Below are 57,144 nucleotides of genomic sequence, written 5' to 3'. Positions count from 1 at the left end.
TCTGGTGAGAGGGCTCTGTTTTGAGTACAAATTGGGTGATAAACAACCCCGGTTGTTCGGATATTTCGAGCTTAGAATGATGCAAAGATAGAATCGCACTGATCGTTTTCAGCCCCATTCCCAATTCTCCGCCACGAATAGAGGGGTCGACGGAATTGATCAGTTCAACACGAATATCGTGAACTTGAGCTGGTGAGGAATGACGAGAGTTGGGTTTTACATAAAGCTCAATACGGGCATTGCTTGGACTATGACGAATTGCATTTTCCATAAGATTATCCATCAAACGGTCCAACAGCTTTTTATCCGCTCTAACTATGGTATTGACGGTAATGTTGGATAACAAAGTTAAAGACTTTTTGGCCAATCCAATCTTGAAGCGTCCTTTGCATTCTTCAATCCAGTGGTTTATATCAATCGGTAAGCGCTCAATTTCTGGCTCAACAAGTTCTTTACGCGCTGCTTCGAATTGCTCTTGTAGTTGTTCGTGCAACTTGAGTGCGTTCGAGTGCGCAGTAGAGACCAGTTCAGTATTTTGCTTGCCATGGATTAACCAAGTTTCCAAGTAGCCTTGTATATTCGCCAATGGGGTTTTTAAATCGTGGCTAAGGCGCATTAAGTACTCTCTACGTAAGTGTTCTTGTTGGCGCAAACAGAGAAACTGCCATTGAATATGGTCGACTAAATAGCCAAATTGTTTGGATAGCGGTTGCAGTTCAATTGTAGATACTGCTAAGTTTGGCTCGACTCGAAAATTCTCTTTGGCAGCATGTTCTATTTGGCGAATCAAGGTCTGATTTGGGCTGAGCAAATCCTTTTTTACCAGTCGATAAATCAACACGGTAAACAGCAAAATTAGCGCGATGCCTCCGAGTAAAACAGGGAAGTATTGGATCATATAGCGATTAACTCGAGCCAGTGCTGAGGATTGTCGGCCAATAACAACATATAGGTAACCTTCAATTCCCTCCTCACCTTGAATTTCAGAAACAGAAAATACCTTCTTGCGTAGACTGTCTTGAGGATCATCGCCCAAGATAGGTAAAGGCTTACCAGCTAAAAAGTCTTGGATTGGTGTTAAATCGACACTTGGCGTAAATTCAACGTGCTCAGCTAAACCTGTGGTGGTGATGTTTCCCTGACTATCGAGAAAGTAAATTTCAAAATCTGGACCAAGCACCATCAGAGTATGAAAAATACTTTTGAGGGCTTTTGGTGAATAGTCATTGCCTTCGAACAACGGGTTATCATCACGCATATGATGTGCCAAATCTTTGTGAAGAAATTGACGAGCATGCTGTTCACTGCTTTGCCATGTAATATGAAAATAATAAGTTAGTAGTGGAATGCTCACTAGCGCCCACACGAGGGAGAGACCAAGCAAACGTTGTTTAAACGATCGATTCATGGTCTTGCCTCATTTTGAAATTTGTACCCAACTCCCCAAACTGTTCGAATGTATCTCATATTATGTTTGGGCTTCTCAATTTTATTCCTTAGCCGATTGATGGTGCTACAAACGGTATGATGATAACCGTCATAATCGGTATCCCAGACGCGAATCAATAATTCGTCTTTGGTAAACACTCTTCCAGGTTTGCTGGCAAGACAGTACAACAATGAAAATTCTGTTGGTGTTAAGTTGATGTTTGCGCCTGCAAGACGAACCTCATGTTGCTTTTTAGAGATCACAAGTTCATCAAAGACAAGTGCTTCAGGTATATCGTTACTCGTTTGATCAGGGGCAAGCTGGTGTGTTGAATGCTGAGCCACCTGCCAATTTGGATTGATTTGTAACGGTGTTACATTAGGAGAGTCCTTGCTAGAGTCTTGCCAATGAGCATAATGAGTACGGCGTATTAACGCCCTGACTCTTGCTTGTAGTTCAACAACACTAAATGGCTTGGTGAGATAATCGTCGGCTCCTGCTTCAAGACCATCAACCATATCGTGTTCACTGTTGAGACCAGTAAGCATCAGAATCGGCAAACTAATTTGCTGTTGCCTCAGACGTTTGCACATTTCCGTTCCGTCTCCATCGCACAGTTTTCTATCCAATATCACGGCATCGGCTAACCCTTGACAGACGATTTGATACCCTTCGCTAATGTGCGATGTCAGAATAGTCTTGTAACCTTGCACCTTTAAGTTAAGGCTGATTAGGTTGGCCATATCTTGGTCATCTTCAACCACTAAAATCGTATACAGCATCATTACTTCCTTTTCAATCTGGATCCAGAAGTAGACCATTGAAGAGGATCACCTCTTTCAATGGGATGTTAGAGTTTTGTTGATAAAGTTGAAAATTGGAACGGCTCTCAAAGATAAGACTTTAAGTCTAATGTCCATCTTGAATGCTCCTTTTTGTAAATATCCAATGTGCAAAAAGTTGCGTATTTGTAGTCACTGTCAATGTTTTTATATAAACCATTGATTATTAATTGATAATTTAGTTTTGAATCTGCACTATTGCCGACCCTACGACATGCGTTTTTTGGCTTTAACAAAATAGGAAATAAAAATAATGCAAAGATATGGGTTGGTGCCACTTTTTATTCTTTTACTTGGCAGTTTATCGGGTTGTGCATCGATTAGTCAGGAAGAATGCTTACTTGGTGATTGGTATCAAATAGGTTTGTCTGATGGCCAGAATGGTCGGAGTAACCGTGCGGCTGACTACAGTAAAGATTGCTCAGAGTATCAAGTGAAAATGGACTTGAAATCATACAATAAAGGGCGAAGCGAGGGACTAAAAACGTATTGTTCTTATGATAATGGTGTGTCGCTTGGTCAATCCAATCAGAGATATAGCAATGTTTGCCCAGCCGATCTCTCGAGTGAATTTCTGTCAGGTTATCGTCCCTATAAAAACCTGGCTAGTGCACAGTATGAAGTCAGGAAGTCGCAGAATAATATCGATTATTATCAAGGGCAATTGATGAGCGAAACCATTAGTGAAAACGCCAGAAAAAACGCCACTGCAAATCTTAACTCTGCAAAAATGAAATTAGAGACAGATGAAGCTAAAGTAAGAAAATTTCAGCAAGAGCTGGAAATACACAAGATTCAGAGAGAGAGAAGTCAGATACTTGCAGAGCTCTCTGACAAGGATATTTCAAACAGCCGTCGAGAGCAGTTGAATAAACGCTTAAGTGCATTAAATACCCAAGAGGCAGTGAGTGATGGTGTCTCGACAGTCGAGAGTGCCATTCAAGGAATTAAAAAAATCGCTGATATGTTTTAGCAATTTATTTTAGGTGCTACTAAGCATTTTCAAGATATTCTAGGATACAGTTACAATAGGTTGGAGCTGTATCCTTTAGGAATTGTTAGCTCCTAATCGTTAGAGTGTTTCGCTGAATTTACCGCATTGATTGCATTTATAGCCCTGTTTGTAAAAGAACAAAGGAAAACCGAGCAAGATAAATACCAGAAAAGCTGGGCGTTTACCTTGCGTATGAGCTGATAAGTCGTGGCTTCCACAATGAGGGCAGGAGTCTTGTTTCTCTCCTATCTCTTTAGTGTGATTTTCCAGACTCTCAGAAAAATCACTGGTTAGGATTTCCTTTGCCTCGGCGAGATTACTTTCCTCGACCATCAAACGAACGCCGCCCATTGCATGGGAGTAGAGCCATTGTGTATTGACCGTATGTTCATCAGCGATAAAGCTATCGATCCCAGCACTTTCTAAATTGGCTTTAGCTAAATAAGCCTCATGAGGAAAAGAAAACCTTGCGACAACAATCATTGATTTCTCCCTTTAATATCACTTCTGTTGGTATTTGTAGACCTGACGATGTTCATACGAGATATGTGCAGCTAAGACGACTAAAAAGACACATGATGCGTAATTTTTTTTAATACCTCAATATAAATCAGTAGGTTAAAGTTTTATTTGTCGAGTCAGGCTGCAATTTGTAATGATTTTTGAAGAGAGGAGTTACGAATAGAAGGTTGTAGATTTTTGAGGATAAGGATGAAAGTGGCGATTTGTATTCATGCGTCGCTGGAGTTAGCCTCAGATAATATGACTCTTATCGCCCAGCGGTTTTATCACTCTTTGATGGCTAGGAGCAGCTAACAACTTCAGTTTTGACTTGGGGCTGTTTCTGTAATGGATGCGATAAGGCTATTTGTCACTTCCTTGATGTCGTTGGATGTGCGAAATTGTGCCATCAATAAACTTCCTTCAAGCGATGAGAAATAGACCTTGGCGAATCGCTCTGGATTGATGTCCTGTTGAAATTCCCCACTGGTAATACCATGTTTGAGCACGCTGACAAGCCAAGCATGATTGATGTCAACGAATCGATTTAACGGCATAACCACATCTTTTGATAGCGAGTACAGGTCAGAGGCGAACATCCCACAAAGACAAAGTTTATTGCTTTGGTGAGTCTGCATAAATTCATCGGCAAAGGCGCTAAGCATCGACTTGGCCTGCTCATGCTGCTGATAAATCTTAGTCAGTTGTGCTTGGTAGCGATGAAGGTAACGTTCAAGTACGGTATTAGCGAGATCTTGCTTGGTTTTAAAATGATAATGGATACTGGCCGTTTTGATACCAAGCTCATTTTGGATATCGCGAAAGCTAAAACCATTAAATCCCCGGGTTTGAATATAATGCTCTGCAAGATCGGCAATTTTTATTGCTGTAGGGTTAAGAGTACGCATTGTTATAACCTTTGTAAAAAACCGCTCTAAGAGCGGTTTTGATCAATAAGGCAGTAGTTTAGCGATTATTTTAGTAGTACTTCAGATAACGCTTCTGCCAATGGATCGGCGGATGCTGGGCTTTGGCCTGTCATTAGCGCGCCATCGACCACAACATTGGGTTCCCAGTTCGCTTTGCTTTTGTACACAGCGCCGCGGCGTTGTAATTCATCTTCTAGAGAGAATAGCAGATGCTTAAGCAATTCAACTTCTTCATCTTCAGAGTTTTTAAAGCCAGTTAACTCTTTACCTTTTACTAGATACTCACCATTAGAGAGTTTGACATCGCGCAAGATAGCAGGAGCGTGACATACCATCGCAACTGGTCGGTCTGTTTCGTAAAAATCTTTGATAAGCTTTAGAGTGTGCTGGTCAGACGCAAGGTCAGTCAGTAGGCCGTAACCACCAGGAATGAAGACAGCATCGTAAGTGTTGTAATCAACTTCGCGCAGTTTGCGAGTATTACGCGCTGCAAACATGGCGACTGGGTCATTAAAGAAACGCTCAGTGTATGAAGTGGTAAAAGGCGCTTTCATGCTTAATAGGTCGATAGGCGCTTCACCGCCTTGAGGTGAGGCAAACACGACTTCATGGCCAGCTTCAGTGAGGATGTAGTAAGGCGCAGCAAGTTCAGTGAACCATGTCCCGGTTTGCTTACCACTGATACCCAGTTCATCAACGGAAGACATAATAAGAAGAACGCGTTTTTGACGATTACCTGTATTCATTTTTTATTCCTTATCTACCAGTAGGTAGTTGATGTATGTATTAAAAAAGGAGCGGGGCTCCTGCTGACTGATTGCTACTTTATCACTGGCATTTTTTAAGTCAACAACTTTATCTATCTATAAGTAGGTAAAGTTGCGAGATTGTATTTATGTTATTGTTTTAGTTGATCTTAAATTTAAAAAAAAGATGGTTTTTATTTCCAAACTCTTTTAATTCAGTCTTACCTTATCAATTAATGATAGAGAGGTTTTAGGTGGAATTGGAAAAGGTAGAATAAGGAAGGCACCAATATTTTGGTGCCAGTCCTTTATTTATGTCTTGAACAAAACATTAGATCGCGCATGCAGTTGCTTCCTCTTGTGCAGCAATCTGCTCTGTATTATTGTACTCTTCTAAGAAATTACCGTACCTAGTTTTATTCAAGCGGTGAGTGGTAAACGCTCCTTGCAAAGTTTCTTCTTCTGTCGTTTCAGCAATAGCGCCTCGATCATAACTGTAGCGGTAAGCGTCATTGTCTTGATATAACATTTCATGTGAAGTTGTTTTACTAAAGTAAGACTTATTCTGTGGTAGATAAGATACTTCGGCTGATGCTATTTCAGGCCATTCTTTGAGTTGCTCCTCAAAGAGAGGCATACAAGACTCGCAAGGGATCTGATTGACATAAACCGTTAACTTTCCACCTGCTGGGATTATACCTTCGCTGATATCAGTTTCGATTTGACGTAAGGCCTTGATCTCCGCGTCGTTTGCCTGTTTAAAACTCGACGCTTTGAAATAACGCTCAACGTTTTCATAGTCGGCTTCTGATATTTTGTTCCCGACGAGAACCTCGTTTTCGCGCATTTCTTCTTGTGACCAAGTTTTGAACTGTTCTTTGGCTGCGCCACCGTTATTAACTAATGGCTTATTTAAAAGAGTCTCTCCACTGAAAGAGTGATAAATTCTCTTAGTCGATCCGTATTTATATTCAAACCGTGCAATCGATCTTTTTTGTAGCGAATCTAGACCGACTCTTACTTCTTTCTTTGCCCATTGATTTTCAGGTTGTGCATAATACTTTCGATTTGCACCTGAATACGCCGAAATGATTCTATCAACAGTGTTATTGAGTTTGCTAGGCACTAAACTCTCTTTGTCCGTTATTTTTGTGACGGTTACGTTCGCACTCCAAGCATGTTGAGCGATGAGTACACACAAAATGATTGAGAATTTTTTTATGATTATCATGGGAAGCTCCTTGCTATAAATCAACAGAACAAATTTCAGACAGGAAGGATTCTTGAGAGGCTAATACCTCTTCCTCTTCCCAAAGGCCATCAGCGGCAAACTCTGCGGCAGACGAACTTGTCAAAAAATCCACCGCTGCCAGTCCGTCCATGATTAAGGCGATCGGCATAACTATTTCCAATAGGCGGCTAAGAAAATTTCTTTGCTCATATTGGTGATGAGGTTTAGGTACAATCGCTTTTTTATATTCCTCGACATACCATTGCCATAGTCCACGATCTGTCATATCAACAAAACATTGTTTATTAGTATTCTCGACACCTTTGTAGCGATGGTCCGAAGTGCAGGGAACATCAAAAAGATACCCATATCTGTCAACAAGAGCAGATGATAATCTCGCTAGGCGATACTGAGTTGGTAGAAACTTTTTATTGTCATCATAAGGTTTGCTGTAGGTTCTTAACGATGCGTTTAAAACAAAAAGTAGGTACTCACGATCGCTTGGCGAAATACTACGCAGTGTGTAGGAATTCATAAATCGATCTAAAACATCGACTTCAAGTCCATTCTTTGCCCAATCTTCACGAGCGATAGATTGACTCTTATCTCGGATTATCTGTGATGCCACAGCAAATTTAGAAATTAGCGTATGAACATTTTTGCTATATCTTTCGTCTTCATAAAAAAATATGTCTAGCGCTTTATAGAAAATGTCGGGATCAATTTGCGCTTTGACTACGCTTGCTCTTACAGCTAGGTTTTCTCTTGGATTAAATGCCCCATGTACTCCCGATGGCTTCAGTTCGCTCTCATCAAAAAGCTCCGGACGAGATTTGGTGAAGCCCGCTTCTCTTGTAAATGCTTGATACAATTCTTGATCAGAAGCATCGGTTTTGTAGTAACGTTGAAAGTCTGAACTGGCACTCATCCATGAAATATCATTGAGTATCCAGTCACTGTCGTTTTTAAGTTCCGAATAAGGTGAGTCGGGATCGGTTAGAAAGATATTAACAAGCTTCTTATCAGAAAAGGTCTGCCCTTTATCGTAGAAATGAAGGGCTTTGGTTAATGTGTCTGGTCTGAGTGATTCTGCATAACTAGTAAAACTTGTAAACAGAACCAATAAAAATAGAGCTGAATTTCGCATATCTATTTATTTCCTGTACTAAAATTTAATTATTTACTTGCAGCAAGTGTTATCTATAGATCTATAAATAAGAGAATTATCAAAAAATATTCTCAAGATCTATCAGGAAAAAACATAAAACATAATAAACATGTTAAAAAATGATATTAATCACAGGTAGGTTTTGAAATTAATTGCAAAAGTCAAATTTATAAAATCAAGGCGAGATACTTTTACTTTTCACTCATTATTGACACTTTTGTTATTTTGTTTCTATGGTGAATTGAATGTTGTTGAATTTATTCATGTGAAAAATTATTCAACATAATCAGTAGAAATGAGTTTTTGGTTTAAAATTATAACAAATTCAGGTATTTATTATTTTTGTGGGTGATTTTTATTTATTGATTTTTTCTTTTCACTATCGATGTTAAGTCAATTTTTAACTAGTTTTTTAAATCAATGTAAACGGGTGGATTTATGGGGTTTTGTTCTGAATATTTTGATGGTAAGTATTAATTCTTAATTTAGATAATGTTTAGTTTTTCATGTGGATATCAAGATTTAGAATTTAAAGGTATTAATTGAAAATATACTAGAATATATAGCATGTCATTTTTAATATTTTTGTGGCAGAAAAGTCAGAGAGAAGTCAGGAAATTTACGTAGAGTATTTTTCTTTTAGTGTGCCCTGAATATTTTTGGGTATATTACGAATCACTCCTCGAACAGTTAGATTTATGTTCCTTGAGCTTTCACTATTCCGATTAATTCTAATACTTGTCTACCATCACTGGGCATACCTTCATAGCCTCCAAAATAACTGGGATAGTAAATTGGTATAGAGGTGCATAAAAACTGAAAGAATGAAAAGTACATGCTAAAGCCTAATAGGTATTGAACAAGATACGGTAGATCTTGGTGGTTAATTAGGTAACAGCTGATACACACGATGAGTGATACAAGTGGACCCATTAATAACGAAAGAATTTGTAAACCCTTGCTCACGTCTCTTTTAATAGAGGCAAAGCCAACGTTCATTGATAATGGTGCTACCGATAGTTTGAGCTTGCCTATGTGAATCTCTTTGGCATTGCGCTTGTTACCCAAGTGAATTTCAGCTGCATGACCAGCAATGAGTTGGGGTATAGCGTGGCCTAATTCATGCAGCAGTGTGATGAGTGGCATCACTATAAGAAATCCCAAAACTAAGCCCACTAAATACATCAAAAATCTCTCCTATATCATTGATTATTTGAATATATTCTTATTTGGTTTTTATAGCAACAAAGAAAATTCTACAAAATTTCAGGCTACACGCCGAAAGAATTCCATCTTATAATATTCGCCGACTTTTCATATTGTTCAGTATATCTTCGGTCTTTTCTCTGAGCATATCTCTTAACAAACGGACAGTTGGAGTAACAGTTTGTCGGCTAGGACAAATTAACCAAAGTTCGGTTGATGCTGGCTTATAGTCGGGCATGACACTTCTCACTCTCCCTGTGAGCAGGTCGTCAGCCATATCGAGGCAAGACTTTACAGCGAGTCCTCTCCCAGAAACGCACCAACGCCGAACCAGATCGCCATCATCAGAAGCTCTATTGCCTTTGACTTTCACCTTTACGCTTTTTTCGCCATGGTCAAATTGCCACTGATCGTGCAATACATCATGCAATTGATAAATCAGAGCATTGTGCTCAAGGAGATCATGTGGCTTAGAGGGCGTGCCGTGTTCGGCTAAATACGCTTTGCTGGCACATAAAACTTTTGGTACGTCACAAATTTTAAAACCATAGATGTTGGAGTCTGATGGGGAACCATAACGTAGCGCCATATCAATGGGATCTCGATAAAAATCAATATTACTGTCACTAATGAGGCAGCGAAGCGACACTTCTGGGTATTCACACACAAATTCATCAAGCCAAGGTGTAATAACGTTTCGACCCAGATCAGACGAAAGCGCGATTCTAACTTCACCTTTGATAACTCCTTGGTCTTCACGTATGTTCAATTTTGCTTTTTCAAGCATCTGTAATGCTTCTTCACACTGAGGCAAATAGCGCTCTCCAGCCGTCGATAAACGTAAACTACGGGTGGTGCGCACAAATAACTCAGCCCCTAAAGAGGCCTCGACACGTTTTACGGCTGCACTGGCCGTTGCGGTGCGCATATCTAGGTGAGTCGCGGCTGCCGTGATACTGCGAAATTCTGCGACTTTTAAAATGACTTTTAAGTCTTCTAAAAGCATGTTCATTACCTTTGGTGACAATGTTGACGAGACGGAATAAAGATTGCCTGTTATAACGCAATACTCAGAGTATAAACAGTTTATTATCAATTTAAATTTGATAATGATGCAAAATGACACCTGTTTTTAGCTGGTAATGATTCGCTTAATATACCTCCACAGCGCAAAAAACTTAAAACAGAGGAAACATCCATGTCCAGATTAACCATCATTGCAAACATTATCGCGAACGACGACAAAATCGAATTGATCAAAGCAGAGCTATTAAAACTTATTGAGGTGACACGTGCAGAAGGAGGCTGTATTAACTATGACCTTCACCAAGACAACGAAAACCCAGCGCACTTCACTTTCTATGAAAATTGGGAATCACGCGAGCTTTGGCAAGCTCATATGGGCAATCAACATTTAGCCGATTACATGACAGCGACCGAAGGTTCTGTTGCTAGTTTTACCCTAAACGAAATGACGCAAATTGCATGACATTGAATAAATTCAGGGCACACTACCAAGGTAAAATTGGTGTGTCCTGAATATTTTGCTATAGATATTGTCAAGCCAAACCGCGGAATAAAAATGAGGGTTAACGTATAGAGAACCCCTCATATAAAGTGTCCTTAACCTGCTTCACAGACCTCTACTGGATCTGGGGACAACTCAGTTGAAACCATGTGATCGAGCAAAAAGTTGGCAATATCTCGATTGTTAGACACCCTAGGGATTTTCTGTTGACTATCGACTTGTTTCTTATTTTCAGAGAGGTATTGACAAAATGAGCGCTCTTTTAGTCGTGTCACTATCGGTATGCTCAATTCCTCTTTACTACGAAACGCCTGATAAAACGCACATTGTGACTTTAATGCTTCGTCGAGCTCTCTAGTTAATAGCGATTCATCGACCTGTTCATTATCAGGGAGTTCGATAAACCACTGATGATAAAAAAGCTTGGTGTCATTAACAATCGGGCTTGGTGCAACTGTGAATTCACGTACACTAATATTCATTTTCTTTGCCACCTCACTCATCACCAACTCGGCATGTTCACTACGGATATGCTCTCCCATGATGTTGAGCTCGTGCTGCATTCGGCCAGATACCACGATACGATACGGATTAATGGAGACAAATCTCACTATATCGCCCACACAATAACGATATAAACCAGAAAAGGTTGAGATCAACATAACGTATGCTTTATCAAGCTCTACCTCTTTTAAAGAGAAAGAAGTTGGGTTCTCACTATGAAATTCATTCAACGGGATAAACTCAAAAAACACGCCGTTATGACTATCGATTAACATGCCGTCTTGGTGTAAATCTTGTACCGCAAAAAATGCTTCTGAAGAGCCATAAAATTCTCGGACATTGACTTTATGTCCCAACATGTTTTCTATGGCAGGCAGATAAGCTTGATAGCTCGTGCCCGTAGAATAAAAGGTATCGAGATTAGGAAAAATAGCATTTAAACATTCAGAGCCAGAGACTTCTTGGCAAGCCTGCAGCAACACAACGACCCAAGAGGGAAAACCGACAATGACGCGAATATCTTCAGCGTCAATGGCTTCGCGGGCAATTTGCAACATCATCTCTTCATGATTCGGTATGTCTAAGGTATCTTCAGCGGGTACTATCCCAGCAAACAGCCTTTTAGGTACGAGTTTACGAGTTAACCCCGAGAGTCTTCCAATAGGGAAACCATTAATAGAATCTGTTTTACACGAGCCTGTTAAAGCAATGCAATTGGCATGAACCAATGACTTTTTCTGGCTTATCAAAGGGTATAAATGTGCCATTTGCATCGAGCCTAATAATTGATTTCCCTGACTTTCTCTTGTGACAGGGACATATTTAATTTCTCCGGTTGTGCCAGATGTGCAGGCAAAGTAACGTGGCTTACCTGGCCAAAGGACATCAGCTTCTCCTTCAACGATTCTTCCCATGTAAGGCGCGACAGTCTCATTGGTTTGAATGGGTACATACGACTGAAAGTCTTTAACGGTATGGATTTTGGAAAAATGATGTTGCTGGCCAAATTGGGTTTTCTTCCCCGATTTTATCAGTGTTTTAAATACCTTATCTTGCCCAGAAATAGGGTCATTGATTAGTTTTTTATATTTTCTCTTGATTTGAGCATATCGAAGAGCATGGATAAATTTCACGGTTAAATCCTCATCACTAGTCTAAGTGTCTTTAAATGATCCAGCTAATAGAGAGGTGAGTGAAGGCGAGGTGCGAACTGTCATTTTCTTTGTAAGTTAGAGGAATTCAACTAGTGCATTGAGAATGCAGACTTCAGCTTTTCTTTTCGTTCACGACATTTTTCTGCCTATGTTTGGGGACCTTGAGTTGGCCTTGATGTTTTTAGACAGTCTCTCTATTAGTTCACTTATGATAGACACATAAAATATAAGCATAGGATTGCATACGAAGAATGATTTAACGTTTTTACTTTTTTCGAGTCATATCACCATTGATGATGACGAGAATTACCGATAAAAAGTGATAGAAATGAATATTCGATTCTAAATATTCGAGTATTTTTCTGGACTCATCGGCCAGTTAATGATGCTCAAACATTCGACTTTGCGACTGAATCTGTTTTGAGGTTGTAATAACAATTGAAAATAGAATAACATATTGTTTACATTTTAAATACATGATTTAAATGATAAAAAGGTTTTATTATGCAAAGTGAGTTATCCCATATTTCGAGTTTGGTTGGATCCGATGCTGGTGTTAAATATAGTAAAAGTGAACAAAGGCCTAGGTGTGGTGAGTATTATGATTTTCATCACATTGAAATTTGGGTCAGCAATGCATTTCAGGCAAAGATGTTTTATGAAACACACTTAGGATTTAAGTGCGTTGCATATGCTGGACTGGAAACGGGTGAACAAAATTTTACTGCTTATGTGTTGCAGGGGGAGCAGGTATATATAGTCGTTAAATCGCCACTGAACCCACACGATGAAATCATTGCTCCTTTTGTTAAAAAACATGGGGATGCTGTTCGTGATGTTGCTTTTTGCGTTGAAAATGTAGAAAAAACATTTGAACACGCGAAGGCGAGTGGTGCAGAGGTTATCCAACCACCAACTTTTAGTGAAGATGATAAAGGCCAGGTACTCACCGCTAGCGTGTTAGCTTATGGTGATACTGTGCACTCTTTTATACAGCGTGACCGATATCAGGGTGTATTTCTTCCGGGCTATCAGCCGATAGATCCTCTCTTAGTCAATGCATTTGCAGAAAGTTTACCTCCTGTACCCATGGGCCGGATCGATCATGTTGTGGCAAACCAGCCACAAGGGAAAATGAATGAGGTCGTTGATTTTTATATAAACGCACTGTGCTTTCGGCGCTTTTGGTCTGTTGATGACAAGCTTTTGCAAACGGGGACATCAGGGCTCAACTCTATTGTTGTTAGTGATTTCGATGAGCGAATAAAAATCCCCGTTAACCAACCCTCTACTCGATTTGATGGGCGCTCGCAAACCCAAGAGTTTGTTGATTTTCATGGTTGTGGTGGTATTCAACATATCGCCATTTGTGTAGACAACCTAGAGCAGACCGTGAGATCACTTAAAGCAAGAGGGTGTTACGTCTTACCTGTTCCTTGTGCTTATTATGATGAACTGCAATCCGCTTTATCTGAGATAGATTTAGATTTGGGCATAAGTATCGATACGATGCGAGAATTAGATATCGTGGTGGACTATGATGACAAAGGATTTATTTTGCAGATATTTACTCGACCAGTTGAAAGCAGGCCAACACTGTTTTTTGAGTTCATGCAACGCAATAATCACGATGGTTTTGGCGCGGGTAACTTTAAATCATTATTTAGCGCTATTGAAGCACAGCAAAGACTAAGAGGAACTCTGTAACTTTTGTCTTAATAAACTGAAAAATTGCCTAAAAACAGATATTTATATCTTGAATATTCAGGACGCACACTAAAAGGATATCCAATGGCGTGTGTCCTGAATATCTGCTTAAATTAGATTATTTTTAAAGTCATCATACAGTTTCTGAACCATACTATCACTTTCTGCACTAAAGAATTTAAGTGCTGATTCTTTTGATGAGAAAATCTCTTTTAAGGTTAAAGAGGGCTTACTAAAGTGTTCAGCAAAGCCTTTAGTCGGATTGCATGACCAAATTAGTTTCCCTGAGCCATCAAATAACTGACCAGATATATTGAAACCGCTAGTATACTCATCTGAAAAACCATGAACAATACCAAGGACGACGACATTTATGGTAAACACTAGCTTATTTTTTGACTTTTCATCTAATTCTATATCAAGGTTATCTTCCCTGATTTTTTCAATAAACTGCTTTGTTACAATGTCATTAAAATTAATCTCGTTGGCCTCAAGAAACTCTAATGTACTCGCTTTTAAACCAGTACCTCCAACATCAGCTACCGCGGCATAACCACCAGCCCACTGCATTTTTGCTTTACCAACAACGACCAGCATTGAATTATCATGTTCACTCGCTTCTACACTTAGAGTGTTCAGCTTTTCAAAGTCTTCTTTTTTGAGCTGTACGCTCGGAACTGCCGAACAACCACTCAAAATTAACAAACATAATACTACAACTATTTTCTTCATTACTGCTCCGAAGTTTGGAATATTTATTCTCATCTATTACTAGAAAAGTAAAATGATATATGATTCACTTATAAAAATAAAAGCGTAAACTATAAATTAAATTAAGTTACTATACTTTATCGGATGAAATTTAGGCAATTACAATTAACCATTAACGATTTTAATTGAAAATTTAAAATTAAATAATATATCATTTACTCTAATACCTTATGCATGTCTTTTGGTGTATGGGGAAACAATGACTTCGATAGAAATAAAATTTTTTAAACTATCGAACTTTAAGAAATAATGAATAGGAAATATTATGAAACTTGGTCGCTATCAAGAATATGCGGGATTTTGGATACGGAGTGCTGCGGCTATAATTGATACAGTTATACTACTAATGCTGATTTTGCCAATGATCTATTTAATATACAGTAGTTACTATTTGGGGTCTGAAAGGTCTATTGATGGTGGCTGGGAAACTTTATTTAGTTGGCTATTTCCATTCGTATTAACTGTCTTGTTTTGGACGTACCGCTCAGCAACACCAGGTAAAATGATATTAAAGCTTAAAATTGTCGATGCTAAAACTGGTGAGCCTTTATCAATAACGCAGTCAATTATTAGATACTTGGGTTATTATTTAAGCTCAATTATGTGTTTAGGATTTATCTGGATTATATTCAGTAGGAAGAAACAAGGTTGGCACGACATGCTCGCAGGTACTGTGGTAGTGAGAACCGAGAATCGCGATGTTCCAGATGTAGATTTGGAAAATAACGCCTAACAAGAAGGGTGACATTTTTAACACAATTTCAAGTAAGTAACTTTGGACACATGTACAAGTTAAATGTGTTCTATCCATTCAATCTTCTATCAGTAATGGGGCCTTTTATTAAATGGACTGCTTGGGCCACACCAGTGAGTATTTTGTCCCTTAAATAGAAGGATTTATCTTGCAGGTTAAGGACACACACTAACAGGATATGGTTGTTCTAACGGAGTGTGTCCACCATATTTAATCTCAGGTATTGACCTTATAGTCATTAGTGGAGGGCGGCGTTATAACGAGGAGGCTTCTATAACAAATATCTGGAGATTGTAAATGATAGAACGTGTTGATTCTTTCACCTCACTGTCAGATCTTGACATTTCGTCGCTACCTACACAGTGTGAAAACATTACCGAACACCCAGAGTACAAGAGTGGAACGGCTGACTGGCCACACTTATCTGCTGACTTTGCACAGCATGCTGACAAGGGATTGCACTCTGCTTTAGACTTCATATCGCAACAATCAAATCCAAATCAAGTGACGGGCATGTTTAGTAATGCCTTATCATTTATCAAAGATCATCAAATGGCATTAAACCGGAATTGTACCTATTGCAGTAAAGCCGTTGATCAAAACCTAGCATCATTAGCCAAAGGAACGTTCGATAATTATTTTGTGGCGACCGAGACCGCTCAAGGTTCTATCAGTACAGACGTTAAAAACGTCCACTCAGAGATCCTCGATTCCCAGACGCCTCTCTCCGAAAAGTTAGGAGATTTGGTTAGTGAAGGTGACAGAGCGATTATTGTCGTCCCTGTAAAAGATAAAGGCTATTCGCACGCAATGAACTTTATTCATCACTCAAATGGCAGCGCAGTGATCGATGGCCAGTTCCACAAAGTTTATAACTTTAATAACCCAGCCGACCGAGAAAAATTTGATTCAAAGTATGGAGTTGGTAGCCAAGCTGAGCACAAGCCTCCAGTCGTTACAGTGTGGCGCACCGGCGAATCACCCATTGTTAAAGATGAGCCTTTTGAGATCATAGAGCAAGAGGATAAAAGTGATGATGGCTGGTTACTGGTTTAATTGTTGCTGAAATAAGATAGCGAAAATTTTATTGTCTATTAGCAATGGGGCTTTTTATTGAATGGACAACTCGGAGGGGATTTGGGACACACACTAATAAATATTTTGTGATATTGGTTACTGTGTGTCCTGCATATTTTTTATCAGTTGACCATCCAAGCATCTTCGAGCTTGCCACGGATCGGCCAGTGATAGGCTTTAGATATAGAATATATCAGATCTTGAGCTAACTCCCTGCCATTATCGGAGTTGGTCATTACTACGGCACCTTGTCTAGTATTTGGAAGCCCAACCAGCCAGCTCTGATACCCAGAGTTTTGGCCTAGTTTCATAAAGTGAAGTTTTTCCCCTTTGCCCCTCACCACAAACCCTAAACCATAGGGGGTATTTTTTTGTTTAGAGAGAGACTGCTTGGCAAGTCTCGGGCTAAGGACTTGCTTTTTTTCTCCTTTATAGGCTTTATTAATGGACACTATAAACTTACCCAAATCTGTAGGAGTGCTCCACATTCCTGCTGCTGCGTATTCTGGAGAAACTCTCCATTTATACTCAAACTCTTTGCCATCGCTATCAGTCGCCTCTGCAACATTTTTTAGACTTTGGCCTGATGGTTGGTCATAACTGCTGTTGGACATCTTTAAAGGATCAAAAACAAATTTCGCGGTACTTTCTTGACTCGTCATTTTTGTAATGTTGTCAGTGATTAACTGTACAACTTCATAACCACCGCCAGAATACTCATATTTACTACCTGGCTTGTGCGCTAACATAACTGGTGGATTTTTGGCAGGAGCGGCACCATTTAGTGTGTCTAAAAGACTTGGTAATGGTTCCCCTGGTGCATAACCATAGTAACCCCCGACATCTAGTCCTGAAGACATACTTAGCAACTCTCTCAGTGTAACAACGTCGCTTTTATAATGATGAGGATTAGGTATATGCCAATCTCCTAAAAATGAATCGACATTTTCGTCAAGAGAAATCAATCCTTGCTCAACTAAATTTAATGCAGTGGTTGCAGCAACGGACTTCGATATGGAACCAGCTTGAAACAGTGTATTTACGTCCACCTCCTGAGAGTGACTAGCATTGACATAGCCTATAGCCTCTGACCACACAACTTTATCATCGTTGATGACGGCAAAGCTTATCGCTGGAACTTTGTAATGAGCCATCGCTGACCTAAGATCGACGGAATCAACTTTCCCATTGACTTCAATTGATATGCTTTTTAACGCATTTTTTTCCCTATCTTCTTCAGTTGCAGACACGTAAGAAAGTGGAAGACATAATAATAAGCTTGCCGATATACCAAACTGTACTAGACCACTAGAATATTTCACATTGCTATCCTTGATTAAATATAATTTAAAAATCTTATAGACATTAAAGGTATGTAAGATTTAAATTTAGAACACTGTTATAAATGATTTATTTTAAAATTCAATTATAAAAGCCAAGATTGGTTAATTATTTTTAAAATTGATAATGAATGCAGTTGTAAATAAGGAGGTTACTCTGGTTATTTATAAAATATCAACATGTAACTTTAACAAATTGCAATACGATCAAATAAACTTTTTCTTTTGTGTTGCAGTATATTTATGACTAATCTTTCCAGCTAAATTTCTACTTACAGTCTACCTTAGAAAACGTAACTTTTTCGTCTTTAGTAGCTACAAGAGCTTGCTTATTACCGATGAGTGTAATTTTTGTGTTCTCATCTAAGTTAGAGCATATTTTTCTCTCGTCAGCTAAGTTCTCATGGAATGCAACATAGAGATATTCTGATAGATATGATTCATCTAATGAGTATTTAACAATTAGCCCGAAAAACGCGAGATTTAGAATATAAAGAGACACTAATGGAAACGTTATAAAAGAAAGTATATCCCGTTCCACAGGATACGGTACTAAAGGTAAAAACATAGCTCCACATATGGATAATCCAAAGATGAATTGAGTTACAACTAACATCAGCATAATAAAATACACCCATCTGGCTATGTCAACATAGTGTTGCAAGTCCTGAGCAGTAGTACCTGTTACTGTTTCTATCATATTAGCGGAAAAATAGATGCTCAAAATATTACAACCTACTAAGAGTAAGAAAGAGCTTATCTTGAATATGAAAGAATCAACGATGATATCTCTAGCGTCTTTGAATCGAGCCCAGTAATAACTAACAACAGCTAGTGTCAGTATAGCTGGAAAGACCATGTAAAATGGGCTACCCGTTACTTTAAAGTATTTAGCTAATACTATAAGGTAGACGTAATAAATAATTGTTATGCCTGTATACAATTTCAATCCATACACTTCGTTAGAGAATTTATTAATTTCTTTTTCTCTATTCATATACCCAAGAAAACCTGAATAAAAGAATAGAAAATAAATAAAAGATGACAACTCGAACATTCTTACCAATCCATTAAATATACTAAAATTAATACCACATTATATGGTGATCTTCTTTTTATACAGGGATTATTAATATCTGATAATCACATCATGCAATATTTTTTTTGAGTTTTCAACATAGAATCAATAGATTGAATATTTTATAAAGTGTTGGTTAGTAAAAAATTAAAAGGGATTGACCCACATAGTTAAAGTCGTTATAACAATACTTTAGAAGTAATGTAAGAGCTGAATTTTTGGCGTGTGTCTTTATGTTTTTCTAGTAATGATATTTGTCTTATTTTTATGCAACGTAAGGGTAATGAGAGTCGCAGAAATGGATAAAAGGAAAATCAATACCGTTACCACGAAATGAATACATATCAACACAACCAAATGTCTCACAATAGGTAGTGCCAATTGATTTACAACTTTTTCTAATGGAAGCTGCTTACCCTATTTGCTAACAGCATTATTGAATAATATCAGGGCATAGGCCCAGCCACTTCCCCAGAAAATACCTTTAAGAGCGTTATTCTAAACACTATTTGATAAAATTGGAGTTCATAAGCTTACGAAGTCGATTTACCACCAATCGAATTTACTAGCTTTCCAATATGGTCGAAGCTTGAGCGCAAAAGTTGAGAGAAAAATAAATAAAACCGGAAAGGAAGAAACCAAAATCCACAAAAGCAAAAAGCCCACCGAATGGTGGGCTTTTCTAAATATGGCGGAGAGATAGGGATTTGAACCCTAGAACCGCTATTAACGGTTGCCGGTTTTCAAGACCGGTGCTTTCGACCACTCAGCCATCTCTCCTTTCGCTGCGGATAATAGCGAGGTTACTAAACCTTGTAAACCCCTTAGTTGTTTGTTTGCTGCAATTATGAGCGCTTAAGGCAAAAAACAACGAAAACACGTGATTTCAGCAGGTTGTTAGCGATAAAAATCGCTTAAAGTGTCACCAGAGGGGGAAGGGGGCCGAGATCAATCAGCGGGGTAGAATGAGTCTGACCAAAGAGAAAAAAGTGCTGTCTTTCGCTTTTGTGCAGCTTAGTGATGTCGACTAACTTCATCAGTGCGTAAAAGCGCCTTACATATTGCTGAGTTTCTTTGGGTAGGGCTAAATCGGGAAAATGGGTGTTTCCTGCTCGTTTTATTGCGCGAGCAACGCGGCCTTCGCCAGCGTTATAGGCCGCAAGCGTCAGAGTCAGGTCGCCAAACTTTTCATACAAAAATGCCAGGTATTGAGTGGCGGCCGCGGTGCTCAGCTCTGGGTCATAACGCTGATCGTTATGCTTATCTACATCCAAACCAAAACGCTCCGCAGTGGCTGGGATCAACTGCCACAGGCCCACAGCTTTTGCATGCGATACTGCTCTGGGATCAAACGAAGATTCCAGCATCGGCAATAAAGCTAAAGAAGGGGGTAGTTGGTGGCTTTTCAGTTGTTGGTGGATATCTTGAATAAGACTTGAATTGGCTTCTAGCCGAGCTTGGATTTGGCTGCGATAGGGTGAGAGAATATCAAATTGCTTTTTAATTTCACTTGGTAGTGGGGAGGCGTGGCTGCCAAAGGACAACCACACGGCGAATAAGAAAAGAAATAGTGATCGGCCGATCACGGCTGTGCGCTGTACGTGTGTTGGTTGGGGTTAAACACACTGCCAAGTAGCTCTTGGAAGTTAGCCGAGCAGACTGCGTTAAGCTGATTTTGCTCTTGGCACTGGTCGATTAAAGACTCTAGGGTTTGCCATTGAGATCTCACTTTACTTTCCACTGCATCAGGCAGAGCGCCAAGTAGTGCTTCAACTCCGACGCGGCTATTGGGCAGCCCTAGTTTACCCATAATACTTTCGCGCAAACTGGCGTGTTTACCGAGGCTCTCTAGTAGTGGCTCTTGAAGGCTCAGATTGTTCAATAAGCACTGATCGTCAAAGTCGATATATGCCTGATGCTGCTCAGACAAAATCTGTTTAAGTTGGCGATAAAGTGTAATATCTTCGCTGATGGTGTTGATAAAGTCTTTCGCAAGACGAGTTGCATCTGATGCCATGGTTTTGCCCTCACTGCTGGTTTTTTAGTGTCCGGTGTAAAATTCCTGCACCGCTTTGGCAAGCGCGTCAGTATCGAGAGATATTTTGCCTTGAGCCAAATCGTTACGAACTTGTTCCACTTTCGCCATGTCGATATCAGGGAGTGAGGCCATCTGAGCTTGAGCTTTGTCCAGTGCCACTGTATTGGTGTTCATATTGCTTTCGCTGACACGTGGCGCACTGATGCTCTCAGGGCTTTTCTTTGGCGCCTGATCAAAGCTCGTTCGATGGATCTGCCCACCTGATACTTTATCGATTTTCATGGTTATAAGTCCTAAATCAGTCTAGTCATAGAGCTTATGCGGCCTTTTAAAGGCCGCCATTAAATCTAATTTCAGATTATTTTATCCAAAGAGTTGCTCTATACAACTAACTCAAACGAGAGTGCCAGTGCGAGAAAAACAACACGAAATTGTTACGTTGAGCCCAAAATTAAAACTGTGTTTGGACCTTATTGTGACCGATAACCGTGGCTTGTATGGTTTTACCGGATGACACATTTTGTACCGTAATTTGTTCGCCTTTGTTGCCTTTCTCTAGCGCAATACCTTTGGTTGTCGCGCTAAAGCGATCCTTACTCGCACTAATAATGACTTGATTTCCTACCTCAACCATAGCCGGGGCATTGAGTGTTTTCGGGGTAATGATATGACCCGAGCGAATACGCCTAGTCGTCGTTTTTTCTAAGACATCGGAGACGTGAGTATAGAATTCTTGCTGATGCGTTAAGGTTCTTGGTACCAAGTGTACCGAGTCTGGCGTGAGGGCTTGGTCGCGATTGATGCCGGTTTTTGCAACTACCACATCCAAAGTTAAGGATGATTTTACCGTCACATTGATACGCCATTGCATGCCTGAATGTTCACAAGAGACAGTGCGTTTTACATTGCCTACTGGCAGCAAATTGTGGTCACTGGCGTTGACGGTCAGTTTGACTGGGCAGTGCTCCAAGTGGGAGGCTGAGCTTGGAATATTCAGGCGCGTATCTAGTTTATAATTGCGCCAACCTTGTTGTCCGGCTCGAGAATTAATTTCATGCTCGAGGTTACCTTTCACCGCTTGTTCAATTTGTTTTTGTGCCGATTCCTGTTCGCTGGCATGGGTTAATGGCACGAACATCAGAGCAGTCAGCAGCATACATTTGAATGAGGAGGAAAATCGGTAGTTCCCCATTCCTGAAAAGCCTTCCGTTTGGCGGAAGTTTACTTTCCCTTCTTTTTTGTAAGTCATTGATTTAACTCTTTTATTTTTATGGCACATATCTTGTTTTAATTAACATTATTCGCGTTGACTGTAAGGAAATAGATATGGCGATTTCTTTTGAAAATGCGCTAGGAGTCCATCCCGATACGCTGAACTTTCGTGTTCAGCGTACCAAAGTCCTAGCCAGCAACCTAGCAAATGTTGATACACCTGGATATCTCGCAAAAGACCTCAGTTTCGCCACTGTCGTCTCTCAGGTGTCGTCACAAGGTGTCGATAAGCCAATTCCTAAATTGGACATCCAAAGTCAATATTCAGTTCCTTATCAAAACAGCAAGAATGGTAACACGGTTGAGCTGGGTGTCGAGCAAGGTAAGTTTACACAAAACAATATGGACTTTCAGACTAGCCTGACGTTTTTGAATATGAAGTTCAACGGGTTGGCTAAAGCAATACAAGGGCGTTAATTATGTCATTTACCGATATTTACTCCATTGCGGGTTCAGCGATGAACGCACAATCCGTTCGTTTAAACACGGTCGCAAGTAATCTTGCAAATGCCGATGCGGTGTCTGCTAATGCGGATGATGCCTATAAGGCACTCAAACCTGTTTTCGCCACGGTTTACAACAAAACTCAGTTGAGTGTAAGTGACAATGCTTACCCGAATGCCGAAGTACGAATTGTTGATGTGGTACAAAGTAGCAAGCAAGCAGAAAAGCGCTTTGAACCCAGCAATCCCTTGGCAAACGATGAGGGGTATGTGTACTACCCAGACATTGATGTGGTGGCTGAAATGGCGGATATGATGTCGGCCACACGCAGCTTTGAAACTAATGTCGCAGTTTTGGGTAATGTTAAAAGTATGCAGCAAGGTCTGCTGAAACTAGGGCAGGGTCGCTCATGAGTGTTTTACCTTCTCAAGCGTATAGTGCCGATCGTCCCGTGGGTTCGGCTTCAAGCAGTTTAAACGTGAATACGAACCCCAATAGTGCAGGCTCCTTACAAAATGAATTCATCAGTCTGATGGTGGCACAAATTCAAAATCAAGATCCGCTCAATCCACTTGATGGCACCGAATATGTCAGTCAGTTGGCGCAGTTCTCTCAAGTACAAAGTACAGAGAATATGACCACCATGACGCAAAATAGCATGGTTTTGCTGGATAACTTACAAGTGCTTTCTACCGCGAACTTAGTTGGAAAAACCGTGTATGTGCCGAGCGATGAGTTTGAACTCGGAACTGAAGTACAAATGGGCAAAGTTGAGCTGGCACATTCTTCCAGTCAAGTCACCTTAGAGATCAAAGACCGCTTTGGTAAAACGACGCAAGTGCCGCTTGGCGCTCACCCGAAAGGGGAGGTGGACTTTGAGATTGATCCGGACAAGCTCGGCTTGAGTGCGGGTGAGTACAGCCTATCTGTCAAAGTGCAAGAGGGGCAAGGCAAGCCGAATCTCTTACTAGCAGGTCAAGTAGAAAATGTGCGTATTCCGAGTGCAGGCGGTGTCGCACAAGTGAGCGTTGCCGGACTGGGTAACGTGCCTTTTGTTGAAATCAGTCAGTTTGGTTCTTAATCCTATTATTCAAAGAGGTTTATCATGAGTTTTAATATTGCCCTAAGCGGCTTAGACGCTACAAATACCGATTTAAATACCATCAGCCACAATATTGCCAATGCATCAACTACAGGTTTTAAAGGGGCTCGTACTGAGTTCTCCGCAGTTTATAACGGCATGCAACCGGGCGGGGTCGAAGTGGCGTCAATCTCGCAAAACTTTGATAAAAATGGCTCAATCAGTGGAACGGGTCGCCCGATGGACTTGGCGATCAACGGCACAGGTTTTTTCGTAACCAAAGACTCTACTGGTCAAACCCAATACACCCGCGCTGGCGTTTTTAATAGAGATAAGGATAACTTTCTTGTCAGTAATACGGGTGCCAAGCTGCAAGGCTATAGTGTGGATGGTAATAATAATTTGCTTACAGGGGCGAGTGGCGATATTAAACTCTCAACCTCTTCTTTAGCTGCGAAAGCCACCACCAGCATGGATTTTGTCGCCAACTTCGATGCAAGTGCCGAGCAAGTGGATCAAACCGTTAATCCTTTTGACCCAAACAATACTAACTCGTTTAATTCTTCATACAGCACTAAGGTGTATGACTCGCTCGGTAATGAGCACAATGTGAATCAATACTTTACCAAAACAGGCCCGAATACTTGGCAAGTCAATGTTCAAGTTGATGGAGCCGCAACACCCAGTGCCACGATTGCAATGAACTTCAATTCAGATGGCAGCTTACAAACGCCTACTGCGCCTTATTCTGTCGCTTTTCCTGCCGCTGGTGCCCAGCCAATGAATATTCAGGTTGATTTATCAGGCAGCACTCAGTTTGGCGCTGCATTTGGGGTGAGTACCAACAGCCATAATGGTTATACCTCAGGTGAGCTTGTTGGAGCACGAGTGGAAGATAGTGGTCGTGTCTATGCCACCTACACTAATGGTCAGTCTCAGTTGCAAGGTCAAGTGGTACTGGCTGATTTTGCAAACCCTCAGGGATTGGTCAAAGTGAATGGTACAGCATGGACACAAAGCTTTAGTTCAGGGGCTCCGATTGTTGGCGTTCCGGGAACAGGAACATTGGGCGATTTATCGCCAGGTGCCTTGGAGGGCTCGAATGTGGATTTGACCAGTGAACTGGTGAATCTCATGACTGCGCAGCGAAATTATCAAGCTAACGCCAAGACGATTTCTACTAACGACAAGCTGACCCAAGCTTTGTTTAACGCAGTGTAACGGGCTTTAACTATGGACAGCTTACTCTTTACCGCGGCATCAGGAGCCAGCCGCGTGCTCAAAGCGCAACATGTGCGTGCGAACAACTTATCCAATGCGGATACCGCAGGCTTTCGTGCTGATATGGAGCGGGTGTCGAGCGTGCCTCTCAAAGGGGCAGGTTTTGATGGCCGTACTATGGTGGTGACCAACTCCGCATCAACCCGCTTCGATGCAGGGGATATGGTCAAAACCGGCCGCGCTCTTGATGCGGCCATCATGGGCGAGGGCTATTTTGCCGTTCAAACGCCCAATGGGGAAGAAGCCTATACTCGGGCAGGCAACCTTAAAGTCGATGAGTTTGGTGCAGTCACAGTGAATGGTTTTGCAGTGATTGGAGATGGAGGGCCTTTAGTGCTGCCAGATTACCAAAAAATTCAGATAAGTGAACGCGGAGTGATTTCTCTGACGCCTCCCGGTGGTGGTGCTGAGGTTAATGCTGGTGGGCTCAAGCTAGTCAAGCCTGAACCTAATCAGCTCGAAAAGCAAAGTGATGGCTTACTTCACAGCGTGACGGGTAACCCGTTCGATGCGGATCCTTTGGTTCAAGTTGCTCCCGAGCACATCGAGGGCAGTAACGTGTCCGCCATCGATGAGCTGGTCAATGTGATGTCATTATCGCGTAACTTTGAAATGCAGTTTCGTATGATGAAGACCGCAGAAACCTTAGCCAAGTCAGGCAATAAACTCATGTCATCAAGCTAGATAGACGCATAAGGAGATCACCATGCATTCAGCATTATGGGTTAGTAAAACGGGTATGGCGGCGCAAGACACCAAAATGACCGCTATTTCAAATAACTTAGCCAACGTCAATACGGTTGGCTTTAAACGCGACCGAGTGGTATTTGAAGATTTGTTTTATACCATTCAACGTCAGCCGGGTGCTCAGGTCGATGAGGTCAACGAATTACCATCTGGAGTTCAGTTGGGTAGCGGTGTACGCGTGGTGGGGACACAAAAAGTTTTCACTCAAGGCAACACGCAAAACACCAATCAGGACCTAGATTTAGCCGTTATGGGCAAAGGTTTTTTTCAGATTGAAAATTCAGACGGACAAATCATGTACACCCGAAATGGCCAGTTTCAGGTCAATTCAGAAGGATTAATGGTCAACAGTCAAGGCCTGCCGCTTGAGCCTCAAATTCAAATCCCCGATGACGCCTTGTCAATCTCTGTTGGTGTTGATGGCACGGTGACGACAACCAGTGCTATCGACCCAACACCGCAACAAGTTGGTCAAATTACCTTGGCGAGATTTATCAACCCAGCCGGTCTTGAGGCCGTCGGTGGCAACTTATTCCGTCAAACTGAGGCGAGCGGGCTTGCTGAAGAGCTTATTGCTAGCGAAGACGGCGTTGGCAGTATTAAGCAAAGGGCACTAGAAGGCTCAAATGTTCAAGTTGTTGAAGAAATGGTGGATATGATCACCACTCAGCGCGCTTATGAAATGAACGCTAAGGTGGTTTCTGCCGCTGATGACATGCTTAAGTTTGTTGCTCAATCTGTGTAATGGATGTTTGGTAGAGAAGGAAAGACAAATGACGTGTTTGAGAGTCGCATCGATACTACTGACATTGATTATAACAGGTTGTGCGGGGCGTTCTGAATTTGTCCCGCCGTCCCCCGATGAGGATAAATACGCGCCGCCACCCTTGGATTATTCTCTACCTAAAGCGAAGCATGGCAGCCTGTATCGTCACAACTACAGCATGGCGTTGTTCCAAGATAGACGAGCTTACCGTGTTGGTGACATGTTGACCGTCATGCTAGCAGAGGAAACCGAATCGACCAAAAAAGCCAACACTAAATACGGTAAATCGTCGAATGTAGGCTTTGGTATTCCGAGTCTGGGTGGCAACACCATTGATGAGTTAGAGGCCAGTGTGGATGCAAAGCGGGGTTTTGATGGTAGTGCGACTAGCTCTCAGAAAAACAAGCTTGAGGGCTCAATAACGGTGACTGTCCATGAAGTCCTACCCAATGGAGTACTGCGCATCAGTGGCGAGAAATGGTTGCGTTTAAATCAGGGTGATGAATTTATCCGACTCACAGGAATGGTACGCGTTGATGATATCAGTCGCAATAATCAGGTGTTTTCGTCTCGTATTGGTGATGCCCGCATTACTTATGCAGGGCGTGGTGCGGTAGCAGACAGTAACGCATCAGGTTGGTTGAGTCAGTTCTTTAATAGCCCATGGATGCCATTTTGATTTGGCCCTTGCATCAAGGTGTAGGGAAATATTTAGCTGGAGAGATTTCTATGATAGCACAGTGCCGCCTTTTTATTCACGGCATGCTCCTCTTGGCTTGCCTTGTAAGTTCAAGCGTCTTTGCCACCAAAACAACCACACCGATTATGGATTTGGTCGATGTGCAGGGGGTCCGAGAAAACCAATTAGTTGGCTATGGTTTGGTCGTGGGCTTAGATGGCCAAGGCGATCGTAATCAGGTCAAATTTACTGCCCAGTCTATCACTAATATGCTGCGTCAATTTGGGGTACAAATTGATGACAGCACAAACCCTAAATTGCGTAACGTGGCCTCGGTCAGTGTGACGGCTTCGGTTGATCCAATGGCAGGGCCTGGACAAAAACTGAATGTTGTTGTGTCTTCGATTGGTGACGCAAAAAGCTTGCGTGGCGGGACCTTATTGCTCACTCCACTACGAGGGATCGATGGTGAAGTGTACGCCGTTGCTCAGGGAAATGTTGTGGTAGGCGGTATCTCTGCAGAAGGGAAAAGTGGTTCAAAAGTGGTTATCAATACTCCGACATCGGGCAGAATTCCTGGTGGTGCGATGCTAGAGCGAGAAGTTGTTAGCGACTTTGCTGATAAAGAACACATCATTTTGAATTTACGCAAGCCGAGCTTTACTACAGCAAAGAACATTGTCCGAGAAGTCAATGCGGTCTTTGGCCCTAAGGTCGCGGTGGCGAAAAATAATGTTCGCATTGATATTCAAGCGCCCAAAGACAGCCAACAGCGAGTTGTGATGATGTCCATGCTCGAAGAGATCCAAGTTACCCAAGGCAGAAAGCCAGCGCGTATCGTGTTTAACTCACGAACGGGCACTGTGGTGATCGGTAAAAGTGTCCAAGTCAGTGAAGCGGCGGTCAGTCACGGAAATTTAACCGTTACCATCGCTGAGGCGAAGAAAGTTAGCCAACCAAATGCCTTTTCAAATGGTCAAACCCAGACGACCGATCAGTCCAAATTGGATGTTAGTGAGGAACGTGCTCAAATGGTGGTATGGCCAGCAGGCACTGAGCTCAATACCATAGTCAACGCGGTGAATAGTCTAGGTGCAACCCCGACAGACTTAATGTCAATTTTACAGGCTCTGCATGAAGCGGGAGCATTAAATGCCGAACTAGTGGTGATTTAATGAAATTTAATGATGTGGCCGATAAAGCCAAGATGAACTCAATGCTGTATCACGATAACAGTGCATTAACCTCGATCAGGCACAGTCAGCACAATGATGAGGCCTTGGCCAAGGTTGCTGGGCAATTTGAAGCCATGTTCCTTCAATTGGTACTCAAGCAAATGCGCGCGAGCAATGATGTTCTTGCCGAAAAAGACAGCCCATTTTCTAGTCAAAGCTTCGGTGTATTTAGAGATATGCATGATGGGCAATTATCGATTGAAATGGCGCGTAAAGGGCACCTTGGTATTGCTGACATGCTGGTAAAACAGCTTAGTCCAAGCATCACAGAAGCGCATTTTGAACCACGTGCAAATCAAACCTCAGCCAATGATGAGCATCATGATCTCGCTGAGATTGTCGATGATGTGTCAGCGGCATTTCATTCAGTGCAAGAAACGGTCGCCTCAGTTAAACAAATCCTATCAGAATCTAGTGTCACAACGGCCTTTGCTCAGCCACTAGTGCGGAAAATGGAGTTCTAAATGAATTTAGTTAATATCGGGCTAACGGGTTTAAATGCCAGTCGAGTAGCCCTCGATGTGACGGCGCAAAACGTAGCCAATATCAACACCCCAGGATACAGTCGTCAGCAAGCACTGATGGCTTCAGTGGGTGGGCCAAAACATGATAAATTGAGTGCAGGTGCTGGTGTTGAAGTTCCTAGTATTCGTCGTATTTCGGATGAGTTCTTAGTTAAGCAGACGTGGCAAACCAATAGTATTGCTTCTTATGCTGAACGCTACACGACTAACTTTAGCCAACTCGAAAACACTCTTAAGGCTGATGGCTTCAGTATTTCTACTGGACTCGATAAGTTTTTTAATGCACTCAATGACGCTAGCGTCACTCCGGACTCCACTCCCCTTCGTCAACAAATTATCAATGAAGCGGAGGCTCTGTCGCGCCGATTTAATACCTTGACCGAGTCTTTGTATAATCAGCACAAAGAAATGAGCGATCAACGGACAGCGACGGTCAATCATGCCAATAGCTTGATGGTTAATATTGCCGATATTAACAACCAAGTGGTTGAGATGCGCGGAACAGGTGGCAATCCCGCTCAATTACTCGATGAGCGCGACAGCCTCATTGGCGAGCTTTCCAAGTTGATCGAAGTCAAAACAACAAAACAGGCCGATGGCAGTTTGCAATTGTCACTCAGTTCAGGCCAGCCTCTAGTTATTGGCGGTGATGCAGGACAGATCCAAGCACTTCCTGATGCCGGCGACCCATATCTTGCTAAGATGCAAATCGAGTTTGGTGTGCAAGTATATCCAGTTCCGGGGGCAATGGGCGGTAAAATGGGGGCATTGAATGACTACCAAACCGATATCCTCAAGCCTTATCGTGATGCGCTGGATGATATGGCCTCAAACTTAGCCGATGAGGTCAATACCGTGTTGGCAACGGGGCTGGATCTTCAAGGTAACCCGGGTGCTGCGCTATTTGAATATGATCCGGCTAACCCTGCGGCAAGCCTAAATATTACTTCTATTACTCCCGATCAATTGGCATTTTCCAGTGATGGTAATCATGGTAACTCGGATGTTTTGAAAGACTTAGTGGCATTGAGCAACAAGGCGATGGCGGTTTCAGGTTTTGGCAATACCAGTCTCAATGATGCTTTCGTTTCTATGGTCGGGAAAACGGCCATCAAAGCGCGTCAGGCCAGTTCGGATTATAAAGCTAAATCATTACTGAATGAGCAAGCGATTGCGGCCAGAGATAATGTTAGTTCGGTTAATAGTGATGAGGAAGCCGCAAACCTCATGACGTTCGCCAATGCGCATAATGCCAACATGAAAGTGATCAGTACCGCCAATGAGCTGTTTGAAAGTGTACTGCGATTATTCTAACCATAAGGAAATACCATGCGAGTCAGTGATAGCCAGTTTAGTCAAATGATGCTGAGAAGTCTGCAAGTTAATAATGCCGGGTTGGCGAAGGCGATGCAGCAAATGTCGACCGGTGAGCGTTTAACCAAGCTGTCGGATGACCCTATGGCATCGATTCAATTGCTTAATCTTGGTAGAGAAAGCGCGGCATTAGCTCAATACAAATCGAATATTGCCAATGTAAAAACCGCACTCTCCAATCAAGAAGTGCACTTAGACTCAGTCAACGATTCTCTGCAAAACCTTAATGATAAGGTGCTTTGGGGCGCAAACGGCACACTTACTGATGGAGACCGAGCTGCAATTATTATCGAAATAGAGAGTTTACGTGATTCAGTGGTGTCGTCACTTAATGCCCAAGATGAAGGAGGGCGTTACTTGTTTTCTGGAACGAAAACTGACTCAGTCTCAATTAGTAATGTGAGCGGCACGTTTACCCTCGAAGGCAATAACGATAAACGTCTTGTGACAGTCGCAAAAGGGGTATCAATGGAATCCAACGTGACGGCCAAAGAGTTGCTTGATTTGGGGGGCAATGATTTGCTTAATCAACTGGATACACTCATTGCTGAGTTTCGCAATCCCAGCGCGGCATTTCGGGCGACGGTTGACTCGACGCTCGACTCTATCGAAGCGACGTCAGACAATGTACTTGCTGCATTAACCGAAATTGGTGGACGACATAATAACCTTGATTTGTTGAATGGGGCGCATGTGGATACCAAATTATTCGTTGATAAAATTGATGGGGATTTGTCGGCACTCGATTACGGGGAAGCCTCAGTAAGGCTGAGCCGTTACATGTCAGCACTACAAGCAACACAGGCCAGTTACACCAAAATTGATAGCCTGAGTTTATTCGATAGATTGTAATCTGCAGAGGGTTAAGCCATGGCAATGAGCACAGTAGAGGTACGCTCTCCAAGTGTCCACTTTTCAAATTCAGAGCGGACGTCGATTATCCCATCAAACGCCGCAGAGAATAAAACAGGGTTTGGTTCGAAACCATCTCAAGGTACCACCACCAATCAAGTGCGATTGCCTAACTTATGGTTAGCTGAGGGACAAAATCAGGTGACGCAGGCTCAGATAGCTGAGCAGTCGTTGCGGCAAGTCGGCACGGAATTATCGAACATTAAGCAACAGCTCGCTCGCGCGATGCAGCTCGGGGTCGCAGATAAACCCAGTCTCGATAACAAACTATCTGCCAGCCAAAAGAAGATAAAAAGTATCATTGATACCGCGCAATTTGATGGTGTGCGAGTCGTTGATCATCAATTGCAATTGAATCTCAGTGGCGCACAAACACGGCGCTTTTCTATCCCAGGACTGAATGTTCAGCGTCTTAGCGAAAAGGCTGAGGAAATAAAGCTTGATTTTCCTCATGGCCATTCCGTCATGGTCAATTTTGATGGTCTATCGAGTGGGCGAGATGTCGTCGATGCCCTCGACCGCAGCCTGATACCAATGGGACTTCGGGCTTCATTAGCAAAAGACGGCACTGTGTTATTTCAAGTCTCTGAGTCGATTTATCAACAAATGCAGCAAAAGGTGCGTGTTTCAGGACAAGGTCATCGCTTTCCTGCCGGCCAAGCAAACAGTGTGAAATTAAAACCTGAGCCTGAAGGTGTCCTTGATTGGCAGATAGAAACGCATTCAAGAGAGTCGATAAGACGCAGCTTGGTGAAAGTAAATCAGTTTATCCGTGCTGCTCAAGAAGGGATAGAACATACTCACGAGACATCAGTTAAGCTTCAGCAATCCATTAGTCAAACCTATCTTCCTCAAACATCACTTTCTAGCGAAGAACTGGCAACACGCCTCGCTAAAGTCAATCCTAAAACGCCGTCTTTCTCGACTGCATTTCAAGCCTTAAATGCCCAGGCTAGTGTGAGGCGTCACAGCGTGGTTGCTTTGCTCAAATCTTAATTTTCTCTTTTAAAAATACACACGACTCAGTGTGTATTTTCCCCATTCCACCGTATTATTCCCCCTCAACATCAGTGCTGCGACTAGGCTTTGAGTCATAAACTAGATAAGAAAGAAAAAATATAAGAAGAAAATAAACGCAAGTAGGGTGGCTGAGATGGTGGGGTAGATGATATGCGCTTCTTGCTTACAAGTGCGTTCAAAGCACAAAAAAGTCAATAGCATATTGTAGACAAGGAGGAGGATACTGATCCCTGTTCCTGCATTGAGTGACAACGAATAAAGTTGGCTCAGGAACAAAAACAGCAGCAAGTAGTCGATGACGATAAGCCACAGAAAACACTTTCGCAGACTATCGCGTTTGGCAAGCATAGGTCGAGACATAGGTTCATTTTTTAGTCCCCGACACAGAAAAGCAGAACTTATTCTGTGCCGGACGTTGGGTTAAAGATCTTGTTGATTTTGAGCACTTTGAGTGCGTAGGTTTTCTTGGTAATTAATGCTTTCTTGCCGAATGACAGGTTGATTAAAATCGGCTTTTTTTTGTGCTTTGCTCAACTCACTCTCTGCGCCATTACCAAAAAGGTTCTCAAGAACGAGTGCAGCAGGTGTGGTTAATACAAACAGTTCAATTCGGCGGTTTTCACTTGATTTAGGTGCTTGTGGATTCAGTAAGGCGCGATCGGACATACCGGTTACTTGTAGCACTCGCTCACTAGGCATTCCGGCTTGGACAAGGGTATATCTTGCCGCGTTGGCGCGAGAGGTGGAAAGTTCCCAGTTAGACTTGATATTAAATCGACTCTTGTAGCGAATTGAGTCGGTGTGACCGCTAATAATAATGGGATTGGCAACCTTTTCGAAGATTGGAGCAATGGCGACCAATAAGTCTTCAAAAAACGGGGTCAATTTAGAGCCACCACGGCTAAACATGGTCTGTTTTTCATCATCTTGCAAGACTACTCGCAGTCCTTGAGGAGTCACTGTGATGTTGACATTGCCTTGAGCACCATTCTGCTTGGTTGCTTCCTCAATCACTTTGGCAAGTGCAGCAAGGCGTTCTTGGGTGTCGAAGTTACCAGGAATAAGAGAGTCTGTTTCTGGGCCATCACCATCACCATCGAAAAATGAGTTCACTGTATGAGTTAAATCATGGCGGCTCGGGACCGACGACTCTGAGGCAAGATCGATAGGCGAAATACTTTGTGAAGTATCAAAAGGGTTACCATAGCTTTTTTCAAACACGCTCGCGCTGTGCAGATGCGCCATGATGGCTTTGCGTTCCTCACGATCAACCACCTGCATGATCCAAAGCACGAGAAACAATGCCATAAGGGCAATCATAAAGTCTGCAAAAGCGACTTTCCAAGCACCGCCATGAACAACATCGTGATCTTCAGATTTGCTTCTTTTGAATACAACAGACTCTTGTCTTTGCATTATCCCTCCTGCTCGGCCAACCATTGCTCCATTTGGTTGAACGTGGGTTTGATATCAAGTTGAATGTGTTTTCGTCCAGCATCGATGGCGAGTAATGTTGGCTTTTTCGCCACATAAGCAACTAAAGTTGCTCTGACACACTCGAAGGCTGACATATCTCTTTTTACACGCTGTGCCATGGCATTACTCAAGGGATCAAGGCAGCAATAACAGCCAAAAATACCAATAAAAGTGCCCACTAACGCAGCGGCAACGTGATAACCTATCATCGCAATCGAACCATCAATGGCAGACATAGTGATGATAATGCCGCCCACTGCCGCAAGAATACCAAAACCGGGTAAAGCTTCTGCAGTTCGCTGCATCGATTTTGAGGGAAGCAGTAAGTTAGTTTGGATGGCATCAATTTCTTGCTCGAGCAATCCCTCGAGTTCATGAGGCGACATTTGTCCCATTGCCATTAAACGGAAATTATCTGTGATGAATGACACTAAGCGAAAATCCTTAGCGATAAGGGGATAACGGCTAAATATTGGGCTTTCATCAGGGGCTTCTATATGTTTATCCAAGGATTTAAAGCCACCACTTCGCACCGTTTCAAGTAACACTTGTAACAGTGCCATGAGTTCCATGCAGTACTCTTTTTCTTGCTTTGCACCAGAAATCGTCAATGTAATTTGGCGGCGCATTTCTTTGAGAACTTGTGGCGGATTACCAATGATCAATGAACCAATCGCCGCGCCGATAATGATCAAAAATTCAGCGGGCTGCCAAATCGCGGTCAAATTCCCGCCAGCCCACATGTAGCCGCCAAAAACACAAATTAGAACAGTAATAGCACCAAAAAACTTTTGCATTTGAGACTCCTAAGAAGATAGATAGCGATTGAGCTGCTCTAACGCTTTTTTATGCAGCTGACAAATTCGAGGGGGGGTTAAATTCAGTACCAGAGCAATCTCGTGAAGATTGAGTTCGTGTTGATAGAACAACGTCATAATAAGTTGCTCTCGCTTAGCAAGTTTGGTCAGTGCTTTTTCGAGGGTACGGCGAGTTTGTTCATGACTCATGCCTTCATAATTACCATCAATGTGACCTTCTCCACCATGTTCAAGCAATTGATCTAGGCTTTGCATTTCTCCCGCTAAAGTGGCATTTTGCCGAGCGATATAATCTTTCTCATCGGTACCGAGTGCAGCGATGATTTCGTTATCGTTTGGCTGACGGCCGAGTGTGCGCATTAAGTCTCGAGTGACATCATTGAGCTCATGAGCCGCTTGGCGAGTTTTGCGAGAACGCCAGTCTAGACGGCGCAGTTCATCAAGAATCGCCCCACGAATTCGGCAAACGGCAAAGGCAGGAAAATTAGGATCCTGGATGTCACCATAACGTCGCCCAGCTTCTAATAATCCAATTAGCCCGATTTGCTGCATGTCCTCAATACTACAATGCGAAGAGGCATGTACCTTCAATTGGTTGACGATTCGTTTGACCAGGATTTGGTGAAGATTGAGTAACTCAGTTTCATCAATCGGCGTCGGGTTGGCCATTATTTCATCATCTAGGCCATAATTGTGCTCTATATTTGCATCTAACACAGGCACCTCCTCATTGCACAACATATTTAGTGAGAAGCACATCGTCGATTCCTTCAACCAAGTCGGTATTTTCAAAGGCTAACAACACGGTTTGTTTGACTTGGTTTTGCAGCAGATCGACCGAACCATCTTGGCGCAGGTCGTCATAAGTTTTGTCGCTGAATAGTTTAAGAAGTGCATTGCGTACAACAGGCATGTAATTGTCAATGCTTTGGATTCGCTCCGGTCGGCGGGTTTCGATGGCGATCTCTAACATAACAAAGTGAGTCTGCCTTTTACCTTTAACACTGAGTACCACTTTATCTAGCTCATGAAAAGTGGGCGGTATGTCGGTGGTTTTTTCTTGAGATAGGAAAGATAAGTGACTTTGCGACCAAAAGTCGCTCGTGTCTTGGGAAGTATGTTTTAAATACCATAAGCTTCCAATAATCGTTGCCGCCGAAACGATAAAACTGGTAAAGACCATAAGCGCGAAGAGAACGATCATTTGTTTTTTTGTCATGACAGAGTTCCTAGTGGGTTATGCGTGAGTATTAAGCCAATGGTCAGATTGAGATTGGTCACTGTGTTCGCTCAATTTCGGATGAGCAGCATGAATATGAAGAGAGTCTTCGTTGCTAGGCTGATCTGAATGAGATTGTTGGTCACGCTCTGTGCCTACATTGACATCAACATGAACAAAGTTCTGATCTTGAAGTTCTGCGCGCAGTCGTTCAGACACTTGGTTTAGTGCTTCTCGTGTTGCCATACTGCTGGCATTAAGTTGAACATTGAGACGATCACCTTCGACTCTAACAATCAGATCCAATTTCCCAAGGTCAGGAGGGTCAAGGCGAATTTTCGCTTCTTGCAGATTTTGTTGAGCCTGAAAAGAGACTCGATCATGGAGAATTTGCAGCATCTGTTGGCCCCACTTGCTTGCTTGTGGATCGACTTTAACCGACGCCCACTCGCTTGATATTTGGGCTTTATTCACATTGGTAGCAGAGTGAGTGGGCAGACTGTTTGAGAGTCCCTCTCCAGCTTGCGAAGTGTTAAAGGCCTGAGCAGTGTGCAGATTAGCAACGAGAGGTTTTGACTCTATGTTGATGTTTGTACTTGATTCCATTACGTTCAAAATTTGAGGATGATGCACTGACGTAGTGGACGCTCTAGACATTTTGGACGTTACATTGCTGTCTTGTACATGGCGAGAACTAACGAGTTGTCCACTTTGTTCATGGAGTGTTTTTCTCGCCAATTCATTGCTTTGTTGTTGGAGTATTCCTGAGTGGTGAAAGCCGGTCTTGTGCTCGCCTTCTGGTGGTACACTCAATTTGTCTTGATAAAATGGAGTTTCGACAGAATCTACCTTCTCGGCAGACTCTATCTTCTCGTCTGATGTATTGTGAATTGCTTCAGCCTGCAATTGAAATGAAACGATTATGTTAGTGTCACCACTGAGCGAAGTTTTTTGAATAGTTGATGGTTGGCTTCCTTGTTGTGAACCTTGCTTAAAACCAGTGGGTATTGGAGATGTATTATTCATTTAGATGTCCACTCTCATTGCGAGCTGATATGCTTGTGCTCGCTCATGTTGGGAATCCATCATGTTGATATCAGATTCCATTTCACTGATCGCCTCATTGAGTAGGCGAGCAGCCTGCTGATGTGCCAAGCGTGCTTCGTTTATTGCAGGAGCAAGACGGGGATCACTTAGATAGGCCTGATGTGTTTCAAGCAGGTCACGAAGCTGTAAATCGTAGCGTTTAATCCCAAGCCAGTCCTGAGTTTTCGTCGCGGTCTGAATTAACTGAGCGAGGTGACGAAATCGCTCTGGTGAAACTTTAAACGTGCTGACCAAAATTGACCCACCCTTCTCGAATGTTGTGCATGACTTGTTCAACATTGGCTAACTTAGCCAGGTCGTTGCTGATACTGGCGCGATAGAGCTCCACTTGACAAAAGTCATACAATTGATGCAAGTTTTCCGCAATTTCGCTGCCACTCTCGATATCTAGGGCACTGTCAAGGCCGACGAGGATATTCATGCAGCGATTTATGCCTGCGCCTTTTTCCGCTAAACGTTTTTCTGTCACGTGGCCACGTACACGCTCGAGCTCATCGAGAAGACCGTCGATCAACATAATCACGAGCTGGTGAGGGCTTGCCGAAGCGGCTTGAGCATCTAAATCAACCTGCTGATAAGATTGATAACCTGAATCCATTAACATACAAGGTCTCCTTACATTGACTAACCAAACAACGACATGGTTTGATTCATTTGGCGCATGAGGGTATTCATTTGAGTAAACTGTTTTATGTAGCGGTCGTAGGACATTTTGTACTTTCTATCCAGAGCCACTTGTTTGTCTCCGACTCGACTGATGCTTTCTTGGAGTGAGTCTTTTCTTGATTTGAACAGTCCGGAGGAAAATTGTAGGTAAGGGCTAATGGCCTTATCAATTGAGTCAAGTAATTGGTCGTCACCATTAAAGAGGTTTTCTAACGCACTGCTTTTGTTTAATTGGGCTTTTTCGAGCTTATCAGCATCGATTTTCATTTTGCCATTTCGGTCAATTTCGATACCAATTTCATTAAGGCGCAGCCCTGAAAAACTTCCTCTGACAATAGACTTAAGTTGGCTCTCAATGCCTCTAAGCGTGGGGTCGTTGGCTAAGATAGGACGCTTTTTATCTTCACCTTTAACTTTGGAATACTCATTGACTTTGGACATTAGGGAGTTATAAGCCTCGACAAATTTATTCAATTGCTCTTTGGTCCCTGATTTATCCGCACTGATGTCCATGCCAATGGCGCTATCACCACTTTTCTGAGCTTTATTGAGCGTAATATCTACACCTTCGATCGCGTTGCTAAAGGTATTTTTGCTTTCGGTAAGCTTGAGACCCGTGTTTTTAGCACCGAGCCAAATCACCGCATCTCTGGCTGGACTGATTTCTTTAAGCGATGCAAAAGCACTCTCAAACCAAGCCTCTCCAGTCCCTGAAGCAGTGACGTTGATGGAATTTTTTAGGCCAGTTTTTTCGCTAGCGAGCATAAAGTGGGTTTTGCCGTTGGAGCGAACTAGGGTTGCGTTGACCCCCGGGTTATCGGGGTGATTGTTAATCGCTGAGTTAAGGTCAGCGATGGTTACGACGCCATCACCGTCTGAGTCGATGCTGCTAAGATCGAGAGCTAAAGTTTCGCCATCAACCGTAAAACTTAGAGTCCCCGTTGTTGGTACTCGAGTTGTTGCTTCGAGGTCGTCTGGCATCCCGGTGGATACTTGGTGAGCACTAGCAACTTGTTCAACAAATATTTGATAACTACCCGTCAGAGCTTTAGAGTCGGCGCTGGCGGAAAAAAAACCATCCTCAGTCGTGGATGCTGTATTTTTGATGATGCCGCTATCGGAATTATTCATCTCATTAACCGAGGTTCTAAATTCGCGAAGTGCCGACTCAATTTTACCAAAAGCGCTCAATTTATCTTGATACTCTGACTTTTGAGTGCTGTATCTTTGCTGGAACTTTTGTGTCTCAATGGTCGCTAGTTGCTTTGCCATTGTTGCGGGGTCGATTGAGCTCATGTCCATACTCCCTAAAAATGAGGCTGCGTGATATTGAGGCTCACACCGCCTAAACTCGTTTCTTTTATCTATTGAGCAAAATGAGTGCCATATATATTAATGTTTAAAATCAATAGCTTGTTCGCGATTTGGGTATTTTGCGGAAGCTTGGCTTCCTTAGGTAAAATTCCCTCATTTCCTCTTTGTTTCAGCCCGACTCCTTGCTATTTCATGTGTCCTTCATGAGATAAAAACTAAATACTTCAGTTGAAAAAAAGGGCCTCCCATAGGAAGCCCAACCACTGGAGTTAAATGTCAGCGTATAGCAAAGGTGAATCTCACCAAATTGGATTAACGGAGCAGTGAAATTGCCATACCTGTTAGTTGGTTGGTCTGAGATAGGACAGTTGTACCTGCTTGCATCAACATTTGGTTCTTGGTCATATTTGATGATTCAACTGCGAAGTCGGCATCAGTAATACGACCTTTCGCTGCCGCCATATTTTCTGAGATATTGGATAGGTTGTTGATGGTGTGATCAAGGCGGTTGATATTTGCACCCAATGCAGAGCGTACCGTGTTGACTTTGTCGAATAGCCCCTGAACAACGTCAATTTGGTCGTTTGCAACCGTGTTATCTGTTAGGGCAGCTATATTGCCAGTACCGCCAACTGAGAAGTCGAGGGCGGTGATACCACCAGAAAGGTCAACCTCAAGTTTCTCGTTTTTAGAAGCACCAATTTGGAACGTTACAGCACTAGCTAATTTACCGCCTTTAAGCAAAAGTTGACCAGCTCCGTAGCTAGTATTATCTAGGATACGCGTCGCTTCTTTTGCCAACTCACCATATTCTGCGTCGAGAGCTTCGAGCTCTTTGGCTCCATTAGTTCCGTTCGCGCCTTGAGTAGCAAGATCTTTCATTCGGTAAGCTATGTTAGTAAGCTCTTCAAGGGCACCATCAGCCGTTTGTAGCATTGAGATGGCATCTTGCGAGTTACGCATCGCAACACTCATACCACGATTTTGTGATTCTAATTTATTGGCAATCGATAGACCCGCTGCGTCATCTGCTGCAGAGTTAATACGGTAGCCAGTACTAAGGCGCTCCATTGCACTGGTTAGCATGCCGTTTGTGCTGTTTAGTGTGTTTTGTGTTACGAGTGATGCATAATTAGTGTGCATTGATAAAGCCATCTTCGTCTCCTTCGTTTCTCTCAATACTTAGATGTAAGCTTCAGGGTTTCCCTGGCCACTAACAGGAGGCGGATGGCAGTCGGAAAAGATTAAGCAAAAGGTAAATAATTTTTTATTTTCGCGCTACTTTGACTCAATAAGGTGATGTTAATTCCAATTCAGACTTGCTGGGCGAGCCATTTTGGTTAAGCCTTTGATTTCTTGGATGGGCCAACAAGTTTTTAGCTTGTTGTCTTACCTTTCAAGCAAGCCACTCGCACTGATTAAGGTTACTCAGGCATATTTTCATCTAAATGACGAAAAGACAGAGAAGTAGGAATATCACTAAAATAGCCAAAATAACAATGAGCACCAAGAAGCTTATATTGGTTAAGCTCAGTTTGTGTTGCAACGCGACTGGCGACCCATTTAAGTTTGTGGCGTCTGAGTAGCTTGACAATGGGTAAGAAGGCCTGCCGATCTTGTTTCTCTTTCAATGAGACAGAAACTTTTACCATATTGGGTTTCAAGGTGATTAACCGTTCGAAATGAGCATAGGGTGGCGAGACTTCTAACCAAAAGGTGTGCGCGTACTCTTCAATTTTCTCCAAAAGAGGAGCGATAGATTCATACGACTCAGAACTAGGGTAGATCTGAAGAGAAGGAATGACATGGATAAGCGCTTTTTTATGATGAGCGAAGAGCTGTGATAGAAAGTACTGTCCCGGTGCCCACAATAACGCATTGAGCTGAATAGGGACGACGACATTACTGATGAAATCTGGATGAAATGTTTCAATTTGAAAGCGTGACTGTCGCAGTGCCAGATAAAAGCTAAACAGGTCTAGGCAATACTTTATCTGAGGCGAAAGCTGATACTGATATACGCTTTGCTCTGCGTTTTCTCCAAAGCGCAGCGTCAGGTGTTGATAGATAACTTCACCAGAATGGGCCTCGCGGATCGCCTGACAAGCATGTTTTATGTCGTTATGCTGCAGCGCTTCAAAAAGCAGGATATCGTCATCTGTTTCTAGGTTGTCTTTAAACAAGCCGATAATATAGCGATACACTGCTTGATGTGAGTTTAGATTAGCCAAGATTACCTACCACATTTATTTGTCTATTTTCAGGAATTTCATTGTATGAGAGCACCGCCAAACCTTGGGCAAATGCTCTCGCATAACGGCCTATAAGAGGGCGAAGCTGTGGCATAACAATCAGTACGGGTGCTAAGCCTTGTTGTTTTAGTTGCTGTTTGATCAGGGGCAGATTTTGCTGAAATTGATCGAGAATATTGGGCTCGATTGGGAAACTGTCGAGCATAATATTGCCGCTCGCTTGTGCTTGCTGCATTGAGCTCAGTAGCATCTGTTCTAACTCGTCTGAAAGGGTATAGACTTTGAGTTCAGATTCCTGCCCAGCAATGAGGTTGACCAGAGTGCGCCGCAGTGCGCAACGTACGTCGGCAGCCAGTAAAATTGGATCTTTAGTATTTTCGCTCGACTCCAGCATGGTATTGGCAATGGTCCTGATGTCTTGTAGCGGAATTTGATCGAGCAACAGTTGACGAAAGACTTTAAGTTGCTGGCTGGGGTTCAGCGCCGTGTTCATGGCCTCAGCGAGTTTGGGGGCTTGTTGAGTGAGCCTTTGGGTCATGGCCTCTACATCATCATGATTGAATAGTTCAGCCAGATGCTGTTTGATAATCTTGCTGATATGAGTCGCGATAACGGTTCCATCGTCGACCACTTGATAGCCCATATTTAATGCTTTGGCTTTGTTACTGTGCTCGATCCAAATGGCAGGCAGTTGGTAGGCAGGATCGCTGCCTATAATACCGTCAATCTCGCCATAGGTTTTTCCGACCGCTATAGCCATAAGGCGGTCAGGCTCGATTAAGCCTTGCTCTAGTACTTCACCGTTGAGCGAAATAGTATATTGGTTGGGTTTAAGGCTGAGGTTATCGTGAATATACACTTCAGGAAGTAGAAAGCCAATTTGCTCTGATAAGTTGCGCCTTAGACCCCGAATTCTTTGGCTAAGTGGTGCGCCTTGCTCTTTATTAACCAGATGAACCAATCGGTAACCGAGCGCAAGAGACAGGGTGTTGACATGAGGAAGGTCTTGCCAAGTCAGAGAGGTTTCTTCTTGAGAAATAACCTGACTTAATGCCTCAGAGTGTTCAAACGTATCATCTTGGATAGGTTTTTGTTTTTGACGCCAGCCTGCAAAAGCAACAACCGCAGTAAAAGTAAAAAATGCCAAGTGTGGCATTCCTGGTACTAAGCCGATGACGAACATGACAATGGCAACAGTAAAAAGGGTAGCCGGGGAAGCAAGCAACTGTTTGTGCATGGTTTCGGACATGGCACTGTCACTGTCGTTAATACGTGTGACAATAATGGCAGCTGCTGTTGCGAGTAGTAGTGACGGTATTTGTGCGACTAATCCATCACCGATAGTCAGAAGTGCGTAGGTTTTAAATGCTTCTGATGCTGACAAACCATGCTCGAATACCCCAATACTGATCCCGCCGGTAATATTGATAAACAGGATCAAAAGACCCGCGATGGCATCACCTCGAACAAATTTTGATGCACCGTCCATCGAACCATGAAAATCGGCTTCATTGGCGACCTCGCGACGACGAAGGCGAGCGGATTCTTGATCGATCAGGCCCGCATTGAGATCGGCATCAATGGCCATTTGTTTACCGGGCAGAGCATCCAAAGTGAACCTTGCGGAAACCTCAGAAATTCTTTCTCCACCTTTAGTGATCACCACAAAGTTTATGATCATTAATATGATAAACACTACCATACCGACGACGTAGTTACCGCCAATCACGACTTCTCCAAAGGCTTGAATAACTTTACCTGCTGCGTCACTGCCATTGTGGCCTTCAAGTAATACCACTCGTGTTGAAGCAACATTGAGTGTCAGTCGAAGTAAAGTCGCGACCAATAAAATTGTCGGAAAAATAGAAAAGTCTAGAGGGCGCTTGGCTGTTGTGCTCACCAACAAAACCAAAATAGCCAATACAATATTAAAGGTAAACAGGGCATCTAATACAAGAGCTGGCAAAGGCAAGATAACCATGGCGAGTATCATGAGTAATACCAATGGAATACCAATTAAACCTTTGGTTGTTGTCTTTAATTGTGTAAGCCGTTCGAGCATAAATTTGATGTCCTTGAAAAATTCTTAATCAGTGTTGAAGGTGCTTGGGAATCACGAAATGGGGTAAAGCCACAGGCTTATCTCCTTTACCAGAGCGAAATGATTGAATTTGCATCACGTAAGTAAGGATATGTGCCACCGCAATGTACAACTGGCTCGGGATAGCCTGTTCGATAGCGGTGGTGTGATAGATTGAACGAGTCAGAGGTGGAGAATGAATGATTTCAACTTGATTGTCTCTGGCAACACGCTGAATATGCATAGCTGTTTCATCAATGCCTTTGGCGACGACAAACGGGGCATCAGAAATGCTAGGGTCGTATTTTATCGCAACGGCATAATGTGTTGGGTTGGTGATGACCACATCTGCGGTAGGAACCATTTTGTCGACTTTGCGTCTTGAAAACTGTTGTTGTATCTGACGAATACGTTGTTTTACTTCAGGTCTTCCCTCGTTGTTTTTATACTCTTCTTTTAGCTCTTGTTTGGTCATCTTGAGTTCTTTAAGGTGCTCCCAACGCTGATAAGGGATATCAATCAGCCCAAACACCAATAAAGCGATGCCCATAAGAATGAGTCCGTCGAACAAGATGTTCATAATTTGAATACTACCTTGTTCTATCCCCAGACGTTGCATACCCAGAAGCGGCTGTAAATGATTGTTTAGATATAAATAAAGAATGGTAAAAATAACCGTGACTTTTAAGGCTGATTTAACAAGCTCAACCACTGAGCGAAGTGAGACGATTCGTTTGATGCCCTTAATCGGATCTAGTTTACTCATTTTAGGCATGAGGTTCGCTGGTCTAAATAACCAGCCGCCCAAGATAAGACTGCTCGCCATCGCAATAGACAAAATGACAATAAACATAGGAATAAAGAGCTCAATCAGTATGCCTAAACTGTTGCCGAAATGTTCTATGGTCTGGTAGGGGTCGGCTAGATCTTGTTTGGTTAGCCTCATGTTGTATTCAAAAGTGCCGGCAATCTTTTCCCAGATAAGCGACATCTGACTAGAAAAATAAATCAAAACAGCAAGAAAAATGCACGCTGCGGTGAAATCTTTGGCTCGTGGAATTTGTCCTTCACTGCGCGCTTTTTTTATTTTTTGTGCGGATGCCTGTTCGGTTTTATCTTGAGAAGTAGACTCGCTCATAGGGCCCCCACAAGATATTGATTCAGATGACGCAAGGTATCGTTAACCAACTCTGCGTATTTGTCCGGAACGCCAGATATGGAAATCAGGATACTAAAGAGTCCAAGTAACATGGTCATTGGAAAACCTAATGCATAGACATTGAGTGCGGGCGCTGCTCGATTCATGACGCCAAAGCTAATATTGGCAAGTAACATAGCAATGATAGCGGGCAGAGCTAACGCAACGGATGACGCAAACATCCAAGTCATCAAGTGAACTAGGTTAGTTAGAGAAAGTGCCGATAAGCCAGAGCCAACCGGCCAGATAACGAAACTTTGTACTAAGACATCAATAATGATCAGATGGCCTTCGAGAGACAAAAAAAGTAGCGTACAAAAAATCAGAAATAGACGACCTAAGATCGGAACTGACAACCCATTAACAGGGTCGTTCATGATCGCCATACCTAAGCCCATCTGCATGGAAACAATTTGTCCAAGTGTAGTAAATACCGCAAAAAGAAAGTGCAAAATAAGGCCAAAAAATAGGCCCCAAAGCACTTGTTCTAATGCTAAGGCAATAGCAGAAAAAGAGATCAAATCGACCTTGGGCATCGCAGGCATGAGAGAGGCTGAAACAACCACGATGGCAAGCGCAAATAGACTTCTTACCCAAACGGGTATCAAGGAGTCACCAAAAAATGGCATGGAGATTAATGCGGTTCCAATTCGGAAAAACGGCCACCAAAGCTGGCCAAGCATTTGGGATAGATCGGCAAATGATAAGCTCATTATCCGATCATCCCAGGAATGTTATGAAACAAATAGTCGAACAAGTCCATGATTTTACGCAGCATCCAATGGCCTGCGAAAATCACCATAAGTAATGTAACCAGCAAGCGAGGCAAGAAACTGAGCGTTTGTTCATTGATTTGTGTTGCAGCCTGAAAGATAGCGACGCCGAGACCAACAACCAGTCCTGGGACGACCAAGACGGCAACTATGGTGATCACAAGCCAAACAGCATTAGAAAAAAGAGTGACAGTCATTTCAGGTGTCATATTCAGCCATCCTTTAGCCAAAACTTGCTGAGAGCGTGCCAACAGTCATGGCCCAGCCATCGACCAGCACAAACACGACCAGCTTGAAGGGCAGAGAAATGATGAGTGGTGATAACATCATCATTCCCATTGCCATCAGTACACTGGCTACAACAAGATCGATAATCAAAAAAGGGATAAACAACATAAACCCAATTTGAAACGCAGTTTTAAGTTCGCTTATAACAAATGCAGGCAATATGACCGCGAAGGATATGTCATCAAGACTTGTATCCATTGGTTCATTCGCGATTCGCATCATTTGTTCGAGCGAATTTTGCTGGGTTTGCCGAAGCATAAATTGACGCACAGGCTTTTCCGCAATAGAGAAGGCCTGGCTTAAAGTGATGGTTCCAGCTTCATAGGGAAGAAAAGCATTTTGATGAATGTCGCTCCAAACTGGACGCATAATGAGTAACGTGAGTGCTAAAGCGATGCCAACCAGAACTCGGTTCGGTGGGCTTTGTTGCAGACCTAACGCTTGGCGCAGTATGGCTAACACAACAATAATTCGGGTAAAGCTGGTAGCCATGAGAATAAAGGCGGGCAAAAAGCTCAGAGCCGTCATCAAAAGCAATATTTGTAACTTGACGCTGTATTCCTGTTGTGTCTCTCCGTCAGTAACGGAAAATAGGGTAAGACCACTATCACTTGCAATTGCAAGAAATGGACAAAGCAGCACTATCCCACCGATTATTGCTATCCAACCTTTGTGAAACCGTTTTAACATCGTTTGAGCCTATTCAAATGCTGCAGACAGTGTCTCGTCGACAACATCAATTAGGCGCAATCCGTATTTGTCGTTAACAACCACAACTTCGGCATGACCCATGAGTGAACCATTGACCTTTACATCAAGGGGCTCTCCGTTCATTTTGTCCAATTCTATAACACTGCCCTCTCCGGCTTTCATGAGATCACCCAGTGCCACTTCTTTGCTGGCAACCTCAAGAGTGACCGTAACTGGAATATTTTTGAAGAAGCTCAGATCTCTTTCCGGTAGGGGGGTATACGCGGGTTCAGACAGATTTTCTTCCAATTGAAAATCATCGAAGTTCAAATCGTCGCTATTGAATTGGTTGTTTTCTGAAGAATCGCTCATGTTTGGGGCTCCTTGTCGTTGCTAATAATAAGAACTAGCTGACTGTCTCTTTCGGCTACTCGCCCGCGAAATAGGTACTCTTCTCCTACATGTGCAGGCGCGGTAGATGAAAGGTCAATCGGTAAAATATCATTAGGTCGCAATGATAAAAGGTTACTGAGTGGCATGGTTTTTTTACTCAGCACAATGTTCAATTTGATCGGGGTTTGAGTTAAAGACAAGCAAAAGTCTTCATACATGGATTCATTCGGGGTCAGTTCTAACTCGGCAGAGAGAGTATCGATCAGTTGTTGGTCGAGAAAGATATCGATAACGCCATGAGCTTCCTTGGTTGTGATCATCAGTTGAACCCAGATACCTGTGCCGACAAGTGTCGCAGATGAAGTGGGAGTCCACATTGTGCTTGGAGCAAGCCAATTAGCGACCTTTTCCCCTATGGTCTCTTGAAGGCGGATATCGCTATTACTGATTTTTTCTTTCGATCTTTGAGTGTTTGCATTGTAAAAGTGATCGGCAAGCATCATTAGTAGTGTTTGCTCACTTTTTATATGTAGACAACCACCAGATTGGTGTTTAAATATGCAACGTACACCTTGTTGAATATCATCACTATTAAAATGATGAACCGAAACATATTTTAATTTTGTATCAACACGCTGTTTTTTTAACCATTTCTCGAAGTCATAACTAAGGTCCGAACATGATTGAGAAATCAAACTTTCTAAATTTTCCCGAATGATATGAATTGGCTTTCCTAATGACTCAACATTTACGTTTTCATAATCATCAATAAATGCATCTGGTCTGTTCAACATTTGTATTTTACCTTGCTCTGACAAAGTCTATCATTAGTTTTTTACCTTAAAAAAAGACTAAATACATATATGTTTTGTATATAAATAAGTGTTATTTATAAAATATGTGACTTTAGTTCACATGTTGATTTAAGCTTATAATTAGCACTTCTATTCAAAAAAAAAACAGGTTAGTTTTCGGATGTATTAATAATTTTAGGAAGAAGTAAATAACCTCTTTTGATAACGAGACAATTAAATTTGATTCATATCATTTATTTCTTTTCTATTGTTGGCTTTACTATCAATATTAGCCATTTTTTTGATGAGCGTTTATTTTTTGACGATAAGTGATTATTTAATTTTTATTCAGTGAGGTTTGATTTGAGAACATTATTTTCAATATTAAGCTTTGTTACCATATTTGCATATGCAGAAGAGAATTTTTCTATTCCAATGGATAGGGTTAATTGGAAATACTCAGGTAATAAAAAGATATGCGAATTAGAATATAATGACTCTCTATATGGGAAGTTTTATTTCCGCTCGGAAGAAAGAGATAAAGTGAACTTCACAATAAAATATTCAGCATCAAGCCACCTTACTAATGAATCAGCATTATTCAGTATTTCTTCTCCTTATAATCAAACAAAATTAAAAAATAAAATTAGCCGCACAAATCCTGATAATAAGGGGGAGATCCTTTTCCATCATGGAATAAATGAACTTATCAGAGATATTCAGCAAGGTGCATGGATTTCAATTGAATTCTATGACATTAAAGGCGGAGTAAAAATACGTCTTTCCATACCCACAGTTCGTATTCAGAATACAATGAAGCGTTTCCTCGCTTGTCACGATGAACTACCCAAAATGTCTTATTCACAAGCTAGAACGGTCGATTTGTTCTTTGCTTCAGGCAAATCCTCACTCTCATCCGAGCAGCGTGAGACTTTGAGTGCTTTTTATAGCTACATCAAGGTCGCTGACAACATAAATCGCATCTTGGTTGATGGATATAGTGATAGTGCTGGATCAAGTGTGGTTAATCTTCAACTCTCACGTCAGCGGGCTCAGGCAGCCGCAGATTATCTTCAATTTTTGGGTACGGAGCAAAATCTCATTGAGGTTCGCGCTCATGGAGAACGGTACCTGTTTAATAACAATGCCAGTAATAGCGGGGCGAAAAACCGTAGAGTTACGCTACGTTTGGTTAGACAAGATGAGTCAGTGGTAAAAAAACATGACCGGCAATAATAAGGAAAAAGGTTCGATAATGGCAAAGACAAATATTTTGTTGGTTGAGCCAGTAGAAGGTAATGCTCGTCCAATCATTAGAGACTTAGAGCGAGATGGTTATGCGGTAGCTTATTGCCAAACGGGGCGTGAGGCGTTGTTGCAAGGTTTACCAGAGATTACCTTGGTTAGTGCATCGTTACCAGATATGTGCATAAGAGACTTTATCTGTTCTCAGCAAAGACAAAATAAGCAAGGTGTGACCATTGCAATTGTCGACCAAGATCAAGCGATGTTTGCAGCAGAGGCGATGAAAGTTGGGGCAACGGATTATCTGTTACATCCTTTTGAAAGCCAGCAGCTCCTGAGCTTGATTCGTCGTGTTGAGGCATTGAGAAAGCCGGTTGCGAACATTGTTGCTGAGTCTTGGAGAAGTAAACAAGTCCTGCAATTGGCGCATCGAGCAGCATCGACGAAAGCGAGTGTTCTGATAACTGGTGAATCAGGTACAGGTAAAGAAGTCCTTGCTCGTTACGTTCACGAGCAATCGAGTCGAGCTGAGCAACCTTTTCTTGCCGTTAATTGTGCAGCAATTCCCGAGACAATGCTTGAAGCTGTGCTCTTTGGTCATGTTAAAGGTGCATTTACAGGGGCCACGCACTCTCAAAGTGGTAAATTTGAAGAAGCAAACCATGGCACCATTCTTCTTGATGAAATTGGTGAGATGTCTCCCGCATTACAAGCCAAATTTTTACGAGTTCTTCAAGAAAGAGAAGTGGAAAGGGTAGGCAGTCATAAAGCGATAAAGTTGGATATTCGTATTATTGCCGCCACCAACAAAGATTTGCGTGAGGAAGTGAAAAAGGGAAGGTTTCGCGAGGATCTGTATTACCGACTCGATGTTTTACCTCTTCATTGGCCTCCACTTAGAGATCGTAAAGAAGATATCCTGCCAATTAGTCAGTTTTTTATTACCAAGTATCAAGAGGGAACAGAATGTCAACTCTCTCAAGATGCGATGGTTGCACTTTGTCAGTATCACTGGCCTGGCAATATCCGAGAATTAGAAAATGTCATTCAAAGAGCATTAGTAATGCGTCACGGAGGCATGGTCACCGCTAACGATTTAATGCTACCTGTTGACCTTATCACTCCAATTTCAACGCCCATCGAAGAAGAGTCTATGGGACATGTTGAAGTGAAAAAACGGGCTGAGTACCAATATATTCTTGAAAAATTGCGCCAGTTTGACGGCAATCGAACCAAGACGGCAAATGCGCTTGGGGTAACAACACGTGCACTGCGCTACAAGCTAGCGGCAATGCGTGAGCAAGGTATTGATTTACAGTCAGCCTTGGGTTCCGCAGCTTAATAGGAGAAAAACAATGACTAGTCAGCTTTTAACTAATGTGACGAGTGCTGAGCAGATGATGTTAAGTAAAATGGCAGCAATGCAATCAAAAGTTCAGCCCGAATACGTCATTCGCCCTCAACTCATGCAAGGGCAACTTATGGTACAACCGATGTCTTTCTCAACCACATTGAACCGAGTACTTAATGTTGTGAACCGGCACCAAGCTGTTGCGAGTAAAAAAATGACGGCCGTTGAACTCGGTGAAAGCGATGATCTGGTTGGTGCTATGATCGCGAGCCAAAAAGCAAGCCTTTCTTTTGACGGTCTTATGCACGTGAGAAACAAGCTCGTTACCTCCTTTGAAGATGTCATGAAAATGCCGGTGTAAGCTATGTCTGAAATTTCAACCCAAGTCCATCCTACCATGGATGTAAGTCAACCTTCCCGTAGTTCAGTCCAGACTCGCTCATTGGATGATTACAGTGCGAAAGTAAAGTCGCTTTGGTCCAGTAGCCAGCGTAACCTTGTTTTATCGGCGGTTCTAGCCGCGATTGTGGCAGCAATTATTGTGGTGGCTTTGTGGAGTTCAACACAAAGCTTTCGTCCCTTATACAGCCAGCAAGAAAGTTTTGATACGGGTGACATTATTTCGGTTCTTGAAGCAGAGAACATCAATTATCGTTTACAAGAACAAAATGGGCAGGTTCTTGTTCCAGAGGGGGAAGTGGCGCGGATCCGAATGCTACTTGCAGCAAAAGGTGTCAAAGCAAAACTCCCCATGGGTTTAGATAGTCTTCAAGAAGATAGTTCACTGGGTACCAGCCAATTTATAGAAACTGCTCGTTATCGTCACGGTTTAGAAGGAGAATTAATTCGTACTATTATTTCCCTAAACTCAGTCGCCAATGCTCGGGTTCATTTAGCGATTCCGCGTCAAACGCTTTTTGTAAGGCAAGACCGTGAAGCCCCATCCGCGTCGGTTATGCTTGAATTAAGACCCGGAGAAGAACTCAACTCCGAGCAAGTCGAGGCGATTGTTAACCTCGTTGTCGGCAGTGTAACTGGAATGAAGCCTGAACAAGTCTCAGTGGTGGATCAGTACGGTCGACTGCTGAGTGCCGAAATTGGCTCGGAACAGGCAGGGAAAGTCAATGCAAAGTATCTGGAGTATCAAAAAAACGTTGAAAAACAGATCATTCAGCGTGCTTCGGATATGTTGACGCCGATCTTAGGGCCTAGCAACTACCGTGTTCAAGTTTCTGCAGACATGAACTTTAGTCAAGTAGAGGAAACTCAGGAGATCCTTGATGCGACTCCAGTAGTGCAAAAAGAGCACACGATCACTAACAATTCGGTTGATCAAATTGCATTGGGAGTTCCTGGGACGCTCAGTAATCAACCTCCAGTGACAGGAGAAGCTCCGACTCAAGATAGTCAAAACACCAATGCGCGTGCAGAAATAAATCGTCAGTACGCGGTTGGTAGTAGTGTACGTAGAACTCAGTATCAACAAGGAAAAGTCGAAAAATTGAGCATGTCGGTGCTGCTCAATGAATCCGCAGCACCGGATGGTCTTGCGTGGACAGATGATGAAAAAAACCAAATATCGACGATGTTAGCTGATGCGGTGGGAATCACGAATGATAGAGGGGACAGCCTAAGTATTATGAGCTTTAGCTTTACTCCTATTTCCATTGAGGCTCCTGTATCACTACCGTGGTGGCAAGACCCGACAGTTCAACAGCCAATGCGTTATGTTATTGGTGGCATGTTGGGTATGGCGATGATCTTCTTCGTTCTTCGCCCTTTGATTATGCACCTTACTGGAGCGCAGAATCAAAATCAGTCTGATGATTCGGTTGCTCCTCAAGATGAGCCAAGTTATGACAATCTACAAACTCGAGCCGAAAGAGAGCGAGAAGAGGTGCTTAATCGCAAACTGTCTGAACGAGGGATTGAAGCTTCCAATGGGTTGGACGTGGGGAATGACATGCTTCCACCAGCAGGTTCACCGTTGGAAATACAGCTAAAACACCTTCAACTGATCGCTGATGAAGAACCTGAGCGCGTTGCCGAGGTTCTAAAACAATGGGTAAATGAAAATGAACACAACAGAGTCGAACCATCCAATGACACTTAATCATGTAGAGCAAACCGCTTTGGTTCTGCTTGGTATGGGCGAAGATGCTGCAGCAAAGGTGTTACGCCATTTCAGTCGCGATGAGACTCAACGTGTCACTAAGGCTATGGCCAAGTTGAATGGCATCAAGAGTGAAAGTGCAAATCAAGTGATTCAAACGTTTTTTGATGACTTTCGTCAGCATAGTGGTATTCGTGGTGCTTCAAAAGAGTACTTATCAAATACATTAAGGAAAGCGCTAGGCAATGATTTAGCAAAGGGACTTTTGAACGATCTTTATGGTGACGAAATTCGAAACAATATGCAGAGACTTCAATGGGTTGAAGCTGAAGTTTTGGCAAGATTTGTCGTCAATGAACACCCACAAATGCAGGCGATATTTCTCGCTTATTTACCCTCTGAAACCAGCTCTTTAGTGTTGAAGTATCTGCCTGAAGATTATCATGATGAGCTTCTTTATCGCATTGCACGATTACAAGATATCGACCATCAAATTGCCTCTGATCTTAACGCTCTTATTGAACGCTGCATTGAACAAGTGTCAACCAGTCAAAGTGCTCCTTTATCAGGTGTAAAACAGGTCGCTGATATTATCAATCGTTTCGATGGTGACCGAGGATCGTTGATGGAAATGCTCAAGTTGCATGATGAAGAAGTCGTGAGCGAAATAGAAGAGAATATGTTCGACTTCCTCGTTCTTGGCCGTCAGAGTGAAACTACTATGGACAGACTGGTACAAGAGGTACCTCTGGACCTATGGGGAACTGCCCTAAAGGGTGCCGAAATTACACTCCAACAAGCGATCAAGCGCTCTATGCCCCAGCGTATGGTGAAAGCACTTGAAGATGATATGCAAGCACGAGGTGCCGTTCCTCTCAGTCGAGTGGAAAGAGCTCGACTGGATATTATGTCAATTGTTCGTGAGCTCGATGAGTCGGGTGAAGTTGAGTTAATTCTTTACGAAGAACCAACGGTGGAGTAGTGCCATGTCATGGGGTAAAACAAATAGGCTTGATTCAAAATTGTACGGTTACCGATTACATCGATTCCCTCCTTTGGCTCAGGATACAGTTAGAGATGATCAGATCAGTGATCAAGAGGGCTGGGAAGATATTAAGGTAGATGTTCAGCAACGATTGGATGAGGGCTATCAGGTAGGCCTGGATAAAGGCCACCAAGAGGGACTGAAACAAGGCCTTGAACAGGGCAAAGAAACGGGGCTTTTAGAGGGACAAAAAGAGGGTTTTCAACAAGGGTTTGTCTCGGGTGAAAAGTCTGGAAAACAAAACTTTCTCGAAGCGGTGAAGCCCGTCAACGAGCTTTTTCATAAACTGTCGCAATGGCAATTAGAACGAGAGCAGCAGCAGCGTCACCTTATCTGTGATTTGGTACAAAAAGTAGCGCAGCAAGTCATTCGAGCCGAGCTGACTTTGATGCCGCAACAAATCCTCGCCCTCGTCGATGAAACTCTAGAGGCCATGCCTGGCAAAAGCGAAAAAGTCACCGTTTATCTCAATCCCCTAGACCTTGAACGCATTTCTCAAATTAATACAGAGTTACCCAAAACGTGGAAATTGGTTGCCAACAAAGAACTGCCAACAGGTGGATGTCAGCTTGTAACTGAAGAAGCAGAGGCTGATGCGAGCAGTGATTCGCGCTTAGAAGCCTGTATGGATAGTGTTAAAGATCATCTCCTTAATGAATCAAACCGTCTATCGGAAGAGAAGGGTGATGAATAATATATTATCGTTTGATCTATTATCTGAGCAAACCAGTGAGGCGATAGCTTCACTCAATTCCATACCTGTGGCGAAGGTAACTGGGCGTTTGGTCAAAGTGAATGGTTTGATGCTCCAAGCAGTGGGTTGTCGATTTAAGCTTGAGCAGCGATGTATGGTTGAAACTGCAGAGGGGAATATGATTGAAGCTCAAGTTGTGGGATTTGATCATAACATTGCCTACTTGATGCCTATTCGGCGTTTGGGAGGATTGTTCGCGGGAGCAAAAGTTATCCCTCTTGATGGTGATAGTACGGTTCAATTAAGTGATAAGTGGCTTGGCAGAGTTTTGGATGGCCTTGGTCATCCCCTAGATGATGATGGAAAAATTATTGGTGGTGAGAGAGTTTCTCTTGAACCACGCAGAATTAACCCTCTTAAACGTCGCCCAGTGGATACGCCACTCAATGTGGGAATAAAAGCCATTAATGGGCTTATTACCGTAGGTAAGGGACAAAGAATAGGTTTGATGGCAGGAAGTGGCGTCGGCAAAAGTATTCTCTTGGGAATGATGTGTAAAAATACTGAAGCTGATGTCATTGTTGTTGGATTGATTGGTGAAAGGGGAAGAGAAGTTCGAGAGTTTATTGAGAAAAACTTAACTCCAGAAGCCAGAGCAAAGGCTGTCATTATTGCTGCCCCTGCAGATGAGTCGCCACTGATGCGCCTCAAGGCAACACTACTTTGTCACCGAGTGGCGGAATACTTTCGTGACAAGGGTAAAGATGTACTTTTGATGATGGACTCATTAACACGGTATGCGATGGCGCAACGAGAAATTGCACTTTCTCTCGGCGAGCCTCCAGCAACTCGTGGTTATCCACCCTCTGTGTTTAATATCTTACCTCAGCTGTTAGAGCGGGCAGGAAATGCAGAGAATCCCCAAGGTAGTTTGACGGCTATCTACACCATACTTGCTGTGAGTGATGACCAACAAGATCCTGTTGTAGACTCAGCCCGTGCAATTTTAGATGGGCATATTGTTTTATCTCGTCATTTAGCAGAGCAGGGGCATTATCCGGCCATTGACATAAATGCTTCAATTAGCCGTTGTATGGGAACATGTGTTGAAACAGCACACCTTACTTTGGCGAGTGAGTTCCGTCGGCATTATTCTGCTTACCTTCAAGTTAAAGACCTGATCCCCCTTGGTGGCTATCAGCCAGGTCAAGATCCCGAATTAGATCGATCGGTCGGTTTGTATCCCATCCTCAGTGAATACCTAAAGCAACCCCAAAATTCTTCGGTGAATTATCATGAGAGTTTAGTGGAACTCGCCAACATATTTAAGAGTTAACGAGCTTAGTTATGAACACAAAACTTCAAGCAGTACAAAAATTTTATACATTGGAGAGTAAGCGTCATGACATTCTCATTAAGCAGCTTGCGAGCTTACGTCAAAAGCAGCGAGATGCAGAACAGTATATTGAAAGCCTTATAGGTCTGAGGCGTCACCTTTCTCACGTGAAAGATACGACCTTATTTTCTCATCAAGAACATTTGATTAATCGGCATCGTGCGAACTTAATGGTTAGTAAGTACATTACCCATCAAGAGAATGAGCAAGCGATTAAGAAAGCAGAAAATACAACCCTAGAAAAACAGCTTATCGGGAACGAGGCGAGGCTAAAAGGCCTAGAAAAGGTGATGGAGAAGTGGCATGCCGAAGATTTAGCTGAGCGAGATTACGCAGAGCAAATAGCCTTGGAGGAAGCGGTAAACAATATTTTAGCATGTAAAAGGTGCTAATTTTTATCGTTTTTATAACGCTACCCAAGCGACCAATGTGCTGAGTGCATTAAATATAGAATCGATATATGGAACAAATCCAGAGAAGTACAAATTTTGTTGTTTGTTTGGCTTTTGGGCTTGGTAAAATCCTCACGGTGGTGTGAGTAGACTAGATAGGTCTTTGAGTTTTATGGCAGTAGACGGCTTTACAATATCTATCTCAGGGATAAAAGGGACAACACATTTTTCGTTGTCCTATAGTGCAGTACGTAGAATTAAATGCCTTTTTGTTTTTATTCTGGGGCTTTTTGGTTTGTTGCTGGTTCTTTTATCTCTTTTTGCTAATGATGCTTCTTCATCTGAAAAAGCACGTGAGTTGGCGCTGCAAAAAGCGATGTTGTTAAAAGAGAAGCTAAAACAGTCGCGAGATTCACATGCGTCTCTCAATGATAATTTGAACCAAAAGCAACAAGACCTTCGGTTTTTCTCGGAAAAGATCAGTGATATCGAGTCCGCACTTGCACTATCAAATGTTGAGCTTGATTTGAAATCTAGAGTGGGGTTAGTTGGTTTAAATGTCGCTGCGAGACATCAGATCTTACAAAGGATTCCCAATGGTAGGCCAGTAAAAAACGGTCATTTGTCGTCACGTTATGGTAAACGCTTACATCCAGTAAAAAAGATTCGCGCTATGCATCATGGTATCGATTATGCGGTAAAATCCGGCACTCCCATTTACGCCACAGCAGACGGGATTGTCGAAACGGCGCGTAAAAGCAACATGGGCTCTGGAAACTTTCTGAAAATTACTCACTCATTTGGTTTTACCTCTTCTTACTCACACTTACAGGGCTTTGAAGTGATAAAGGGTGAGTATGTTAGAAAAGGTGACCTAATAGGGTATACAGGAAATACAGGCCTGTCGACGGGAGCTCATCTTCATTATGAAATTCGATTAGTAGGTCGTTCTCTTGACCCTCTTCCTTTTGTTCGATGGGAAATGAGAAATTTTGAGTCAATTTTTAATAAGAATAAGGAGATAAAATGGGATTACTTGGTAAACAAAATAGAGTCACAAATAGCCCTTGCTCTCAAACTGTCATCGCGGAAGGTACCTTCATCGAAGGACAACTCAAATTGGCTTGTAACCTCCATATCGACGGACAGATAAAAGGAAGTGTAGAAACATCAAATTCGGTAACAATCAGTGTTAATGGTTCTGTTGAAGGGTCCATAAGAGCTGAAAAGCTTATTGTCAATGGGCGCTTTGTCGGCGATGTTTATGTTAAAGACTTAGAAATCCTCGAAAATGGCCGTTTGGAAGGGGAAGTTTCTGCCACTGACTTTACCATTCAGAAGGGAGGGGTATTTTTAGGGAGTTCAAAAAACATCAAAGCAGAGGAAGTCGTAGATCTTGGTTCAGTGAAAAATGTCACTAAGGCCAAAGAAAGTGCTAAGACCAAAAAAACCGAGCAGTGTGCCTAAATGAACCGTGTTTGGATACAAAAAAAAGAGAGACGTATTAG

General features: G+C 42.5%; 62 protein-coding genes and 1 tRNA gene (1 of these 63 only partly in view). 27 read left to right on the top strand and 36 right to left on the bottom strand.

Translation table 11 applies throughout. From position 1 onward, the window contains the following. Positions 1-1,408, bottom strand: the 5' portion of a protein-coding gene (locus RH40_RS17860) for a sensor histidine kinase (protein ID WP_009603087.1). It extends 32 nt beyond the left edge of the window; 1,408 of the gene's 1,440 nt are visible here — the first part of the coding sequence; its start codon is at positions 1,406-1,408; the stop codon falls past the left edge of the window. After that, on the bottom strand, positions 1,405-2,211 hold the full coding sequence (locus RH40_RS17855; RefSeq protein WP_009603086.1) for a response regulator transcription factor: 807 nt from the start codon (positions 2,209-2,211) through the stop codon (positions 1,405-1,407). Before RH40_RS17855 ends, RH40_RS17860 begins: the two co-directional genes overlap by 4 nt. A 313-nt stretch (positions 2,212-2,524) precedes the next feature. On the opposite strand from RH40_RS17855, the gene RH40_RS20145 reads away from it, so the two are divergent. Further along, on the top strand, positions 2,525-3,244 hold the full coding sequence (locus tag RH40_RS20145) for a DUF2799 domain-containing protein (RefSeq protein WP_009603085.1): 720 nt from the start codon (positions 2,525-2,527) through the stop codon (positions 3,242-3,244). Positions 3,245-3,343: 99 nt separating this feature from the next. On the opposite strand, the gene RH40_RS17845 is transcribed toward RH40_RS20145, so the two are convergent. From RH40_RS17845 to RH40_RS17815, 7 genes are all read right to left on the bottom strand, one after another. Continuing rightward, positions 3,344-3,748 (bottom strand): putative signal transducing protein, encoded by a 405-nt coding sequence (locus tag RH40_RS17845; RefSeq protein WP_009603084.1) that lies wholly within the window; start codon positions 3,746-3,748, stop codon positions 3,344-3,346. A 338-nt stretch (positions 3,749-4,086) separates the two neighbouring features. Then, on the bottom strand, positions 4,087-4,674 hold the full coding sequence (locus tag RH40_RS17840) for a TetR/AcrR family transcriptional regulator (protein ID WP_009603083.1): 588 nt from the start codon (positions 4,672-4,674) through the stop codon (positions 4,087-4,089). A 65-nt stretch (positions 4,675-4,739) separates the two neighbouring features. Beyond that, the gene (locus tag RH40_RS17835; RefSeq protein WP_009603082.1) at positions 4,740-5,441 is read right to left on the bottom strand and encodes a type 1 glutamine amidotransferase domain-containing protein; all 702 of its coding nucleotides are present in this window, start codon (positions 5,439-5,441) and stop codon (positions 4,740-4,742) included. A 331-nt stretch (positions 5,442-5,772) separates the two neighbouring features. Further along, complete coding sequence (locus tag RH40_RS17830; protein ID WP_009603081.1) at positions 5,773-6,672, bottom strand: hypothetical protein; 900 nt, start codon at positions 6,670-6,672, stop codon at positions 5,773-5,775. 13 nt (positions 6,673-6,685) lie between these two features. Beyond that, complete coding sequence (locus tag RH40_RS17825; protein WP_009603080.1) at positions 6,686-7,819, bottom strand: hypothetical protein; 1,134 nt, start codon at positions 7,817-7,819, stop codon at positions 6,686-6,688. A 717-nt stretch (positions 7,820-8,536) separates the two neighbouring features. Beyond that, positions 8,537-9,025 (bottom strand): hypothetical protein, encoded by a 489-nt coding sequence (locus RH40_RS17820; protein WP_009603078.1) that lies wholly within the window; start codon positions 9,023-9,025, stop codon positions 8,537-8,539. A 109-nt stretch (positions 9,026-9,134) separates the two neighbouring features. Then, positions 9,135-10,052, bottom strand: coding sequence for a LysR family transcriptional regulator (locus tag RH40_RS17815; protein WP_009603076.1), 918 nt, complete (start codon positions 10,050-10,052; stop codon positions 9,135-9,137). A gap of 192 nt (positions 10,053-10,244) precedes the next feature. On the opposite strand from RH40_RS17815, the gene RH40_RS17810 reads away from it, so the two are divergent. Beyond that, positions 10,245-10,535, top strand: coding sequence for a putative quinol monooxygenase (locus RH40_RS17810; RefSeq protein WP_009603075.1), 291 nt, complete (start codon positions 10,245-10,247; stop codon positions 10,533-10,535). Positions 10,536-10,669: 134 nt separating this feature from the next. Here the strand turns inward: RH40_RS17810 and RH40_RS17805 are convergent, their stop codons facing one another. Beyond that, the gene (locus RH40_RS17805; protein ID WP_009603074.1) at positions 10,670-12,211 is read right to left on the bottom strand and encodes a GH3 family acyl-acid amido synthetase; all 1,542 of its coding nucleotides are present in this window, start codon (positions 12,209-12,211) and stop codon (positions 10,670-10,672) included. A gap of 525 nt (positions 12,212-12,736) precedes the next feature. On the opposite strand from RH40_RS17805, the gene hppD reads away from it, so the two are divergent. Next, complete coding sequence (hppD, locus tag RH40_RS17800) at positions 12,737-13,939, top strand: 4-hydroxyphenylpyruvate dioxygenase (RefSeq protein ID WP_009603073.1); 1,203 nt, start codon at positions 12,737-12,739, stop codon at positions 13,937-13,939. Between the two features lie 108 nt (positions 13,940-14,047). Here hppD and RH40_RS17795 read toward each other — a convergent pair whose 3' ends face one another. Beyond that, positions 14,048-14,671, bottom strand: coding sequence for a hypothetical protein (locus tag RH40_RS17795; protein WP_009603072.1), 624 nt, complete (start codon positions 14,669-14,671; stop codon positions 14,048-14,050). A gap of 304 nt (positions 14,672-14,975) precedes the next feature. Between RH40_RS17795 and RH40_RS17790 the strand changes: the two genes are divergently transcribed. Together RH40_RS17790 and RH40_RS17785 are read left to right on the top strand one after the other, a co-directional pair. Beyond that, positions 14,976-15,443: an RDD family protein gene (locus RH40_RS17790; protein WP_009603071.1), complete on the top strand. Its 468-nt coding sequence runs from the start codon at positions 14,976-14,978 to the stop codon at positions 15,441-15,443. A 318-nt stretch (positions 15,444-15,761) separates the two neighbouring features. Continuing rightward, complete coding sequence (locus RH40_RS17785; protein WP_009603070.1) at positions 15,762-16,520, top strand: hypothetical protein; 759 nt, start codon at positions 15,762-15,764, stop codon at positions 16,518-16,520. 143 nt (positions 16,521-16,663) lie between these two features. Here RH40_RS17785 and RH40_RS17780 read toward each other — a convergent pair whose 3' ends face one another. From RH40_RS17780 to flgA, 7 genes are all read right to left on the bottom strand, one after another. Then, the gene (locus RH40_RS17780) at positions 16,664-17,863 is read right to left on the bottom strand and encodes a serine hydrolase domain-containing protein (protein ID WP_009603069.1); all 1,200 of its coding nucleotides are present in this window, start codon (positions 17,861-17,863) and stop codon (positions 16,664-16,666) included. 286 nt (positions 17,864-18,149) lie between these two features. Continuing rightward, positions 18,150-18,878 carry a hypothetical protein gene (locus RH40_RS17775; RefSeq protein WP_241209909.1) on the bottom strand — a complete coding sequence of 243 codons (729 nt, stop codon included), beginning with the start codon at positions 18,876-18,878 and terminating at the stop codon, positions 18,150-18,152. A 770-nt stretch (positions 18,879-19,648) separates the two neighbouring features. Continuing rightward, positions 19,649-19,739 (bottom strand) — tRNA-Ser (locus RH40_RS17770). 134 nt (positions 19,740-19,873) lie between these two features. Beyond that, positions 19,874-20,545, bottom strand: coding sequence for a lytic transglycosylase domain-containing protein (locus RH40_RS17765; RefSeq protein ID WP_009603067.1), 672 nt, complete (start codon positions 20,543-20,545; stop codon positions 19,874-19,876). Continuing rightward, positions 20,542-20,976 carry a flagellar protein FlgN gene (locus RH40_RS17760; RefSeq protein WP_009603066.1) on the bottom strand — a complete coding sequence of 145 codons (435 nt, stop codon included), beginning with the start codon at positions 20,974-20,976 and terminating at the stop codon, positions 20,542-20,544. The genes RH40_RS17765 and RH40_RS17760 overlap by 4 nt, the downstream gene beginning before the upstream one ends. 24 nt (positions 20,977-21,000) lie before the next feature. Next, a complete protein-coding gene (gene flgM, locus RH40_RS17755; protein ID WP_009603065.1) occupies positions 21,001-21,279 on the bottom strand; it encodes a flagellar biosynthesis anti-sigma factor FlgM in 279 nt (92 codons plus the stop codon). A 169-nt stretch (positions 21,280-21,448) separates the two neighbouring features. Next, positions 21,449-22,246, bottom strand: coding sequence for a flagellar basal body P-ring formation chaperone FlgA (gene flgA, locus RH40_RS17750; RefSeq protein ID WP_009603064.1), 798 nt, complete (start codon positions 22,244-22,246; stop codon positions 21,449-21,451). Positions 22,247-22,323: 77 nt separating this feature from the next. On the opposite strand from flgA, the gene flgB reads away from it, so the two are divergent. The 12 genes from flgB (at position 22,324) to RH40_RS17690 (ending at position 32,308) form a co-directional block, all read left to right on the top strand. Further along, complete coding sequence (gene flgB, locus RH40_RS17745; RefSeq protein WP_009603063.1) at positions 22,324-22,686, top strand: flagellar basal body rod protein FlgB; 363 nt, start codon at positions 22,324-22,326, stop codon at positions 22,684-22,686. Positions 22,687-22,688: 2 nt separating this feature from the next. Further along, the gene (gene flgC / locus RH40_RS17740) at positions 22,689-23,126 is read left to right on the top strand and encodes a flagellar basal body rod protein FlgC (protein ID WP_009603062.1); all 438 of its coding nucleotides are present in this window, start codon (positions 22,689-22,691) and stop codon (positions 23,124-23,126) included. Continuing rightward, positions 23,123-23,794: a flagellar hook assembly protein FlgD gene (flgD, locus tag RH40_RS17735; protein ID WP_009603061.1), complete on the top strand. Its 672-nt coding sequence runs from the start codon at positions 23,123-23,125 to the stop codon at positions 23,792-23,794. The genes flgC and flgD overlap by 4 nt, the downstream gene beginning before the upstream one ends. Positions 23,795-23,818: 24 nt before the next feature. After that, positions 23,819-25,015: a flagellar hook protein FlgE gene (flgE, locus tag RH40_RS17730; protein WP_009603060.1), complete on the top strand. Its 1,197-nt coding sequence runs from the start codon at positions 23,819-23,821 to the stop codon at positions 25,013-25,015. A 12-nt stretch (positions 25,016-25,027) separates the two neighbouring features. Next, the gene (flgF, locus tag RH40_RS17725) at positions 25,028-25,759 is read left to right on the top strand and encodes a flagellar basal-body rod protein FlgF (protein ID WP_009603059.1); all 732 of its coding nucleotides are present in this window, start codon (positions 25,028-25,030) and stop codon (positions 25,757-25,759) included. 22 nt (positions 25,760-25,781) lie between these two features. Continuing rightward, on the top strand, positions 25,782-26,567 hold the full coding sequence (gene flgG, locus RH40_RS17720) for a flagellar basal-body rod protein FlgG (RefSeq protein WP_009603058.1): 786 nt from the start codon (positions 25,782-25,784) through the stop codon (positions 26,565-26,567). 28 nt (positions 26,568-26,595) lie between these two features. After that, positions 26,596-27,267 carry a flagellar basal body L-ring protein FlgH gene (flgH, locus tag RH40_RS17715; protein ID WP_009603057.1) on the top strand — a complete coding sequence of 224 codons (672 nt, stop codon included), beginning with the start codon at positions 26,596-26,598 and terminating at the stop codon, positions 27,265-27,267. Positions 27,268-27,350: 83 nt separating this feature from the next. Beyond that, positions 27,351-28,442 carry a flagellar basal body P-ring protein FlgI gene (locus RH40_RS17710; protein ID WP_050790464.1) on the top strand — a complete coding sequence of 364 codons (1,092 nt, stop codon included), beginning with the start codon at positions 27,351-27,353 and terminating at the stop codon, positions 28,440-28,442. Next, on the top strand, positions 28,442-28,966 hold the full coding sequence (locus tag RH40_RS17705) for a rod-binding protein (protein WP_009603055.1): 525 nt from the start codon (positions 28,442-28,444) through the stop codon (positions 28,964-28,966). Before RH40_RS17710 ends, RH40_RS17705 begins: the two co-directional genes overlap by 1 nt. Next, positions 28,967-30,340: a flagellar hook-associated protein FlgK gene (flgK, locus tag RH40_RS17700; protein ID WP_009603054.1), complete on the top strand. Its 1,374-nt coding sequence runs from the start codon at positions 28,967-28,969 to the stop codon at positions 30,338-30,340. Positions 30,341-30,355: 15 nt separating this feature from the next. Continuing rightward, a complete protein-coding gene (gene flgL, locus RH40_RS17695) occupies positions 30,356-31,252 on the top strand; it encodes a flagellar hook-associated protein FlgL (protein ID WP_009603053.1) in 897 nt (298 codons plus the stop codon). Positions 31,253-31,270: 18 nt separating this feature from the next. Then, positions 31,271-32,308, top strand: coding sequence for a hypothetical protein (locus RH40_RS17690; RefSeq protein ID WP_009603052.1), 1,038 nt, complete (start codon positions 31,271-31,273; stop codon positions 32,306-32,308). Positions 32,309-32,410: 102 nt separating this feature from the next. Here the strand turns inward: RH40_RS17690 and RH40_RS20460 are convergent, their stop codons facing one another. The 18 genes from RH40_RS20460 to RH40_RS17605 form a co-directional block, all read right to left on the bottom strand. Continuing rightward, complete coding sequence (locus RH40_RS20460) at positions 32,411-32,692, bottom strand: hypothetical protein (RefSeq protein WP_081455032.1); 282 nt, start codon at positions 32,690-32,692, stop codon at positions 32,411-32,413. 60 nt (positions 32,693-32,752) lie between these two features. After that, positions 32,753-33,748 carry a flagellar motor protein MotB gene (locus RH40_RS17685; RefSeq protein WP_009603051.1) on the bottom strand — a complete coding sequence of 332 codons (996 nt, stop codon included), beginning with the start codon at positions 33,746-33,748 and terminating at the stop codon, positions 32,753-32,755. Then, a complete protein-coding gene (gene motA / locus RH40_RS17680; protein WP_009603050.1) occupies positions 33,748-34,605 on the bottom strand; it encodes a flagellar motor stator protein MotA in 858 nt (285 codons plus the stop codon). The genes RH40_RS17685 and motA overlap by 1 nt, the downstream gene beginning before the upstream one ends. Before the next feature lie 9 nt (positions 34,606-34,614). Beyond that, positions 34,615-35,295 (bottom strand): FliA/WhiG family RNA polymerase sigma factor, encoded by a 681-nt coding sequence (locus RH40_RS17675; protein ID WP_139056907.1) that lies wholly within the window; start codon positions 35,293-35,295, stop codon positions 34,615-34,617. A gap of 58 nt (positions 35,296-35,353) precedes the next feature. After that, entirely contained in the window at positions 35,354-35,845 is a 492-nt protein-coding gene (locus tag RH40_RS17670) for a flagellar basal body-associated FliL family protein (protein ID WP_009603048.1), read from the bottom strand. An 18-nt stretch (positions 35,846-35,863) separates the two neighbouring features. Continuing rightward, complete coding sequence (locus RH40_RS21115; RefSeq protein ID WP_009603047.1) at positions 35,864-36,871, bottom strand: flagellar hook-length control protein FliK; 1,008 nt, start codon at positions 36,869-36,871, stop codon at positions 35,864-35,866. Further along, entirely contained in the window at positions 36,872-37,186 is a 315-nt protein-coding gene (locus tag RH40_RS17660) for a hypothetical protein (RefSeq protein ID WP_009603046.1), read from the bottom strand. Next, positions 37,170-37,556 carry a flagellar export chaperone FliS gene (fliS, locus tag RH40_RS17655; protein WP_009603045.1) on the bottom strand — a complete coding sequence of 129 codons (387 nt, stop codon included), beginning with the start codon at positions 37,554-37,556 and terminating at the stop codon, positions 37,170-37,172. Before fliS ends, RH40_RS17660 begins: the two co-directional genes overlap by 17 nt. A 20-nt stretch (positions 37,557-37,576) precedes the next feature. Continuing rightward, positions 37,577-38,914 carry a flagellar filament capping protein FliD gene (gene fliD, locus RH40_RS17650; RefSeq protein ID WP_009603044.1) on the bottom strand — a complete coding sequence of 446 codons (1,338 nt, stop codon included), beginning with the start codon at positions 38,912-38,914 and terminating at the stop codon, positions 37,577-37,579. Positions 38,915-39,244: 330 nt separating this feature from the next. Further along, complete coding sequence (gene lafA / locus RH40_RS17645) at positions 39,245-40,087, bottom strand: lateral flagellin LafA (protein ID WP_009603043.1); 843 nt, start codon at positions 40,085-40,087, stop codon at positions 39,245-39,247. Positions 40,088-40,356: 269 nt separating this feature from the next. Beyond that, positions 40,357-41,163 carry an EAL domain-containing protein gene (locus RH40_RS17640; protein ID WP_009603042.1) on the bottom strand — a complete coding sequence of 269 codons (807 nt, stop codon included), beginning with the start codon at positions 41,161-41,163 and terminating at the stop codon, positions 40,357-40,359. Continuing rightward, complete coding sequence (gene flhA / locus RH40_RS17635; RefSeq protein ID WP_009603041.1) at positions 41,156-43,246, bottom strand: flagellar biosynthesis protein FlhA; 2,091 nt, start codon at positions 43,244-43,246, stop codon at positions 41,156-41,158. Before flhA ends, RH40_RS17640 begins: the two co-directional genes overlap by 8 nt. Positions 43,247-43,274: 28 nt before the next feature. Beyond that, entirely contained in the window at positions 43,275-44,402 is a 1,128-nt protein-coding gene (gene flhB, locus RH40_RS17630; protein WP_009603040.1) for a flagellar biosynthesis protein FlhB, read from the bottom strand. Further along, positions 44,399-45,175, bottom strand: coding sequence for a flagellar biosynthetic protein FliR (gene fliR / locus RH40_RS17625; RefSeq protein WP_009603039.1), 777 nt, complete (start codon positions 45,173-45,175; stop codon positions 44,399-44,401). Before fliR ends, flhB begins: the two co-directional genes overlap by 4 nt. Then, positions 45,175-45,444 (bottom strand): flagellar biosynthesis protein FliQ, encoded by a 270-nt coding sequence (gene fliQ, locus RH40_RS17620; RefSeq protein WP_009603038.1) that lies wholly within the window; start codon positions 45,442-45,444, stop codon positions 45,175-45,177. The genes fliR and fliQ overlap by 1 nt, the downstream gene beginning before the upstream one ends. Positions 45,445-45,457: 13 nt before the next feature. Continuing rightward, complete coding sequence (gene fliP / locus RH40_RS17615; RefSeq protein WP_009603037.1) at positions 45,458-46,213, bottom strand: flagellar type III secretion system pore protein FliP; 756 nt, start codon at positions 46,211-46,213, stop codon at positions 45,458-45,460. 9 nt (positions 46,214-46,222) lie between these two features. Continuing rightward, positions 46,223-46,585 (bottom strand): flagellar motor switch protein FliN, encoded by a 363-nt coding sequence (fliN, locus tag RH40_RS17610; RefSeq protein ID WP_009603036.1) that lies wholly within the window; start codon positions 46,583-46,585, stop codon positions 46,223-46,225. Next, positions 46,582-47,400, bottom strand: coding sequence for a FliM/FliN family flagellar motor switch protein (locus tag RH40_RS17605; protein WP_009603035.1), 819 nt, complete (start codon positions 47,398-47,400; stop codon positions 46,582-46,584). The genes fliN and RH40_RS17605 overlap by 4 nt, the downstream gene beginning before the upstream one ends. 363 nt (positions 47,401-47,763) lie before the next feature. On the opposite strand from RH40_RS17605, the gene RH40_RS17600 reads away from it, so the two are divergent. The 10 genes from RH40_RS17600 (at position 47,764) to RH40_RS17555 (ending at position 57,103) form a co-directional block, all read left to right on the top strand. Further along, positions 47,764-48,636 carry an OmpA family protein gene (locus tag RH40_RS17600; RefSeq protein ID WP_050790463.1) on the top strand — a complete coding sequence of 291 codons (873 nt, stop codon included), beginning with the start codon at positions 47,764-47,766 and terminating at the stop codon, positions 48,634-48,636. 19 nt (positions 48,637-48,655) lie between these two features. After that, the gene (locus RH40_RS17595; protein ID WP_039954943.1) at positions 48,656-49,987 is read left to right on the top strand and encodes a sigma-54-dependent transcriptional regulator; all 1,332 of its coding nucleotides are present in this window, start codon (positions 48,656-48,658) and stop codon (positions 49,985-49,987) included. Between the two features lie 13 nt (positions 49,988-50,000). Next, positions 50,001-50,357 (top strand): flagellar hook-basal body complex protein FliE, encoded by a 357-nt coding sequence (fliE, locus tag RH40_RS17590; protein ID WP_009603032.1) that lies wholly within the window; start codon positions 50,001-50,003, stop codon positions 50,355-50,357. Between the two features lie 3 nt (positions 50,358-50,360). Beyond that, complete coding sequence (fliF, locus tag RH40_RS17585; protein WP_009603030.1) at positions 50,361-52,109, top strand: flagellar basal-body MS-ring/collar protein FliF; 1,749 nt, start codon at positions 50,361-50,363, stop codon at positions 52,107-52,109. After that, positions 52,072-53,091 carry a flagellar motor switch protein FliG gene (locus RH40_RS17580; RefSeq protein ID WP_009603028.1) on the top strand — a complete coding sequence of 340 codons (1,020 nt, stop codon included), beginning with the start codon at positions 52,072-52,074 and terminating at the stop codon, positions 53,089-53,091. The genes fliF and RH40_RS17580 overlap by 38 nt, the downstream gene beginning before the upstream one ends. A gap of 4 nt (positions 53,092-53,095) precedes the next feature. Continuing rightward, entirely contained in the window at positions 53,096-53,848 is a 753-nt protein-coding gene (fliH, locus tag RH40_RS17575; RefSeq protein WP_009603026.1) for a flagellar assembly protein FliH, read from the top strand. Beyond that, positions 53,841-55,184: a FliI/YscN family ATPase gene (locus RH40_RS17570; RefSeq protein ID WP_009603025.1), complete on the top strand. Its 1,344-nt coding sequence runs from the start codon at positions 53,841-53,843 to the stop codon at positions 55,182-55,184. Before fliH ends, RH40_RS17570 begins: the two co-directional genes overlap by 8 nt. A gap of 11 nt (positions 55,185-55,195) precedes the next feature. Next, positions 55,196-55,636: a hypothetical protein gene (locus tag RH40_RS17565; protein ID WP_009603024.1), complete on the top strand. Its 441-nt coding sequence runs from the start codon at positions 55,196-55,198 to the stop codon at positions 55,634-55,636. 142 nt (positions 55,637-55,778) lie between these two features. After that, the gene (locus tag RH40_RS17560) at positions 55,779-56,789 is read left to right on the top strand and encodes a M23 family metallopeptidase (RefSeq protein WP_241209908.1); all 1,011 of its coding nucleotides are present in this window, start codon (positions 55,779-55,781) and stop codon (positions 56,787-56,789) included. Continuing rightward, a complete protein-coding gene (locus RH40_RS17555; protein WP_009603022.1) occupies positions 56,756-57,103 on the top strand; it encodes a bactofilin family protein in 348 nt (115 codons plus the stop codon). The genes RH40_RS17560 and RH40_RS17555 overlap by 34 nt, the downstream gene beginning before the upstream one ends. The last annotated feature ends 41 nt before the right edge of the window (positions 57,104-57,144 follow it).

Origin of the sequence: Vibrio caribbeanicus ATCC BAA-2122, from assembly GCF_000165125.1 — a bacterium.
In the GTDB taxonomy this organism is placed as follows: domain Bacteria; phylum Pseudomonadota; class Gammaproteobacteria; order Enterobacterales; family Vibrionaceae; genus Vibrio; species Vibrio caribbeanicus.
This window is presented reverse-complemented; position numbering and strand designations above follow the sequence as displayed.

What these genes read in the sequence shown, in the direction of transcription:
- RH40_RS17855 (WP_009603086.1), bottom strand. Translation starts at nt 2,211, where the DNA reads ATGCTGTATACGATTTTAGTGGTTGAAGATGACCAAGATATGGCCAAC.
- RH40_RS20145 (WP_009603085.1), top strand. Translation starts at nt 2,525, where the DNA reads ATGCAAAGATATGGGTTGGTGCCACTTTTTATTCTTTTACTTGGCAGT.
- RH40_RS17845 (WP_009603084.1), bottom strand. Translation starts at nt 3,748, where the DNA reads ATGATTGTTGTCGCAAGGTTTTCTTTTCCTCATGAGGCTTATTTAGCT.
- RH40_RS17840 (WP_009603083.1), bottom strand. Translation starts at nt 4,674, where the DNA reads ATGCGTACTCTTAACCCTACAGCAATAAAAATTGCCGATCTTGCAGAG.
- RH40_RS17835 (WP_009603082.1), bottom strand. Translation starts at nt 5,441, where the DNA reads ATGAATACAGGTAATCGTCAAAAACGCGTTCTTCTTATTATGTCTTCC.
- RH40_RS17830 (WP_009603081.1), bottom strand. Translation starts at nt 6,672, where the DNA reads ATGATAATCATAAAAAAATTCTCAATCATTTTGTGTGTACTCATCGCT.
- RH40_RS17825 (WP_009603080.1), bottom strand. Translation starts at nt 7,819, where the DNA reads ATGCGAAATTCAGCTCTATTTTTATTGGTTCTGTTTACAAGTTTTACT.
- RH40_RS17820 (WP_009603078.1), bottom strand. Translation starts at nt 9,025, where the DNA reads ATGTATTTAGTGGGCTTAGTTTTGGGATTTCTTATAGTGATGCCACTC.
- RH40_RS17815 (WP_009603076.1), bottom strand. Translation starts at nt 10,052, where the DNA reads ATGCTTTTAGAAGACTTAAAAGTCATTTTAAAAGTCGCAGAATTTCGC.
- RH40_RS17810 (WP_009603075.1), top strand. Translation starts at nt 10,245, where the DNA reads ATGTCCAGATTAACCATCATTGCAAACATTATCGCGAACGACGACAAA.
- hppD (WP_009603073.1), top strand. Translation starts at nt 12,737, where the DNA reads ATGCAAAGTGAGTTATCCCATATTTCGAGTTTGGTTGGATCCGATGCT.
- RH40_RS17795 (WP_009603072.1), bottom strand. Translation starts at nt 14,671, where the DNA reads ATGAAGAAAATAGTTGTAGTATTATGTTTGTTAATTTTGAGTGGTTGT.
- RH40_RS17790 (WP_009603071.1), top strand. Translation starts at nt 14,976, where the DNA reads ATGAAACTTGGTCGCTATCAAGAATATGCGGGATTTTGGATACGGAGT.
- RH40_RS17785 (WP_009603070.1), top strand. Translation starts at nt 15,762, where the DNA reads ATGATAGAACGTGTTGATTCTTTCACCTCACTGTCAGATCTTGACATT.
- RH40_RS17775 (WP_241209909.1), bottom strand. Translation starts at nt 18,878, where the DNA reads ATGAATAGAGAAAAAGAAATTAATAAATTCTCTAACGAAGTGTATGGA.
- RH40_RS17760 (WP_009603066.1), bottom strand. Translation starts at nt 20,976, where the DNA reads ATGGCATCAGATGCAACTCGTCTTGCGAAAGACTTTATCAACACCATC.
- flgM (WP_009603065.1), bottom strand. Translation starts at nt 21,279, where the DNA reads ATGAAAATCGATAAAGTATCAGGTGGGCAGATCCATCGAACGAGCTTT.
- flgA (WP_009603064.1), bottom strand. Translation starts at nt 22,246, where the DNA reads ATGACTTACAAAAAAGAAGGGAAAGTAAACTTCCGCCAAACGGAAGGC.
- flgB (WP_009603063.1), top strand. Translation starts at nt 22,324, where the DNA reads ATGGCGATTTCTTTTGAAAATGCGCTAGGAGTCCATCCCGATACGCTG.
- flgC (WP_009603062.1), top strand. Translation starts at nt 22,689, where the DNA reads ATGTCATTTACCGATATTTACTCCATTGCGGGTTCAGCGATGAACGCA.
- flgD (WP_009603061.1), top strand. Translation starts at nt 23,123, where the DNA reads ATGAGTGTTTTACCTTCTCAAGCGTATAGTGCCGATCGTCCCGTGGGT.
- flgE (WP_009603060.1), top strand. Translation starts at nt 23,819, where the DNA reads ATGAGTTTTAATATTGCCCTAAGCGGCTTAGACGCTACAAATACCGAT.
- flgF (WP_009603059.1), top strand. Translation starts at nt 25,028, where the DNA reads ATGGACAGCTTACTCTTTACCGCGGCATCAGGAGCCAGCCGCGTGCTC.
- flgG (WP_009603058.1), top strand. Translation starts at nt 25,782, where the DNA reads ATGCATTCAGCATTATGGGTTAGTAAAACGGGTATGGCGGCGCAAGAC.
- flgH (WP_009603057.1), top strand. Translation starts at nt 26,596, where the DNA reads ATGACGTGTTTGAGAGTCGCATCGATACTACTGACATTGATTATAACA.
- RH40_RS17710 (WP_050790464.1), top strand. Translation starts at nt 27,351, where the DNA reads ATGCTCCTCTTGGCTTGCCTTGTAAGTTCAAGCGTCTTTGCCACCAAA.
- RH40_RS17705 (WP_009603055.1), top strand. Translation starts at nt 28,442, where the DNA reads ATGAAATTTAATGATGTGGCCGATAAAGCCAAGATGAACTCAATGCTG.
- flgK (WP_009603054.1), top strand. Translation starts at nt 28,967, where the DNA reads ATGAATTTAGTTAATATCGGGCTAACGGGTTTAAATGCCAGTCGAGTA.
- flgL (WP_009603053.1), top strand. Translation starts at nt 30,356, where the DNA reads ATGCGAGTCAGTGATAGCCAGTTTAGTCAAATGATGCTGAGAAGTCTG.
- RH40_RS17690 (WP_009603052.1), top strand. Translation starts at nt 31,271, where the DNA reads ATGGCAATGAGCACAGTAGAGGTACGCTCTCCAAGTGTCCACTTTTCA.
- RH40_RS20460 (WP_081455032.1), bottom strand. Translation starts at nt 32,692, where the DNA reads ATGTCTCGACCTATGCTTGCCAAACGCGATAGTCTGCGAAAGTGTTTT.
- RH40_RS17685 (WP_009603051.1), bottom strand. Translation starts at nt 33,748, where the DNA reads ATGCAAAGACAAGAGTCTGTTGTATTCAAAAGAAGCAAATCTGAAGAT.
- motA (WP_009603050.1), bottom strand. Translation starts at nt 34,605, where the DNA reads ATGCAAAAGTTTTTTGGTGCTATTACTGTTCTAATTTGTGTTTTTGGC.
- RH40_RS17675 (WP_139056907.1), bottom strand. Translation starts at nt 35,295, where the DNA reads ATGGCCAACCCGACGCCGATTGATGAAACTGAGTTACTCAATCTTCAC.
- RH40_RS17670 (WP_009603048.1), bottom strand. Translation starts at nt 35,845, where the DNA reads ATGACAAAAAAACAAATGATCGTTCTCTTCGCGCTTATGGTCTTTACC.
- RH40_RS21115 (WP_009603047.1), bottom strand. Translation starts at nt 36,871, where the DNA reads ATGAATAATACATCTCCAATACCCACTGGTTTTAAGCAAGGTTCACAA.
- fliS (WP_009603045.1), bottom strand. Translation starts at nt 37,556, where the DNA reads ATGTTAATGGATTCAGGTTATCAATCTTATCAGCAGGTTGATTTAGAT.
- fliD (WP_009603044.1), bottom strand. Translation starts at nt 38,914, where the DNA reads ATGAGCTCAATCGACCCCGCAACAATGGCAAAGCAACTAGCGACCATT.
- lafA (WP_009603043.1), bottom strand. Translation starts at nt 40,087, where the DNA reads ATGGCTTTATCAATGCACACTAATTATGCATCACTCGTAACACAAAAC.
- flhA (WP_009603041.1), bottom strand. Translation starts at nt 43,246, where the DNA reads ATGCTCGAACGGCTTACACAATTAAAGACAACAACCAAAGGTTTAATT.
- flhB (WP_009603040.1), bottom strand. Translation starts at nt 44,402, where the DNA reads ATGAGCGAGTCTACTTCTCAAGATAAAACCGAACAGGCATCCGCACAA.
- fliR (WP_009603039.1), bottom strand. Translation starts at nt 45,175, where the DNA reads ATGAGCTTATCATTTGCCGATCTATCCCAAATGCTTGGCCAGCTTTGG.
- fliQ (WP_009603038.1), bottom strand. Translation starts at nt 45,444, where the DNA reads ATGACACCTGAAATGACTGTCACTCTTTTTTCTAATGCTGTTTGGCTT.
- fliP (WP_009603037.1), bottom strand. Translation starts at nt 46,213, where the DNA reads ATGTTAAAACGGTTTCACAAAGGTTGGATAGCAATAATCGGTGGGATA.
- fliN (WP_009603036.1), bottom strand. Translation starts at nt 46,585, where the DNA reads ATGAGCGATTCTTCAGAAAACAACCAATTCAATAGCGACGATTTGAAC.
- RH40_RS17605 (WP_009603035.1), bottom strand. Translation starts at nt 47,400, where the DNA reads ATGTTGAACAGACCAGATGCATTTATTGATGATTATGAAAACGTAAAT.
- RH40_RS17595 (WP_039954943.1), top strand. Translation starts at nt 48,656, where the DNA reads ATGGCAAAGACAAATATTTTGTTGGTTGAGCCAGTAGAAGGTAATGCT.
- fliE (WP_009603032.1), top strand. Translation starts at nt 50,001, where the DNA reads ATGACTAGTCAGCTTTTAACTAATGTGACGAGTGCTGAGCAGATGATG.
- fliF (WP_009603030.1), top strand. Translation starts at nt 50,361, where the DNA reads ATGTCTGAAATTTCAACCCAAGTCCATCCTACCATGGATGTAAGTCAA.
- RH40_RS17580 (WP_009603028.1), top strand. Translation starts at nt 52,072, where the DNA reads ATGAACACAACAGAGTCGAACCATCCAATGACACTTAATCATGTAGAG.
- fliH (WP_009603026.1), top strand. Translation starts at nt 53,096, where the DNA reads ATGTCATGGGGTAAAACAAATAGGCTTGATTCAAAATTGTACGGTTAC.
- RH40_RS17570 (WP_009603025.1), top strand. Translation starts at nt 53,841, where the DNA reads ATGAATAATATATTATCGTTTGATCTATTATCTGAGCAAACCAGTGAG.
- RH40_RS17565 (WP_009603024.1), top strand. Translation starts at nt 55,196, where the DNA reads ATGAACACAAAACTTCAAGCAGTACAAAAATTTTATACATTGGAGAGT.